The organism is Pseudoalteromonas sp. B131b, from assembly GCF_037162545.1.
GTDB classification, from domain to species: domain Bacteria; phylum Pseudomonadota; class Gammaproteobacteria; order Enterobacterales; family Alteromonadaceae; genus Pseudoalteromonas; species Pseudoalteromonas fuliginea.
This window is the reverse complement of the sequence record NZ_JARLUZ010000001.1, coordinates 3,747,209-3,804,879: the sequence shown is the minus strand read 5'-3', so window position 1 is coordinate 3,804,879 and position 57,671 is coordinate 3,747,209. Positions and strand designations below refer to the sequence as shown.

Annotated in this window: 50 protein-coding genes and 6 pseudogenes (1 of these 56 cut by a window edge); 34 read left to right on the top strand and 22 right to left on the bottom strand. The window is 39.0% G+C overall.

Going from position 1 to position 57,671, the window contains the following annotated elements:
- Both P4S65_RS17440 and erpA read left to right on the top strand, forming a co-directional pair.
- Positions 1-1,339, top strand: the end of a protein-coding gene (locus tag P4S65_RS17440) for a M4 family metallopeptidase (protein WP_337120674.1). Its footprint begins 4,940 nt before the window's first position; the window shows 1,339 of its 6,279 coding nt (coding positions 4,941-6,279); the start codon falls outside the window, past its left edge; the stop codon is at positions 1,337-1,339.
- 447 nt (positions 1,340-1,786) lie between these two features.
- Positions 1,787-2,125: an iron-sulfur cluster insertion protein ErpA gene (erpA, locus tag P4S65_RS17435; protein WP_007376119.1), complete on the top strand. Its 339-nt coding sequence runs from the start codon at positions 1,787-1,789 to the stop codon at positions 2,123-2,125.
- Positions 2,126-2,174: 49 nt separating this feature from the next.
- Here erpA and P4S65_RS17430 read toward each other — a convergent pair whose 3' ends face one another.
- Entirely contained in the window at positions 2,175-2,363 is a 189-nt protein-coding gene (locus tag P4S65_RS17430; RefSeq protein ID WP_096793563.1) for a hypothetical protein, read from the bottom strand.
- A 412-nt stretch (positions 2,364-2,775) separates the two neighbouring features.
- Between P4S65_RS17430 and P4S65_RS17425 the strand changes: the two genes are divergently transcribed.
- A complete protein-coding gene (locus P4S65_RS17425; RefSeq protein ID WP_007376121.1) occupies positions 2,776-3,015 on the top strand; it encodes a helix-turn-helix domain-containing protein in 240 nt (79 codons plus the stop codon).
- A 78-nt stretch (positions 3,016-3,093) separates the two neighbouring features.
- On the opposite strand, the gene P4S65_RS17420 is transcribed toward P4S65_RS17425, so the two are convergent.
- From P4S65_RS17420 to P4S65_RS17405, 4 genes and pseudogenes are all read right to left on the bottom strand, one after another.
- The gene (locus P4S65_RS17420; protein WP_096793562.1) at positions 3,094-4,473 is read right to left on the bottom strand and encodes an AmpG family muropeptide MFS transporter; all 1,380 of its coding nucleotides are present in this window, start codon (positions 4,471-4,473) and stop codon (positions 3,094-3,096) included.
- A 46-nt stretch (positions 4,474-4,519) separates the two neighbouring features.
- On the bottom strand, positions 4,520-5,140 hold the full coding sequence (locus tag P4S65_RS17415) for a peptidylprolyl isomerase (RefSeq protein ID WP_096793561.1): 621 nt from the start codon (positions 5,138-5,140) through the stop codon (positions 4,520-4,522).
- Positions 5,141-5,142: 2 nt separating this feature from the next.
- On the bottom strand, positions 5,143-5,697 hold the full coding sequence (locus tag P4S65_RS17410; protein WP_337120673.1) for a YajG family lipoprotein: 555 nt from the start codon (positions 5,695-5,697) through the stop codon (positions 5,143-5,145).
- A gap of 7 nt (positions 5,698-5,704) precedes the next feature.
- Positions 5,705-6,837, bottom strand: a pseudogene (locus tag P4S65_RS17405) (methyltransferase).
- 41 nt (positions 6,838-6,878) lie between these two features.
- Here P4S65_RS17405 and P4S65_RS17400 point away from each other — a divergent pair.
- The 19 genes and pseudogenes from P4S65_RS17400 to P4S65_RS17310 all read left to right on the top strand — a co-directional run bounded on the left by P4S65_RS17400 (position 6,879) and on the right by P4S65_RS17310 (position 25,797).
- A complete protein-coding gene (locus P4S65_RS17400) occupies positions 6,879-7,487 on the top strand; it encodes an alpha-ketoglutarate-dependent dioxygenase AlkB family protein (protein WP_096793558.1) in 609 nt (202 codons plus the stop codon).
- Positions 7,488-7,550: 63 nt separating this feature from the next.
- A complete protein-coding gene (locus P4S65_RS17395) occupies positions 7,551-7,862 on the top strand; it encodes a BolA family protein (protein ID WP_096794132.1) in 312 nt (103 codons plus the stop codon).
- A gap of 106 nt (positions 7,863-7,968) precedes the next feature.
- A complete protein-coding gene (fabV, locus tag P4S65_RS17390; RefSeq protein ID WP_007376129.1) occupies positions 7,969-9,162 on the top strand; it encodes an enoyl-ACP reductase FabV in 1,194 nt (397 codons plus the stop codon).
- Between the two features lie 374 nt (positions 9,163-9,536).
- Complete coding sequence (locus P4S65_RS17385; RefSeq protein ID WP_337120672.1) at positions 9,537-10,880, top strand: Na(+)-translocating NADH-quinone reductase subunit A; 1,344 nt, start codon at positions 9,537-9,539, stop codon at positions 10,878-10,880.
- 4 nt (positions 10,881-10,884) lie between these two features.
- Positions 10,885-12,087, top strand: coding sequence for an NADH:ubiquinone reductase (Na(+)-transporting) subunit B (locus tag P4S65_RS17380; protein WP_007376131.1), 1,203 nt, complete (start codon positions 10,885-10,887; stop codon positions 12,085-12,087).
- Positions 12,080-12,832, top strand: coding sequence for a Na(+)-translocating NADH-quinone reductase subunit C (locus P4S65_RS17375; protein ID WP_007376132.1), 753 nt, complete (start codon positions 12,080-12,082; stop codon positions 12,830-12,832). Before P4S65_RS17380 ends, P4S65_RS17375 begins: the two co-directional genes overlap by 8 nt.
- Positions 12,832-13,464, top strand: a complete 633-nt coding sequence (locus tag P4S65_RS17370) for an NADH:ubiquinone reductase (Na(+)-transporting) subunit D (RefSeq protein WP_007376133.1) — start codon at positions 12,832-12,834, stop codon at positions 13,462-13,464. The genes P4S65_RS17375 and P4S65_RS17370 overlap by 1 nt, the downstream gene beginning before the upstream one ends.
- A 10-nt stretch (positions 13,465-13,474) precedes the next feature.
- Positions 13,475-14,083: an NADH:ubiquinone reductase (Na(+)-transporting) subunit E gene (gene nqrE, locus P4S65_RS17365; RefSeq protein WP_007376134.1), complete on the top strand. Its 609-nt coding sequence runs from the start codon at positions 13,475-13,477 to the stop codon at positions 14,081-14,083.
- 18 nt (positions 14,084-14,101) lie between these two features.
- Positions 14,102-15,331, top strand: a complete 1,230-nt coding sequence (nqrF, locus tag P4S65_RS17360) for an NADH:ubiquinone reductase (Na(+)-transporting) subunit F (RefSeq protein ID WP_149606598.1) — start codon at positions 14,102-14,104, stop codon at positions 15,329-15,331.
- A 108-nt stretch (positions 15,332-15,439) separates the two neighbouring features.
- Positions 15,440-16,471 (top strand): FAD:protein FMN transferase, encoded by a 1,032-nt coding sequence (locus P4S65_RS17355; protein ID WP_149606599.1) that lies wholly within the window; start codon positions 15,440-15,442, stop codon positions 16,469-16,471.
- 102 nt (positions 16,472-16,573) lie between these two features.
- Positions 16,574-16,785, top strand: a pseudogene (gene nqrM / locus P4S65_RS17350) ((Na+)-NQR maturation NqrM).
- 1,402 nt (positions 16,786-18,187) lie between these two features.
- Complete coding sequence (locus tag P4S65_RS17345; RefSeq protein ID WP_337120780.1) at positions 18,188-18,607, top strand: hypothetical protein; 420 nt, start codon at positions 18,188-18,190, stop codon at positions 18,605-18,607.
- Between the two features lie 318 nt (positions 18,608-18,925).
- Positions 18,926-19,885 carry a ubiquinol oxidase subunit II gene (cyoA, locus tag P4S65_RS17340; RefSeq protein WP_337120671.1) on the top strand — a complete coding sequence of 320 codons (960 nt, stop codon included), beginning with the start codon at positions 18,926-18,928 and terminating at the stop codon, positions 19,883-19,885.
- 2 nt (positions 19,886-19,887) lie between these two features.
- On the top strand, positions 19,888-21,876 hold the full coding sequence (gene cyoB / locus P4S65_RS17335; protein WP_337120670.1) for a cytochrome o ubiquinol oxidase subunit I: 1,989 nt from the start codon (positions 19,888-19,890) through the stop codon (positions 21,874-21,876).
- Positions 21,873-22,498 (top strand): annotated as a pseudogene (gene cyoC / locus P4S65_RS17330) (cytochrome o ubiquinol oxidase subunit III). Before cyoB ends, cyoC begins: the two are co-directional and overlap by 4 nt.
- Positions 22,498-22,854, top strand: coding sequence for a cytochrome o ubiquinol oxidase subunit IV (gene cyoD / locus P4S65_RS17325; RefSeq protein WP_002958101.1), 357 nt, complete (start codon positions 22,498-22,500; stop codon positions 22,852-22,854). Before cyoC ends, cyoD begins: the two are co-directional and overlap by 1 nt.
- Before the next feature lie 9 nt (positions 22,855-22,863).
- Positions 22,864-23,748: a heme o synthase gene (cyoE, locus tag P4S65_RS17320; protein ID WP_008133965.1), complete on the top strand. Its 885-nt coding sequence runs from the start codon at positions 22,864-22,866 to the stop codon at positions 23,746-23,748.
- A gap of 466 nt (positions 23,749-24,214) precedes the next feature.
- Positions 24,215-25,264, top strand: coding sequence for an RICIN domain-containing protein (locus tag P4S65_RS17315; protein ID WP_337120669.1), 1,050 nt, complete (start codon positions 24,215-24,217; stop codon positions 25,262-25,264).
- Positions 25,261-25,797 (top strand): pectate lyase family protein, encoded by a 537-nt coding sequence (locus P4S65_RS17310; protein ID WP_337120668.1) that lies wholly within the window; start codon positions 25,261-25,263, stop codon positions 25,795-25,797. The genes P4S65_RS17315 and P4S65_RS17310 overlap by 4 nt, the downstream gene beginning before the upstream one ends.
- A gap of 206 nt (positions 25,798-26,003) precedes the next feature.
- Here the strand turns inward: P4S65_RS17310 and P4S65_RS17305 are convergent, their stop codons facing one another.
- Both P4S65_RS17305 and P4S65_RS17300 read right to left on the bottom strand, forming a co-directional pair.
- Entirely contained in the window at positions 26,004-26,594 is a 591-nt protein-coding gene (locus tag P4S65_RS17305) for an FMN-binding negative transcriptional regulator (RefSeq protein WP_337120667.1), read from the bottom strand.
- The gene (locus tag P4S65_RS17300) at positions 26,594-27,169 is read right to left on the bottom strand and encodes a GNAT family N-acetyltransferase (protein WP_337120666.1); all 576 of its coding nucleotides are present in this window, start codon (positions 27,167-27,169) and stop codon (positions 26,594-26,596) included. Before P4S65_RS17300 ends, P4S65_RS17305 begins: the two co-directional genes overlap by 1 nt.
- A gap of 106 nt (positions 27,170-27,275) precedes the next feature.
- On the opposite strand from P4S65_RS17300, the gene pdxR reads away from it, so the two are divergent.
- Positions 27,276-28,733, top strand: coding sequence for a MocR-like pyridoxine biosynthesis transcription factor PdxR (gene pdxR / locus P4S65_RS17295; RefSeq protein WP_337120665.1), 1,458 nt, complete (start codon positions 27,276-27,278; stop codon positions 28,731-28,733).
- Here the strand turns inward: pdxR and P4S65_RS17290 are convergent.
- Positions 28,734-29,401 (bottom strand): annotated as a pseudogene (locus tag P4S65_RS17290) (hypothetical protein). It lies immediately after the preceding gene.
- Positions 29,402-29,522: 121 nt separating this feature from the next.
- Positions 29,523-31,481: a phytase gene (locus tag P4S65_RS17285; protein WP_337120664.1), complete on the bottom strand. Its 1,959-nt coding sequence runs from the start codon at positions 31,479-31,481 to the stop codon at positions 29,523-29,525.
- Positions 31,482-32,060: 579 nt separating this feature from the next.
- Here P4S65_RS17285 and P4S65_RS17280 point away from each other — a divergent pair.
- Genes P4S65_RS17280 through P4S65_RS17270 form a run of 3 tightly spaced genes read left to right on the top strand, consistent with a single transcriptional unit; the run spans position 32,061 to position 33,964 of the window.
- Entirely contained in the window at positions 32,061-32,270 is a 210-nt protein-coding gene (locus tag P4S65_RS17280) for a hypothetical protein (protein WP_337120663.1), read from the top strand.
- Positions 32,228-32,956, top strand: a complete 729-nt coding sequence (locus tag P4S65_RS17275; RefSeq protein ID WP_337120662.1) for a GGDEF domain-containing protein — start codon at positions 32,228-32,230, stop codon at positions 32,954-32,956. Before P4S65_RS17280 ends, P4S65_RS17275 begins: the two co-directional genes overlap by 43 nt.
- 6 nt (positions 32,957-32,962) lie before the next feature.
- A complete protein-coding gene (locus tag P4S65_RS17270; RefSeq protein ID WP_337120661.1) occupies positions 32,963-33,964 on the top strand; it encodes a helix-turn-helix transcriptional regulator in 1,002 nt (333 codons plus the stop codon).
- A gap of 1 nt (position 33,965) precedes the next feature.
- Here the strand turns inward: P4S65_RS17270 and P4S65_RS17265 are convergent, their stop codons facing one another.
- The 4 genes and pseudogenes from P4S65_RS17265 to ettA all read right to left on the bottom strand — a co-directional run bounded on the left by P4S65_RS17265 (position 33,966) and on the right by ettA (position 37,690).
- Positions 33,966-34,469: a TlpA family protein disulfide reductase gene (locus tag P4S65_RS17265; protein ID WP_337120660.1), complete on the bottom strand. Its 504-nt coding sequence runs from the start codon at positions 34,467-34,469 to the stop codon at positions 33,966-33,968.
- Positions 34,470-34,531: 62 nt separating this feature from the next.
- A pseudogene (locus P4S65_RS17260) lies at positions 34,532-35,439 on the bottom strand (histone deacetylase family protein).
- Positions 35,440-35,495: 56 nt separating this feature from the next.
- Positions 35,496-35,861 (bottom strand): PilZ domain-containing protein, encoded by a 366-nt coding sequence (locus P4S65_RS17255; RefSeq protein ID WP_008133974.1) that lies wholly within the window; start codon positions 35,859-35,861, stop codon positions 35,496-35,498.
- Between the two features lie 155 nt (positions 35,862-36,016).
- The gene (gene ettA / locus P4S65_RS17250) at positions 36,017-37,690 is read right to left on the bottom strand and encodes an energy-dependent translational throttle protein EttA (protein ID WP_007376155.1); all 1,674 of its coding nucleotides are present in this window, start codon (positions 37,688-37,690) and stop codon (positions 36,017-36,019) included.
- 220 nt (positions 37,691-37,910) lie between these two features.
- Between ettA and P4S65_RS17245 the strand changes: the two are divergent.
- The 3 genes and pseudogenes from P4S65_RS17245 to metH all read left to right on the top strand — a co-directional run.
- Positions 37,911-38,746 (top strand): annotated as a pseudogene (locus tag P4S65_RS17245) (homoserine O-succinyltransferase); the annotation flags it as partial.
- A gap of 100 nt (positions 38,747-38,846) precedes the next feature.
- Positions 38,847-39,920, top strand: coding sequence for a homocysteine S-methyltransferase family protein (locus tag P4S65_RS17240; protein ID WP_008133982.1), 1,074 nt, complete (start codon positions 38,847-38,849; stop codon positions 39,918-39,920).
- A gap of 9 nt (positions 39,921-39,929) precedes the next feature.
- On the top strand, positions 39,930-42,560 hold the full coding sequence (gene metH, locus P4S65_RS17235; RefSeq protein ID WP_096793542.1) for a methionine synthase: 2,631 nt from the start codon (positions 39,930-39,932) through the stop codon (positions 42,558-42,560).
- A gap of 108 nt (positions 42,561-42,668) precedes the next feature.
- On the opposite strand, the gene P4S65_RS17230 is transcribed toward metH, so the two are convergent.
- The 5 genes from P4S65_RS17230 to P4S65_RS17210 form a co-directional block, all read right to left on the bottom strand.
- Positions 42,669-44,360 (bottom strand): COR domain-containing protein, encoded by a 1,692-nt coding sequence (locus P4S65_RS17230; protein WP_337120659.1) that lies wholly within the window; start codon positions 44,358-44,360, stop codon positions 42,669-42,671.
- Positions 44,306-44,800, bottom strand: a complete 495-nt coding sequence (locus P4S65_RS17225) for an ADP-ribosylation factor-like protein (RefSeq protein ID WP_337120658.1) — start codon at positions 44,798-44,800, stop codon at positions 44,306-44,308. Before P4S65_RS17225 ends, P4S65_RS17230 begins: the two co-directional genes overlap by 55 nt.
- Before the next feature lie 186 nt (positions 44,801-44,986).
- Positions 44,987-46,167 (bottom strand): IS3 family transposase gene (locus P4S65_RS17220; protein ID WP_337119367.1). Its coding sequence is split into 2 segments (ribosomal slippage): positions 44,987-45,909 and positions 45,909-46,167, totalling 1,182 coding nucleotides; the frame shifts between segments, so codons are not numbered across the junction.
- A gap of 44 nt (positions 46,168-46,211) precedes the next feature.
- A complete protein-coding gene (locus P4S65_RS17215; RefSeq protein ID WP_337120657.1) occupies positions 46,212-46,667 on the bottom strand; it encodes a hypothetical protein in 456 nt (151 codons plus the stop codon).
- A gap of 705 nt (positions 46,668-47,372) precedes the next feature.
- Complete coding sequence (locus P4S65_RS17210) at positions 47,373-47,831, bottom strand: hypothetical protein (protein ID WP_337120656.1); 459 nt, start codon at positions 47,829-47,831, stop codon at positions 47,373-47,375.
- Positions 47,832-48,384: 553 nt separating this feature from the next.
- Here P4S65_RS17210 and P4S65_RS17205 point away from each other — a divergent pair.
- Complete coding sequence (locus tag P4S65_RS17205; RefSeq protein ID WP_198403029.1) at positions 48,385-48,522, top strand: hypothetical protein; 138 nt, start codon at positions 48,385-48,387, stop codon at positions 48,520-48,522.
- 157 nt (positions 48,523-48,679) lie between these two features.
- On the opposite strand, the gene P4S65_RS17200 is transcribed toward P4S65_RS17205, so the two are convergent.
- The gene (locus tag P4S65_RS17200; RefSeq protein ID WP_007376162.1) at positions 48,680-49,312 is read right to left on the bottom strand and encodes an RpiB/LacA/LacB family sugar-phosphate isomerase; all 633 of its coding nucleotides are present in this window, start codon (positions 49,310-49,312) and stop codon (positions 48,680-48,682) included.
- Positions 49,313-49,726: 414 nt separating this feature from the next.
- Here P4S65_RS17200 and P4S65_RS17195 point away from each other — a divergent pair, with 414 nt between their 5' ends.
- Both P4S65_RS17195 and P4S65_RS17190 read left to right on the top strand, forming a co-directional pair.
- Complete coding sequence (locus tag P4S65_RS17195) at positions 49,727-50,224, top strand: (2Fe-2S)-binding protein (RefSeq protein ID WP_170072025.1); 498 nt, start codon at positions 49,727-49,729, stop codon at positions 50,222-50,224.
- A complete protein-coding gene (locus P4S65_RS17190) occupies positions 50,221-52,482 on the top strand; it encodes a xanthine dehydrogenase family protein molybdopterin-binding subunit (RefSeq protein ID WP_337120655.1) in 2,262 nt (753 codons plus the stop codon). The genes P4S65_RS17195 and P4S65_RS17190 overlap by 4 nt, the downstream gene beginning before the upstream one ends.
- 61 nt (positions 52,483-52,543) lie before the next feature.
- Here P4S65_RS17190 and P4S65_RS17185 read toward each other — a convergent pair whose 3' ends face one another.
- Positions 52,544-52,741 carry a CsbD family protein gene (locus P4S65_RS17185; protein ID WP_008132353.1) on the bottom strand — a complete coding sequence of 66 codons (198 nt, stop codon included), beginning with the start codon at positions 52,739-52,741 and terminating at the stop codon, positions 52,544-52,546.
- Between the two features lie 285 nt (positions 52,742-53,026).
- On the opposite strand from P4S65_RS17185, the gene hrpB reads away from it, so the two are divergent.
- Together hrpB and P4S65_RS17175 are read left to right on the top strand one after the other, a co-directional pair.
- Positions 53,027-55,453, top strand: coding sequence for an ATP-dependent helicase HrpB (gene hrpB / locus P4S65_RS17180; RefSeq protein ID WP_337120654.1), 2,427 nt, complete (start codon positions 53,027-53,029; stop codon positions 55,451-55,453).
- 91 nt (positions 55,454-55,544) lie between these two features.
- On the top strand, positions 55,545-56,009 hold the full coding sequence (locus tag P4S65_RS17175) for a nuclear transport factor 2 family protein (protein ID WP_337120653.1): 465 nt from the start codon (positions 55,545-55,547) through the stop codon (positions 56,007-56,009).
- A 155-nt stretch (positions 56,010-56,164) separates the two neighbouring features.
- On the opposite strand, the gene P4S65_RS17170 is transcribed toward P4S65_RS17175, so the two are convergent.
- Both P4S65_RS17170 and P4S65_RS17165 read right to left on the bottom strand, forming a co-directional pair.
- On the bottom strand, positions 56,165-56,485 hold the full coding sequence (locus P4S65_RS17170; protein WP_149615300.1) for an alpha/beta hydrolase-fold protein: 321 nt from the start codon (positions 56,483-56,485) through the stop codon (positions 56,165-56,167).
- 50 nt (positions 56,486-56,535) lie between these two features.
- Positions 56,536-57,666: an ISAs1-like element ISPsesp1 family transposase gene (locus tag P4S65_RS17165; protein WP_337120652.1), complete on the bottom strand. Its 1,131-nt coding sequence runs from the start codon at positions 57,664-57,666 to the stop codon at positions 56,536-56,538.
- Positions 57,667-57,671 lie beyond the last annotated feature (5 nt).

Below are 57,671 nucleotides of genomic sequence, written 5' to 3'. Positions count from 1 at the left end.
TGTATTTGAGTTGTCATTTTCAGCGACGATAAACGATGATGTTGTTGCGACAACTACACAAACAATCCCTGTTATTGATGAAGTAGTATTTAATGATCCACTAATAGATACTGATGGTGATGGTATTCCCGATATAGAAGAGGGTATGAGTGACGCTGACAGAGATGGGATCCCTGATTATTTAGATAATTCATCAATAATGAATATCGGTATTTTAGAATCGGGTAAAGTACTCCATAGCGTCAATGAGTTCAATTCAATTCGTGTTGGCACTATTGCTCGTTTGAGCAACAGTGATGTTATCCATAGTTTGACAATTGATGAGCAACAACTTGAAAATCACTTATCTGATTTAGATATTTTTGAGCCACATTTTCAAGCTAAAAGTGACTTAGTTAATCTAAACGTAAAATTAGCAAATGAAGCCGATTATGTTGAAATTGCTCTACCACAGTTAGATAACGCGTTATTGAGCTCGGATTTACAAGTTAGGTTACTTTCAATCTCTGGTTGGAAAACGGTGCCTAAGTTAACAGGGAATGTTTATCAAGAAATATGCTCGCAATGCACAGCTTTTGAAGTACTTGATGGTGGCGAATTTGATTTAGATGGTCAAAAGAATGGATTTGTGGAATTAGTTGCAAAACTTGCACAAGAAAGTTTGAATCAGGCACCTGTTTTAGCGCTTGAATTACCGGATCAAATGAATGAACTCGAAACGTTTAATTTAGATGCATCAAGCACAATTGACCCTGACGGAGATATACTTAGCTACAGTTGGTCTGTTGCAAACGAAGCCGTGACAATTAATACACCGGAACTCGATATAGCGACACTTACGGTAGGTGAATTAACGCAAAGTGTTGATAGTGTAATTACACTTATTATTGATGATGGCTATGAAGAGTTTACGTATACGCACAATGTTAAGTTTTTACATATCAACCAATTGCCAGAGATTACACTCGCGAGTACATATTCTGTAAATGAAGGTGATAACGTTGTTATTATCGCTGAAGCTACAGACAAAGAGTCTAGCGACTTAAGCTACTCATGGGTGCAAGTTCAGGGAGCCCTTACTCAACTAGACTCGGTAACTACAAATACGCTTAACTTTACAGCACCAGACGTAGCTCAAGATACTACTTTGGTGTTTAAACTTATTGTTTCTGATGGTGAAGATCAAGCTGAACAGCTGGTGGAAGTTAATGTAAAAGCTATCATCACTCCAACAAAAGCTAATTCAGATAGCGGTAGTGGTGGCGGTTCATTAGCGATGCTACTTATCTTGCTAGGTATGTTTATAGCTTATAAAAGATCATACTATTTCAATAAGTAGCACACAGGCATTAGCATTGAAAATACGGAGTCGATCATAGCAGCTGTTATGATCGACTTTTTAGCAGTATGTTTAATTTTTAGGCTGAGTAGAACATATGTAGTGTGGTTATTTCCATAAATAGGAGATCATGACGCATAAATATCAAATATGTGCAGCCCTTTCTAAGCTGTATTGATTAGCAGAAGTTTTAAGTTGTAATTAAATTGTTCGTAAATTGAACTAATTATAATTCGGAAAAGTCAAAATGCTCCTAAAATCCAAATCAATCAGTCTATTAGATCTTTTTAGAGCTCAGTTTTGTATCAATTTTTTTAACTTGGTTAAAGCTACGCCAAGTTCATAATACATGCGACATTAGATTAGGGTAAAGAGTTGTTTTACTATACTTGATTAAAACACTCGGGTATTAGATAATCACGCCATTACGATATTGAGGGTTTTAAAATGTCAGAAGAATTACCAATTAAGTTCAGCGATGCAGCAGCTGTTCGCGTTAAACAGTTAATCGACGAAGAAGAAAATCCAGAGCTAAAACTGCGTGTTTATGTCACAGGCGGTGGTTGTTCAGGTTTTCAATATGGTTTTACTTTTGATGAAAAAGCAAACCCCGGCGATTTAGAAATAGTAAAAAATGGTGTAACCCTAGTTGTTGATCCTATGAGTATTCAATATTTGGTTGATGGTGAGGTTGATTACACTGAAGGATTAGAAGGCGCACGCTTTTTTGTATCTAATCCAAATGCAACAACAACCTGTGGTTGTGGTGCAAGCTTTAGCGTTTAACAGCCAAACGCTAAATAGATTAAAGCCGCTTTTGCGGCTTTTTTAATGCCTATAAATCAGTTGGTGCGTATTCGGTTATTTGCATAATAAATATAAAAAAGCCGAGCACAAACACAGAAAAAGCTAAAATATACATAAAGCCTTTTTTACCTTGTTTAATTGGAACCCCGTTATTGCGCAAAAAAAGATACCAACCTAAGCACAGTAAAATTGGCAATAAAAATAGTATCCTGAACATGACTCAACCTTTTTAAAATTAATAAGACTCAATAATAAACATGTCGCATTAAAATGAAACAAAATCATAAAAAATTCAATTTTTGATGAAAATGGATGGATATTCAGTGTTTATAAACATTCGCTCAAGTTAATTTTGTACCGAACAACGCAATTAATCATTCAACCAAAGTATTAATAGTATATAATGTATCCAAGAATGAGACGGGCAAAATTTCATTCTCAATAAAAACAAACTTATACCACATTATTAGCGTAGCTTTTAGCTAAGTGGCTAGAAGTAAGTGGCAACAGTGCTTAATTGCAACACCTTGCTATTGAAGTGAAATTAAGTAGCGCTGCTTACTTACCTACAGCTATTGATAGGCTACTGCTTTAATGGGTATGTCAAATCATCGAGTAGGAGATGTAAAATGATGGGCAAAACCGTTTCTTCAGAAGAAAACGCAAAGCTAACAAAGTGGCTTAAGAGTAAGCGCCATGAAAAAGGGCATACAATGCGCAGCCTTGCACAAGTGCTAGGTACACCTCATTCGTTTATCGGTAAAATTGAAAATCAAGAGCGCCGTTTAGATGTTATTGAATTTGTTCGCTATTGTACTGCACTAGATGTTGATCCACATGAAGCATTAAATTTGCTGAAAGTAGATTAATTATGTGATTGTTTAGTTCATTTATGAGTTATATAAATGTTCTAGGCAGCAAATTAATGCAGGGATGCATTATATTTCTTAATTTTTTTGATGATAATTTCGCTCAAGTTCATACAGCTTGTGCCTAATTAAGTACAAAAATAGTAACGATGGTAAAACCATTAACGCTGTAAGAATAAAAAATAGCGACCAATTACCTGCCAACCAATCATCTATTACTACACCACTATAACTTGAAAGCAACGTTCTTCCTAAGTTCCCTAATGATGCTAGCAACGCATAGTGAGTTGCGCTAAATGCCCTATCACACAGCATTGATATAAACGCGACCATTGCCACTAACGACCACGCTTGTGTAAACCCATCAATAACAATAGCAAAGGCATACAGCCTTAAATCAGGCCCAACTAAAGCAATCCATGAAAATGCTAAGTTTGATGCTGCCATTGCAATACCACTTATAAATAAACCTTTAACAATGCCATATTTTTGATTAAATAAGCTGCCAACAAAGGTAAATATAATGGTAAGTACGGCAGTGCCTACTTTTGAAAATGTAGCAATATCGCTATTACTAAAACCAATTTCTTTATAAAACACAATAGACATGCGGCCCAAAAACGCTTCACCTATCTTAAATAAGAAAATAAATGCAAGTAACGCGAGTGCAGTTTTAACGCCGTTTTTAGTGAAAAAGGCTCTAAAGGGATCAATAACGGTTACCGCGAGCCACGCAACTGTTTTTGTAAGTGGGGTTTGTTTTGTTGATGAAAGTTTTTCAAGGTATACACGCTCAAGTTCAGCATGCACGGCTTCTCTGTTTGACTTAGGCTCTTTTGCGAACAAAGCTCCACCCATTAACAGCAAAATTATAGCGGCTAAAAAATAATATATTTGGGGCCAGTCAAGCGACGGGATATCAGCCATATAAAATGGAATAGCGCCTAAAAGGGCATAACCTGTCCACCAACCAGATGTTGCCATTGCGGCGGCTGCCGTAGCTTTATGAGATTCGTTTTCACTGAGAGTGTCAATTCTAAATGCGTCAATTGCAATATCTTGCGTAGCAGAAGCAATGGCGATTAATAAGCAAATTACGGCAACAAGCGCTAAGTTAGTTTTTAAATCAAGTCCAGCTAATAGTAACGTGCCAATTAAGATAAAGCTTTGGCACAATAGTATCCAGCTACGACGTTGGCCAAGCCATTTATATAAAATAGGGAGCTTGGTCCGGTCAATGAGTGGCGACCATAAAAAGTTTATACTGTAAGCCCCAAATACAATGCCAAATAGGCCAATCATACTGCGACTTAGGCCTTCATCCTTTAACCAAGCCGACAGCACTGAGCCAATTAAAACCCAAGGAAAACCACTGCTCATACCAAATATAAAAATGTGGATTAAGCGTTTGTCTTTAAAGTAAGAAAAATATTCGCTAATAGAGAGAGTTTTGCTCATAGGGCCTTCATTGGCGATTGGGTGTAGTTAAACTACAGCTCATTAATTATAATGGTACTTGCTCAAGGACTTTTATATTTAAGATAACAACAGGTACTTTTGGCACGAAATCGTAACCAATCTTTTCGTTAAAGCCTGTTTCGACAACCATTATTTTATCAAGTGTGTCGTAGCCATCCATTACATTACCAAATACGGCAAATCCCCAGTCTTTATCTGGATTTAAATGGTCGTTATTGTCCATATTAAAAAAGAATTGACGAGTACCAGAATGCGGCTCTCTGTCCTGATATGCCATGGCTATACTGTACATGTCATTTTTTAAGCCATTACCACTTTCGTTAAAAATAGGAGCGTTTTCATGTAAACCATCGTAGTCTTTGTCGTACCCGCCACCTTGAATAACAAAATCGCGATCATTTTCTACATCACGCTCAATACGGTGGAAAACACTCCCCTGGTAACTTTTATCTGACACGTACGTTAAAAAGTTATTGACTGTAATAGGGGCTCTTGAGCGATCAAGCTCGACTACGATACTGCCCATTGAGGTTACGATTTCGACGCGCGGAAAAATATTATCTTTTTGCACAAAGCGGCCTTCTTGGGCTGCTAAGCTACTTGCACTAAAAAATAGGCCGAAACAGATTAAAAAAAGTCGTTTCATGTTTAACCTTCTAAAAATTCTATTAATTCAGGATCTGATACAATGCGGGTAATAATTTGCTCAGTCAACTTATTGAGCTGGCCTTCTACTTTTGCTCGCTCGTGACTAAATGGGCCTTCTAAATTAGCACTACCTCGGTACACCTTACTAAAATTGCTTGAAGCGCGAATAACACGAACACCAAGCTCTATCTGAGCTTCACTGGTGTGGCTTACTAGTTTTTCGGTTACCACAGCTTGCAGTGCGTGAATATCTACTTCAAAACGCACAGTCGCTAGGTTTGAAATACCTGCTCCGTTTCGACTCAGCGCGCTATCTAAAACGCTTTTAACTGACTCTGTAATACCTTGACTTGCAAACGTTTTGGTTTTATCAGATTCAATCAGCTTAAGCGTTGCAGTGTCACCACGTAAATCAATCACGCTGGTACTTAAACTGCTGTTAATTGTACTAATTTGGCCATTTTTATAAACAGGGTTAAGGATCACTTGATTAGGCTGACTAGCACAGCCAGCTAGTACAAGTAACGCACATAGGCTAAAAGTAATTTTAATCATTAAATTCCTAATAATTTTTAGTGGCACTTAGTACTACAAATTTCTTGTTGGAGCCAAGTAGTTTACAGTTGCCAAACATACGGTTTAGTTTGTCGTGATAATCTAAATGACGGTTACCAATAATACGTAATTCGCCACCTTGTTTTAAGGTTTCTTTTGCTTGTTTAAACATTTGCCACGCTATGTGGTCTGTTACAGCTTGCGCTTGATGAAATGGTGGGTTACATAGCACCATATCCACACTGTCTTGATCAAAGTCGGTCAAGCAATCGTTTTCAATAAATTGGCAATTATCAAACTGCTCAGGCATGTTTTGTTCTACATTTAAACGTGCAGACTCAACCGCCATGTATGATTCATCAACAAATGTGACAGATGCTTTAGGGCAGCGAGCAAGCGCCATAACACCTACAACACCATTACCACAACCTAAATCGATTATGCTAGTTTCTTTCTTGGTTTCTGGTAAATAGTTGAAAAAGAATCGAGCACCTATATCTAACGAATCACGTGAAAACACATTTGCATGATTTGTTATATTAAATTCAGTGCCTTCAAGTGGCCAAGTAATAGGGAAATCTGCTGCTTTATACCCACCTTTTGCCGTGCTTAATATAAGACGTGATTTTTTAACCGCTAAACTTGTTTTTGTTTCACCAATAAATTGCTCAAACGATTTTATTGTTGAATTATGAATTTCTTTTGTTTTACCGGCTGCAATTACGGGGGTACCAGGTGCAAGTATTTCGCTTAATTCACTTAGTTGAAATTGCAAAAAACCTACGTTACGCGGTATTTTTATTAGCACTAAATCTATGTCTTCAGGCAATGCAGACAGGCTATCTATTTGGCTAAATTGCGCTGTGGATAGTTTGTTTATTTGTAAGTTATATGCCACTGCTTGATGGCTAATATAAGAATCATTAACTGAACAAACCGTTAATTGATTAAAACTACAAGCAAGTGCACCAAAGCTATCGTTTAAAATAAGCAGTGAGCGACAATCAGGGTAATGTTCGTTAACATAATTGATAAGGTACTCATCGGCTGAATCCCACGCTTGTAAACTGCGGTTTTTTGATCCAAAGGAAAGCGTTCAAGAGTAAAGGTTTTATCGCCTAGCTGGGCTTGCGTCGTCATAATGGTATTTGATCAGTAAACTAATGTAGGTAAATTCTAACATGCAACGGCAAAACGCCAACCCCCAACAGTTACCAAATGGCTTTTCTTATCAAAGTAGGGCACTTAGCGCGCAAAAAAGCCTCGATTTATTTTATTATTTACAAAAAAACCTAGTTTGGCAGCAACCCGACGTCACCGTTTATTCTAAAACAGGCCCAATTCCCCGACTTCAATGCTTTATTAGCGAGCATAATTTCGAATATGGTTATTCGCATAGTAAGTTAATAGTAGAGCCTTGGCCTGATATTTTATTAGCAATGCGTAAGCGCTTAGAAAAACATTTAAATCAGCCATTAAATTCTTTATTAGTTAATTATTACCGAGATGGTAACGATACTATGGGTTGGCACAGTGATGACGAAATAGAGCTGGGCCATCAACCTACTATTGTGTGTGTATCACTTGGAGCAGAGCGTGTTTTAAAGCTTAAACAAAAATCGACAAATAAAGTAACCGATTTAAAGCTGCAAAGTGGTAGCTGTTTAGTCATGAGTGGCGACAGTCAGCGTGATTATCAACATGCAATCCCAAAGCAAACTACATTGGCTCACCCACGAATTAGCTTAACGTTTAGATACATAAAGCAAATCAAGCAAGCTCAATTTTAGTTAGCCAATAGGCTTGGCTACTTGTTATGATAACAATATAACTTAACTACAAAAATGGTTTTTATGTCAATGCAGCAACAAATTCAAGAAAAAATCAGCAGCGCAATTGCCTGTAAGCATTTAAATGTAATTAACGAAAGTCACATGCACAGCAAAGGCACCGAGTCACATTTTAAAGTTATTGTGGTAAGCGAAGAATTTGCTGGCAAACGCCTATTACAACGCCATCGTCAAATTAATGAAATTTTAAAAGATGAGTTAGCAAATTATATTCATGCACTCGCTATCCATACTTATACACCGGATGAGTATACCGAGCAGGGCGGAGAAGCACCTGATTCGCCTAATTGTATGGGCGGCTCTAAAATTAGCTAAGTATTTTTTGAAGTATCTGATTAGTGATTAACTGATCAGATCAGTGTTTTTAGTATTAGCCTTTAAACTAGCGCTAATTTTTATTGTAAAAGATATAGGATCATCAATGGTCATTAAGCCTAAAATTCGTGGATTTATCTGTACCAACGCACACCCAACGGGATGTAGCGAGCATGTTCAAGAACAAATTAACTATGTAAAACAACAAGGCGTGTTAAAAAACGCACCAAAAAATGTATTAGTTATTGGCGCATCTACAGGCTACGGCTTGGCATCGCGTATTACAGCTGCATTTGGTGGCGGCGCTAAAACACTCGGTATTTTCTTTGAAAAAGAAGGCACTGAACGTAAAACAGGTTCTGCTGGTTGGTACAATACTGCAGCATTCCAAGAAGCAGCTGACGAAGCGGGTCTTTGGTCTAAAAATATTAATGGTGATGCGTTTTCTAACGAAATCAAACAAAAAGCAATCGACACTATTAAAGCAGATTTGGGTAAAGTAGATTGTATTATTTATAGCTTGGCGTCTCCTCGTCGTACTGATCCAAATACGGGTGAAGTGTTCTCCTCTACACTTAAGCCAATTGGTAACGCAGTTACAACTAAAAACCTTAATACGTCAAAGCGTGAAATTGATGAAATTACTGTTGAAGCGGCAAACCAGGACGATATCGACAACACCATTAAAGTAATGGGCGGTGAAGATTGGGAAATGTGGATTGACGCATTAAAAGAAGCCGACGTATTAGCTGATAACTTTAAAACTACGGCCTACACTTATATTGGTAAAGAGCTAACATGGCCAATATACGGACACGCTACTATTGGTAAGGCTAAAGAAGATTTAGACCGAGCAACTGCTGCAATTAAAGAATCTACAAAAGATTTAAATGGCGAAGCCTATGTATCGTCTCTTAATGCTGTGGTAACACAAGCAAGCTCGGCTATTCCTATTATGCCTTTATACATTTCAGCATTATTTAAAGTAATGAAAGCAGATGGTACTTATGAAGGTACAATTGAGCAAATTCAGGCTTTATTTAGTGAGAACTTATATGGTGATAACCCACGCTTTGATGAAGGTGGCCACTTATTTCAAAACTACAAAGAATTAGAAGACGATGTGCAAGCACGTGTTCAAGCTGTTTGGGATAGCGTAGATACAAGCTCAATTGATGAGTTAACCGATTATGTGGGTTACCATAACGAATTTTTACGTTTATTTGGCTTTGGTATTGACGGAGTTGATTACGATCAAGATGTGGATTCGGTCAAACCAATTGCAAATATGATTGATTAACCATATTTGCAAATATGTAATTAAAAAGTCGCTGAGTGCGACTTTTTTGTTTTGCGGGCTTTTTTGAACAATTGTGATTAAAAAATGTCATTCTTTGCTTAAGCTACCACTTTGGTCTAACTTAAATTTTATTAAATACACATAACAAAACTAAATAAGTGTTTCTGTCGTATAATTTTCACAATTAGACTCGCATAGTCGCCCACAATGATGTTAAAATTAAGGCAATATGTGAAGAGTTTTTACCGCGTTGCTTGTTTAGTATTCATAGCAAGTTGTTCTTTGTATACATAGATATAACTTGGGATAGCTCAAATGGCGACGTGGTTGGTACGATTTTTCAGTTTCTTTCCGTTAATGTAGTGCAAGTGCGTATGATCAACATAAAAAAAGGTCTGGATTTACCCATAGAGGGCGCACCTCAGCAAGTTATTCACGACGGTTCTCCCGTCAAACGTGTAGCTGTGCTAGGTGAAGAGTTTATTGGTATGCGTCCAACCATGCATATCCGTATGGATGACCAAGTTAAAAAAGGCCAGGTACTTTTTGAAGATAAAAAGAACCCCGGCGTCCTATTTACCGCACCAGCTTCTGGTGTTGTAAAAGAAATAAATCGTGGTGCTAAACGTGTGCTGCAATCTGTTGTTATTGAAGTAGACGGCAGTGAGCAAATCACCTTTGACTCTTTCTCTGACACTGAGCTTACGAGCTTAGATCGTGAAAAAGCTAAAGAAGTACTTATCCAGTCTGGTCAGTGGACGGCACTTCGTGCTCGCCCATTCAGCAAAGTTGCGGCTGTGGATGCAAATCCTAGCTCTATCTTTGTGACCGCTATCGACACTAATCCTCTTGCTGCAGATCCTGCGGTAGTTATTGCTGATAATGCGCAAGCATTCGAAGCGGGTTTAGCCGTTGTATCGCGTTTGACTGATGGAAAAGTATTTGTTTGTAAGCAAGTTGGCAGTCAAGTTCCTAGCTCATCTATAGCTCAAGTAGAAGTACATGAGTTTGGTGGTGTGCACCCTGCTGGCCTTGTAGGCACTCATATCCATAATCTTGACCCTGTATCTGCTAGTAAACAAGTTTGGCATATTGGTTACCAAGACGTTATTGCGTATGGTCACTTATTCCTTACGGGTGAAATTTACACAAACCGTGTTGTTTCGCTTGCAGGTCCTCGTGTTAAAAACCCACGTTTAGTGAAAACACAATTAGGTGCTTCATTGGATGATTTAGTTGCTGGAGAATTAGAAGACGGTGATAACCGTGTTATTTCTGGTTCTGTTTTATCTGGCGCTACTTCAAACGGTGTTAATGCGTTCTTAGGTCGTTACCACGTTCAAGTATCTGTATTACTTGAAGGTCGCGAAAAAGAACTATTTGGCTGGATTGCACCAGGTAGTGATAAATTCTCTGTAACGCGTACATTCCTTTCTCACCTTACACCAAGTCGTTTATTTAAAATGACAACGTCTACAGGTGGTTCAAAACGTGCCATGGTTCCAATTGGTAGCTACGAGCGCGTGATGCCGTTAGATATTTTGCCTACACTATTATTACGTGACTTAATTGCACGCGATTTAGATAGTGCAATTTCACTGGGCGCGCTTGAACTTGATGAAGAAGATTTAGCGTTATGTACCTTCGTTTGTCCTGGCAAATACGAGTATGGTTCTATCCTGCGCGATTGCTTATCAACGATCGAGAAGGAAGGCTAGAGAGATGGGTTTAAAAAAATATCTAGAAGATATCGAGCCGAATTTTGAAGCCGGTGGAAAATATGAAAAATTTTATGCACTGTATGAAGCAGCTGCAACTATTTTTTATACACCAGGCTATGTAAATAAAGGCAAGACACACGTACGCGATAATATCGACCTAAAACGTATGATGATTTTAGTGTGGATGGCGACGTTCCCAGCTATGTTTTTTGGTATGTTCAACATCGGTCACCAGGCCGCAGGTGCTTTAGCACAAGGTTTTGAACTAGCAAATTCGTGGCAGGTTGGTCTGTTTCAGTTCTTTGGTGGTGAATTAACCGCTAATGCAGGCTGGGGCGCTAAAATGTTCTACGGAGCATGTTTCTTCCTACCAATTTACGCAGTCACGTTTGCTGTAGGTGGTTTTTGGGAAGTGATTTTTGCTTCTGTGCGTAAGCATGAAATTAATGAAGGTTTCTTCGTTACTTCTGTATTATTTGCACTTATTTTACCTGCAACAATTCCTTTATGGCAAGTTGCACTGGGTATCACGTTCGGTGTAGTAATCGCTAAAGAAATTTTTGGTGGTACTGGTCGTAACTTCTTAAACCCTGCTTTGGCTGGCCGTGCGTTCTTATTCTTCGCATACCCGGCACAAATTTCGGGTGACACAGTATGGACTGCAGTAGATTCTTTCTCTGGTGCGACTATGCTAGGTCAAGCTTTTGTTGGCACACTTGATTTTTCAAACATGGAATTATGGTGGAATGCATTTTACGGTTTCATTCAAGGTTCTGTTGGTGAAACATCGACACTTGCATTACTTGTAGGTGGTTTATTCTTAATTTACGTTCGCATCGCTTCTTGGCGTATCGTACTAGGTGTATTCCTTGGTATGGTAGCAACGGCATTCTTATTAAATGCTGTTGGTTCAGAAACTAACCCTGTATTTGCAATGCCTTGGTATTGGCATTTAGTGCTTGGTGGTTTTGCGTTTGGTATGTTCTTTATGGCTACAGACCCTGTATCGGCTGCATTTACTAATAAAGGTAAATTTGCATACGGTTTACTAATTGGTCTTATGGTGGTTCTTATCCGTGTTGTGAATCCTGCTTTCCCAGAAGGCATGATGCTAGCAATTTTATTTGCTAACTTATTTGCTCCACTGTTCGATCACTTTGTAGTGCAAGCTAATATCAAGCGGAGGTTGGCACGTAATGTCTAGTAATAACGAATCAATCGGTAAAACGTTAGCAGTTGTTGTAGCACTATGTTTAGTGTGTGCAATCATTGTATCGTTTGCTTCTGTACAGCTTCGTCCTTTACAGCAAGCTAATAAAAATAAAGATATTCAAAGCAATATCTTAGCAGCGGCAGGCATCGATAAAGTTGAGAATGTATCTGATACATTTAATGCTAAAATTGAAGCGCGTGTTGTAAATATGACCACAGGTGAGTTTGTAGACACAGACCCAACAATCTTTGATTTTGAAAAAAGCAAATACGATGCAGCGCTAAGTGTTTCTCTTCAAGAGAAAGGCGTTAAAGACATTGCAGGTATTCAACGTGTGACTAAAGAGTCACCGGTGTATATCTCGAAAAAAGAAGATGGCTCTATTGATGCAATCATTCTTCCTATTCAGGGCTACGGCTTATGGGGATTAATGTACGGTTTTATCTCGCTTGAAAGCGATGGTGAAACAGTTAAAAACATTATTTTCTACAAGCATAATGAAACGCCTGGCTTAGGTGGTGAAATTCAAAATCCACAGTGGACTGCTACGTGGCAAGGTAAAGAGCTACCAATTCAAATTGTTAAAGGTACTGCGGGTGATAATGAGCATAAGATCGATGGTCTTTCAGGTGCTACATTAACGTCTAACGGTGTTGAACATGCAGTTGACTTTTGGACTGGCGAAAACGGCTTTGGCCCTTTCCTTGCGAAAGTACGTAAAGGAGCATTGAAATAATGGCTGATACTAAAGAAATGAAGGCGGTCCTATTTGGTCCGGTTTTAGCTAACAACCCAATCGCACTACAAGTACTGGGTATTTGTTCTGCGTTAGCGGTAACGTCTAGCTTAAAAAATGCGTTAATCATGTCAATAGCATTGACCTTGGTAACTGCGTTTTCGAGCTTCTTTATCTCGACTATTCGTAACCAGATCCCATCGTCAGTACGTATCATTGTACAAATGACGATTATTGCTTCATTAGTTATTGTTGTTGACCAAGTACTGCAAGCGTTTTCTTATGCTACGGCTAAAGAGCTTTCAGTCTTCGTTGGTCTAATTATTACTAACTGTATTGTAATGGGTCGTGCTGAAGCATATGCGATGAAGTCGCCACCACTAATGTCATTCCTTGACGGTATTGGTAATGGTTTAGGCTATTCTGTTGTTTTACTTACTGTTGGTTTCATTCGTGAGCTATTCGGTAAAGGAACACTATTCGGTGTTGATATTATCCCATTAGTACAAGATGGCGGTTGGTATCAACCTATGGGTCTATTGATATTACCACCGAGTGCATTCTTCATCATTGGTTTATTCATATGGGTACTTCGTACTTATAAGAAAGACCAAGTAGAAGCTAAAGCGTAAGGGGCACACAGTGGAACATTATATTAGTTTATTTGTAAAAGCCGTTTTTATTGAAAACTTAGCGTTATCATTTTTCTTAGGCATGTGTACTTTTTTAGCAGTATCAAAAAAAGTGACTACTTCAATTGGCCTAGGTGTAGCGGTTATCGTTGTTTTAGGTATTTCAGTACCTGTTAATAACTTAGTTTACCATGCTGTATTAGCACCAGGTTCACTTACGTGGCTTGGTTATCCTGATGCAGACCTTAGCTTTTTACGTTTCTTAACTTTCATTGGCGTTATAGCAGCGCTAGTGCAAATTCTTGAAATGGTATTAGATAAGTTCTTCCCAGTACTTTACAACGCATTAGGTATCTTTTTACCATTGATCACAGTTAACTGTGCAATCTTTGGTGCGGTATCTTTCATGGTTGAGCGTAACTATAACTTCGGTGAGTCTGTTGTTTATGGTATTGGCGCTGGTGTTGGTTGGGCACTTGCAATTACATTACTTGCAGGTATCCGTGAGAAAATGAAGTATTCAGACGTGCCAGACGGCTTACGTGGTTTAGGTATTACCTTCATCACTGTTGGTTTAATGGGACTTGGCTTTATGTCATTCTCTGGTATTTCACTGTAAAGGTAGCGAGGATAAATCATGGATTATCAGATTTTCTTAGGCGTTGGTGTTTTTATCGCTATCGTTGTACTACTGGTTTTAGTCATCATTGGTGCTAAATCTCAGTTAGTTGCAAGTGGTGATATTATCATTAGCATTAATGGCGACCCAGATAAAGCCATTAAAACATCAGCAGGTAGTAAGCTTTTAGGCGCGCTATCTGAGTCAGGTATATTTGTATCATCAGCATGTGGTGGCGGTGGTTCTTGTGGCCAGTGTCGTGTACACATTAAAGAAGGTGGTGGCGATATTCTGCCAACTGAGCTTGATCACATATCTAAAGGCGAAGCCCGTGAAGGCTGCCGTTTAGCGTGTCAGGTAAATGTTAAAAACGACATGGAAATTGAGCTTGAAGAGTCAATTTTCGGTGTTAAGAAGTGGGATTGTGAAGTTATCTCTAACGATAACAAAGCAACCTTCATTAAAGAACTTAAGCTGCAAATTCCAGATGGCGAGTCAGTGCCGTTCCGTGCGGGTGGTTACATCCAAATCGAAGCGCCACCTCACCATGTTAAATATGCAGATTTCGATGTTCCTGAAGAATATCGTGGCGACTGGAACCACTTTGGTTTCTTCGATCTGGAGTCAAAAGTAGACGAAGAAACTATTCGTGCTTACTCAATGGCTAACTACCCAGAAGAAGAAGGCATCATTATGCTTAACGTGCGTATTGCTGCTCCGCCGCCAAGAAACCTTAGCTTGCCATGTGGTAAAATGTCTTCGTACATTTGGTCACTTAAAGAAGGCGACAAGGTAACTATTTCAGGTCCATTTGGTGAGTTCTTTGCTAAAGACACCGATGCAGAGATGGTATTTGTTGGTGGTGGTGCTGGTATGGCGCCAATGCGTTCTCATATCTTTGACCAACTTAAACGTTTGAACTCTAAACGTAAGATGAGCTTTTGGTATGGTGCACGTTCTGAGCGTGAAATGTTCTACGTAGAAGATTTTGACGGCTTAGCCGCTGAAAACCCTAACTTCGTATGGCATACAGCACTTTCAGATCCACAACCTGAAGATAACTGGGAAGGCTACACTGGCTTTATCCATAACGTGTTATTTGAGAATTATCTTAAAGATCACGAAGCGCCTGAAGATTGTGAGTACTACATGTGTGGTCCTCCAATGATGAACGCGGCAGTTATTACTATGCTTAAAGATTTAGGTGTTGAAGACGAAAATATCTTACTAGATGACTTCGGTGGCTAACACTAATACCAAAACAGTTTAGTTTTGGTTAAAATACCAGCCTCGTAGCACTTGTGTTACGAGGCTTTTTTATTCTTTAATTTTATCAATCTATTAAGTAGAACAGTTATGAATCGAGTAAGTACTTCACAAGGCATAATGGCCTTTTTGCTAATTACACTGACTTTATTATTGTCTGGTTGTGGTGAAAAGCCAGAGTCAAAAGAGACCTTTTTAGAAGGTAAGACTATGGGTACCACTTATCATATTAAATATTATGATGAGCAAGCCCAGCTATCGGCTTCACAACTACAGCTGCAAATAGACGCTGTTTTAAAAGACGTGAACCAATCTATGTCTACTTACATAGAAGACTCTGAAATAAATACATTCAACAGATTACCAGCAAATCAGGTTATGCCAATTAGCGAAAATTTTAGGGCTGTTATAAGCGAGTCTATTCGCTTAGGTGAATCGACTAAAACACTCGATGTAACTATGGGACCTTTAATTGATTTATGGGGTTTTGGCCCAGATAAAAAACCAACTAAACGGCCAAGCGATGAAGAGCTTGTAAGTATGATTAAAAATATAGGCCTTGATAAACTTACGCTAACAGCTCAAGGTTTAGCTAAAACAGTGGATGGTTTAGAGTTATCGTTTTCGGCAACAGCTAAAGGCTATGGTATTGATAAGGTGGCGCAGTTATTAGAAAACCACAATATTACCAATTACATGGTTGAAATTGGTGGTGAGCTACGAATTGCAGGCGAAAAGCCAAATAATAAAGATTGGAAGATTGCAATAGAGCAACCAGATGCACAGCCCGGGGAGCGTAAGGTACACCGTGTTTTGTCGCCAGGTACAAATGGTATTGCTACATCGGGTGATTATCGTATTTTTTATGAAATGGATGGTGAAATTTATACTCACTTAATTGATCCCGTGACCGGCATGCCGATTAAGCACGACTTAGTGTCGGTAACCGTGCTTCATTCAAGTGCTATGACTGCCGATGGTCTTGCGACAGCATTAACTGTTATGGGCATGGATAAAGCGCAAGCTTATGCTGAGCAGCATGATTTACCCGTGTACTTAATAGGTAAATCGAAAGACGGTTTAATAACCTACTCAAGCCCTGCATTTAAACCTTATTTATAGTATGGTGCGGGTTTGTTTATTTCCACGTTATTTGAGTATATAATAGCAGTCGCTCAACAATGTTTTGAGCTTAATTTATTGCTGATCAATAGGGGCTAAGCAATGTCACTTTTTCTTCTTACTTTTGGCTTACTAATTTTGATAGTTTCGGCTATGGCCGTTGGTATGATCGTGCAAAAAAATCTATGGCAAGCAGCTGTGGTGGTTTAGGTTCGGTTGGTATTGATAAAGCCTGTGATTGCGATGATCCATGTGATAAACGCAAAAACCGTTTAGCAAAAGAGCAAGCCTGGAAAGAAAACCAAATTATTTAAGTCTGTCTTAAATATTAAAAAGCGCTTTATAGCGCTTTTTTTGTGTCTGTAAAACGCCTCAACATCATAGCTTCCAAAGCAATCCAATCTAAATGTATTAGACAAAGGTATATAGTTTAGTTTTTTTCACCTATTAGGTTTATTTTTCTCGTTTGTCAAATTGGAGCTAACACTCTAAAGTTTAATCATAGACACAGAGCAAGGCTCTAGTCATAAGCTTGAGGCAACTTAGCCTCGCTTAAAAGAATCTTTATATTGTGTGTGAAGATGTTGTCAGTGTGAAAGGCAACTCAAGTTCGGTGGTGACTTAGCTTGAGTTGTTTTTATTCCCTACAATTGCCACGTAATGTAAACCAAAAATCTTTATATTGTGTGTGAAGATGTTGTCAGTGTGAAAGGCAACTCAAGTTCGGTGGATTCACTTCCATAAAGAACGAGTTTGAGTTGTTTTTATTCCCTACAATTGCCACGTAGTGTAAACCAAGAATCTTTATATTGTGTGTGAAGATGTTGTCAGTGTGAAAGGCAACTCAAGTTTGGTGGTGACTGAATTTGAGTTGTTTTTATTCCCTACAATTGCCACGTAATGTAAACCAAAAATCTTTATATTGTGTGTGAAGATGTTGTCAGTGTGAAAGGCAACTCAAGTTTGGTGGTGACTGAATTTGAGTTGTTTTTATTCCCTACAATTGCCACGTAATGTAAACCAAAAATCTTTATATTGTGTGTGAAGATGTTGTCAGTGTGAAAGGCAACTCAAGTTCGGTGGTGACTGAATTTGGGTTGTTTTTATTCCCTACAATTGCCACGTAGTGTAAACCAAGAATCTTTATATTGTGTGTGAAGATGTTGTCAGTGTGAAAGGCAACTCAAGTTCGGTGGTGACTGAATTTGGGTTGTTTTTATTTCCTTTCAATTGCCACGTAATGTAAACCAAGAATCTTTATATTGTGTGTGAAGATGTTGTCAGTGTGAAAGGCAACTCAAGTTCGGTGGTGACTTAGCTTGAGTTGTTTTTATTTGTGCGACACAATTATTACTCCCTCCTAAAACCTATAATTCTATTAAATATTTCTCTTTAAATCGTTTTTCATTTAATCTAACTCAATGTTTTTTATATTGTTATTTTTTATTAACAAAATAGCTTCGAAAGCTTAACTCAAATTAATTGATTTTTAGTTGAACAGAAAATTCTCTTTGTTATACTCACGTTCGAACTTTCAGTAAGTTTTGAAAGTTCGGTTGATACGGATCAATTTTCGCTAGGTAAATATGTGCTAGCTGGATTTGATTGTATTTAGCACCTGGTTTTAGGGTTTACAACAGCAATGTTTTTTAAATTTCTCCATTGCAAACTGTATTACTCTAATTTTGTTATAGTCATTTTAGTAGGTTAATGTCTTTGAACACACTTTCGTTGCATCATACAAATACGGAACTTGCCTCTGGCGAGCCGCAGACGTGTGAACGCTTGAATAAAGCAGGCAAGGGCGTGTGTGTAGCTATAACTTTATTAGTGTTTAACACTGTAATGTTGCTAAGCGGTGCATTAGAGGATGTCTTCAAGCTTGAAGCGCTATTAAGTGATGGGTTTATTGTAGAGCCACTGTTACTTAATCTTGCGCAATTTTTAGCTCATCCGATCATATCAAGTCAGTTACTTATTGGCCTTTGTTGGTTATTGTTCCATATTTGTCCAGCACGTCGTGCTGGCATAATCCTCCGTAAAGCAGCCTTTGCTTTTATCGAGGCTAAAGTTCTTCAGCCTGTGATCTCTTCACATGGTTGTCGTGCTCCACCTAGCTTTACAGGTTGCCTGTAACGCTGCATCTTGTTGCTGGTTTTAATTATTTGTTCTTGCTGTAAATAATTAAGGTTAGCTAAAACAAAGTAGCTCCGTGTTTTTTAAACACATTTCAGCCAACCACCACTCACCCAAGTTAATTTTTATTACGTTATATAAATGCGTTTAGAAAGCTGGGTTTGTTGCTAGGTCATTAATGGCATGAGCTCTAGGTTTTGAATAGCCCCCTTATTTTTATAATTTAATTCTAGTTAACTTGGGTTTTTATTGAAAAATCGTTGCTTTGGTTTTTATTTTAAGCAGCAAATTGAAACTCTAGGTTTGTAGGATACTCCCTTGTTAATTCGTAACCTTTGTAATATTGCTTTAGCTAGTACAGTGCTGGCGTTGTCAGGCTGTAAAGGCGGGATACTCGATCCAAAAGGGCAGATAGGCATAGATGAGAAAAATTTAATCATCATTGCAACCGTGCTTATGTTGCTTGTAGTCGTTCCCGTTATTGTGATGACTTTGTATTTCGCATGGAAATATAGAGACACGCAAACTCATGAAATTTACGCTCCAAAATGGGCTCATTCAAATAAAATTGAAGCCGCAGTTTGGGCTGTTCCTATTGTTATTGTAATCATTTTAGGTGTTATTACCTGGCAGTCTACCCAAGAGCTAGACCCTTACAAACCAATTGAAGGTAAAGGTGAACATCTTACTGTTGAAGTGGTTTCATTAAATTGGAAATGGCTATTTATATATCCTGAGCAAGGTATTGCTACGGTTAATGAATTAGTGTTCCCAGCAAATGTACCTGTTGAATATAAAATCACCTCAGAGAGCACAATGAATTCATTTTTTATTCCGCAATTGGGTAGTCAAATATACTCAATGGCTGGGATGGAAACCAAGCTTCACTTAATTGCAAATGAGCCAGGTACGTTTAAAGGCTTTTCAGCAAATTACAGCGGCGCAGGTTTCACTGGCATGAAATTTAATGCCATTGCTACACCTACACAAGCAGACTTTGATAAGTGGGTGAGTGATGTGAAAGCGAATTCAAGCGCTAATAACCTGACTCATGCAAATTATGTTGAGCTTGCAAAAGCAAGCGAAAATAACCCAGTAGCATATTACGGAAAAGTTGATGACGGCTTATTTCATACCATCGTGATGAAATACATGCAGGCGCATGGCGATATGAACAAAAAACACCATGCAATGGGCGAACATGGGCAAATGAGTAAAAAGCATCATGAAATGAATGAGCACTCAATGCCTTCATCTCACAGCCAAGGCGAGGAATAATAATGTCGTTATTAGGTAATCTTTCACTCGACGCAATTCCGTTTCATGAGCCAATTCTTGTGTTCACGATGTCGGTTATTGCGATAGCTGGGCTTATTATTGCTGGGCTTATTACAAAGTATAAAAAATGGGGCGTGCTTTGGCGCGACTGGATCACGTCTGTTGATCACAAACGCTTAGGCGTAATGTATATTCTTTTAGCACTAATAATGCTGTTTCGTGGTTTTTCTGATGCAATAATGATGCGTGCGCAGTTGGCACTTGCTACCAGTGGTGCGCCAGGTTATTTACCACCTGAACACTACGACCAAATATTTACTGCCCACGGCGTAATTATGATCATATTTATGGCAATGCCATTTATGATTGGTTTAATGAACATTGTTCTACCACTGCAAATTGGTGCTCGTGATGTTGCTTTTCCATTTTTAAATAATTTAAGTTTTTGGTTTACAGCCAGTGGTGCAATTTTAATTAACTTATCACTTGTGTTTGGTGAGTTTGCAAAAACAGGTTGGGTGGCTTATCCGCCGCTTTCGGAGCTGACCTTTAGCCCTGGGGTGGGGGTCGACTATTATATTTGGGCCTTGCAAATATCCGGGCTCGGTACACTTTTAACAGCCGTAAACTTTTTAGCAACCGTGTTTAAAATGCGTGCACCAGGTATGACCCTAATGAAAATGCCAATTTTCACATGGACATGTACATGGGCAAACATCTTAATTGCAGCATCATTCCCAATTTTAACTGCTGTACTTGCAATGCTAACGCTTGACCGTTATCTCGACTTTCACTTCTTTACCAATGAATTGGGCGGTAACGCCATGATGTACATCAACCTGTTTTGGGCATGGGGTCATCCTGAGGTATACATATTAGTATTACCAGCGTTTGGTATTTTTTCTGAAATTATTTCGACCTTTGCAGGTAAGCGTCTATTTGGTTACAAGTCGATGGTTTACGCCAGCGGTGCAATCTCAATTTTAGGCTTTATTGTTTGGTTACATCACTTCTTTACCATGGGGTCGAGTGCTAACGTTAACGCGTTCTTTGGGGTAATGACCATGGTTATTGCCGTACCAACTGGGGTTAAGTTGTTTAACTGGTTATTTACTATTTACCGAGGTCGTTTACGTATTAGCGTACCGGTACTTTGGACACTTGGCTTTATGGTTACCTTTACCGTAGGCGGTATGACCGGTGTATTACTTGCCATTCCTGGTGCTGATTACGTACTGCATAACAGCTTATTCTTAATTGCACATTTTCATAACACCATTATTGGTGGTGCTGTATTTGGCTACCTTGCTGGTTTTGTATTTTGGTTCCCTAAAGCAATGGGTTTTAAACTTAACGAAAAATGGGGTAAAGCATCATTTTGGTGTTGGATTATCGGTTTCTTCGTTGCATTTATGCCGTTGTACGTACTTGGTTTCTTAGGTATGACACGTCGTTTAAACCACACTAACAACCCAGATTGGAACATGTGGTTATACATTGCCGCAGGCGGTGCTGTAATTATTATGTTTGGTATTATTAGCCAAGTTATTCAACTATATGTGAGCTTTAGAGACCGTGAAGCGCTTGACGATACAACAGGCGATCCGTGGAACGGCCACACACTTGAGTGGGCTACAAGTTCACCTCCGCAAATTTATAACTTTGCAACAATTCCACATATTGATGATATTGATGCATGGACCGACATGAAAGAAAAAGGCCAAGCATATCAAGATAAAGCAAACTACAGCCCTATTCATATGCCTAAAAACACATCAGCTGGCGTGTTCATGGCAGCAAGCTTAACAGTATTTTGTTTTGCAATGATTTGGCATATTTGGTGGTTAGCTGTTGTTGGTCTAGTGGGCGGGATTGCCATATTTATCAAACGTTGTTACACCAGCGATGTTGATTACTATATACAACCTGATGAAATTGCACGCATTGAAGCTGCATATAATTCAAGTGGCATTAAGGAGTTAAAAGCGTGAGTACACTTTCTGCAAATTTAGACTCTGTATCACACGATGATCATGCCCACGCGCATGATCATCACGACACATCTGGCGATACGATATTTGGCTTTTGGTTATACCTAATGACCGATTGCCTACTGTTTGCCTCATTTTTTGCCACTTACGCTGTGTTATTTATGAACACAGCCGGTGGTGTATCGGGTAAAGATATTTTTGAACTCGACTTTGTAGCAGTAGAAACTGCAGCACTACTGATTAGTAGTATTACCTTTGGTTTTGCCATGATTGCCGCTCAAGGGCAAAAAAGGCACTAACACTGACTTGGTTATTTGTTACGTTTTGTTTAGGTGCAGTGTTTATTGGTATGGAAGTATACGAATTTCATCACCTAATTGTGCATGGTAATGGCCCACAACAAAGTGCCTTTTTAACATCGTTTTTCTCATTGGTCGGCTTACATGGATTACATGTAACTGCTGGGCTGATTTGGATGACCATAATGATGATAGAAGTTGCTAAACGTGGTTTAGGTAAAGCAACCGTAACGCGTTTAAGCTGCTTAAGCCTATTTTGGCACTTCTTAGACATTGTTTGGATTTGTGTATTTACCGTTGTTTATTTGATGGGAGCAATGTAATGAGCCACAGCGAAACGCATGCGTTAAAGCAAACGCAAAGTGATCATCATGATGAATCTCATGGCAGTGTTAAAACTTACTTAATTGGCTTTGTACTATCGGTAATTTTAACTGCTATACCGTTTTATATGGTTATGGAAGGTGACTTCTCAAAAGCAACAACGCTTTGGAGCATTGTTACTTTAGCAATCGTACAAATTTGGGTGCATTTAAAATACTTTTTACACCTTAATTTTACCACCGAAGATGGCCGTGCAAGTACTTTCTCATTCCTATTCAGTGCTCTGATCATCGTAATGGTTGTTGGGTTATCTGTTTGGATCATTTATGAATCTAACGCAATGATGATGTACTAGGAGTTGAAGATGTTTCGTCGTTATTTATCAGTGACAAAGCCGGGTATTATTATGGGCAATTTGATCAGCGTAGCGGGTGGGTTTTTACTTGCCTCGCGCGGTGATATAGACCCATGCTTAATGATTGCCACATTAATTGGTTTGTCGCTAGTGGTTGCATCAGGTTGTGCTATCAACAATGTTATAGATAGAGACATAGATGTGGCCATGGCGCGTACTCGTACGCGAGTAACAGTAACAGGCGAAATGTCGGCCTTTGCTGCACTTAGTCACGGTATTTTATTGGGTGTTGTGGGCTTTGGTTTACTTATCGCCTACACCACTCAAGCCGCGGTATTTTTTGCAGCCTTTGGCTACGTAATTTATGTAGGGGTTTATAGCCTCTACATGAAACGCAACTCTGTTTATGGCACTTTTGTAGGTAGTCTTTCTGGCGCTGTACCGCCAGTAGTTGGTTACTGCGCCGTAACAGGGCAGTTCGATATGGGCGCATTAATACTGCTAGTCATGTTTAGCTTGTGGCAAATGCCGCACTCTTACGCCATCGCTATTTTTCGCTTTAAAGATTACCAAGCGGCAGGTATTCCTGTATTACCAGTAGCGCAAGGTATCGACAAAGCAAAACGCCACATTGTGCTTTATATTGCTGTATACGCCTTAGTGGTGATGTTACTGCCAATTACTGGCTACACAGGTGCTGCTTTTATGGCTGTTGCTTGTATTACCAGCTTTTGGTGGTTGCTAATGGCACTACGTGGTTATCGTCGTAATATTGATATGAGCAGTTGGGCACGTAAAGTGTTCGCATTTTCAATTATTAATATTACAGCGTTAAGTATTGCTATGGCTGTTGACTATCATAGCGTTGCTCCACAGCTATTAACGCTTACCTAATTTAAAAATTTTTAACTATTCCAAAGTTAATCCAAAGGCTCGAAAGGGCCTTTTTTTATATTTATAGCATGTTTTTATAGGCGTAATTAGTAATAAACTTGCTAGAACTTTATTTCAATCATTTCAATCATTTCAATCATTTCAATCATTTCAATCATTTCAATCATTTCAATTTAAGAGCAAGTATCACCTTAAGTCGATTTCAAGACCATTTTAAATAATACGACCCTCGTAGTTTGAATAAATAAAACACACGCTCGGAAGAACTCGCATTTAAGAAGAGCGTTTAAAATAGTTGGGTACAGATTGACTATTTAAACCTAACTTTAAAAAGATATAATGACAGTGAATGTTAATAAAATGTTGACGTTTGGTTTTGTTGTGCAATCATGCTACCGGTGGCATTGTTTTTTATTTTCTTGCTTTGCCTAAGTTTTCGTTTATATCAAAAAGTATGAGGAAAATTATGAAATTCTTGAATATAAAAAATGTAAGTAAAATTGCACTTTCGATGATGTTGTTAAATTTAATATCAACACAGGTAAAAGCAGAAAACTGTAAAGCTCTACCAAAAAATAATCAACGGTATCAAATTGTTAACTTTAGTTCAGATAAAGCGATTGATGTTGATAAAAAATCAAGAGAGTCTGGTGCTAATATCATCTCTTATGCAAAAAATAGCGGAACAAATCAGCAATTTATCTTTAATGATTTAGGGAATGGTTTTTGGACAATTAAAGCTTCACATAGTGATTTGTTTTTGGATGTATCAGAGCGATCTCAAGCTAATGGTGGCAATATTATTCAGTGGGCAGCGTCTGGGCAATCAAATCAACAATGGCGATTGTTACAAGATTCTTCGGGGGCATTTAGTATTCGTTCCGCTTTTAGTGATAAGGCAGTTACGGTTGCGGGGAGTGATAATGGGGCAAATATTTATCAAAATGATGATTTAAATGTTAGTTCACAACGTTGGTACTTAAACCCAGTCAACGGAAGCTGCGATAGCGCGAACGATTCAAATATTGATGTAACGGGCTTTGCATCACTTCCAGGCAGTGATGGTTTAGCAACAACGACAGGAGGCGCAGGAGGGTCTTCAATAACGGTAACAAGCTGTAGTGCATTAAAATCAGCATTGGTATCGTCAAACACAACGATCATCCAAATTCCAAATAATACACACATTGATTGTCGTACCGGCGGTTCAACCGTAGCAGCATGCGCTATTGAGTGTCCTGAGTATCAGGATCCAGGAGAAATATTTTATCGTATACCTAATTCGGGGCAAAGTTGTACATCATTAGGTGGTACAACAAATACGACCGTAAACAAGGTACGTAATGATATTTCCATTAGTGTTAAATCAAATAAAACCCTAATCGGTTTAGGTGACAATGCTAAAATTATTGGCGCGACATTAGATCTAAGCAATAGCAAAAACATTATTGTTAAAAACCTCAATATTGACAATATCAATCCTCATTTGGTTGAGGGGGAGACGGCATCAGTTTGAATAGTTCAAGCCATATAGTTATTGACCATGTTAATTTTTCTAATATTTCTGATGGTTATGTCGATATCAAAAACAGTAAAAATATTACGCTAAGTCACAATGAATTTGACGGCTATAACCCATTCGTATGTGGTAACCAGCATTGGTATACTAATGCGGTCACTGATTCAGAAGTTACATTTCATCATAACTTTTGGAATTACACTGCAGGGCGAAATCCTAAATTAGATGGCAGTAAAACACGTGCCCATTTATATAATAATTATTGGCTCGAAATTACTTATTTCGCGATTAATACGACAAATGAGGCGCAAGCACTTATTGAATCTAATTATTTTGATGATAGCAGAAGACCACATTGGAATGTGTCAGGCTATATGAAAGCGAGCAACAATGTTTACGCTGCACAGTCTGCAACTGATCCTCAAAGAGATACTGGAAATAGTGTGTTTACTGATGTGAGTATGTATATTTATCAATTGGATGATGCTTATCAAATGCCACTATTGAATGGAGAGTCTGGCCCTGAGTAATAAATGCTATTGCTAATAATTGGGTTATTTAACTATTCATTGTTTAGATTAAGTTCGGGTTTAAAGGTTAATTGATATGTAAATTATAATTTTAAGTTAACCTTATTTCAGCTGAGATTACTTGAATTTTCTGAGTTTGATTTTTAATTAAGGGGCTCTTTAATGGCCCCTAACAAGAATTATTAGAATGCGAGCAAGGTTTTTTGCTAGTTAAATAACGCTGCAATACTACCTTTATTTTCACGTGCTAAGCTGTTTTTTATAGCTGCTCTTACATCGACTGGTTTGTTTTGATTTAATTTAAAGTTTCCTTGCCAGTGAATAGGAGTAAACGTTATAAAACTAAGTTGTTGATACATAGCTTCACGGTGATTTTTTGGCACCTCATCAATACTCCACATTGGCGTAAAGCCTTGCTCAAAATAGCTCGTTAATTGCCGCATTATTTTTTCTTTCTCAATGTCGCTTTTAATAATATCTACTTTTGCGGTTACTTGTACTGATGAGTAAAGCCAGCTCGGCAGTGTTTTATTATTACTATACGAGGGAGATAGATAACAGTTATCGCCACTAAAGAGTAATTTTACTGACTGTTTATCACATTGCGTTAGCGGGTTATGTTTTGCTACGTGAGCAATAAATACATTACGTGAGGGCTCATATAATACAGGTACTTGGCATATATTATTTAAGTCACTTTGCGAGCAGGGCATTAAAATAGTTGCAAGTGGAAATTGCTTTACTAAAGCCTGCAAACGTTCAATATTATGTTCTTGAAAATGTATTGGTGGGTACATTAAAGCTTCTCCTCTAACTGTAATTTAATACTCTGCCAATGCTCGTCAATAATGCTAAATTTTGCAGTGCTTCTGTAACTCCCATCACTAAGGAGTCTGTCTTTATAAGCTACGCCCTCAAATCGGGCGCCTAGTCTAGTAATTGCATTTCGAGATTTTTGATTTTGTTCGTGAGTATTAAATGTTATTCGCACTAAATTCAACGCGTCAAAAGCATAGCTAAGCAGTAAATATTTCGTGTGAGTATTAATATAAGTTTGCTGCCAGTGATGGCTTATAAATGTATGACCAATTTCAGCACTTAAGTTATGTGTATCTAATCTAAATAGTCGTGTAGTGCCTACAACCTCTTTGCTGGCTATGTCTATTATGGCTAATACAATTTGTTCTTTTTTATTAAATTGTGCACTAGTAGTAAACCATTCCTTTAACAGTTCAGGTGTTTTTGTATAGTTGCTTAATACCCATTCCCATATTTTTGGATGTTGCCCAGCTTTATATAAGCCTTTTAAATGCTCATAATTTAATGGCTCTAGTATGACCTTATTTGTTTTATGCATCTGTTGAGTAAACATATTGCCTCTAAGCTTTGCTATTTGCGAGCAATAAATGTACGCTAATTTGGTTTGGTAAAAACAACCAGAATTGGCTTTTTAGCTATACCAGTTATAAAGGGGTAACATGCAACCGCTTAATATTGAATTTAATAACTCAAACAAAGCTAAGTACTTACAAGTTGCAGATGCTCTGCGCGGTTCTATCGTAAAGGGAGATATTGCACCTGGTGCAAAACTTAGTTCTGCTCGAGTTATGGCGCAAACGTATCAGTTAAATCGCCATACAATAATGAACGCATTGCAGTTACTAGTAGCCGAAGGATGGCTAGAGTCCCATGAACGATCTGGGTATAGCGTCACTCAAACACTGCCAATTCAAAGCAGTGCTAACTGTGAGCACACGCCAGTTTTAACACCAAAACCTTATAAATTTGCTACAGAGTTAGCCGTGCCTATTCCGGCAATGAATTTAAAAGACTACGTATATAATTTCGCAGGTGGACTTCCTGATTTAAATAGCTTTCCCTATAAAGAATTTAAACGCTCTATGAGCCATGTATTTAATCATTTAGACACCAGTAAACTTCATTATGGCGATATAAGTGGAGTGAGTGAGCTAAAAACTCAGATAAGCAATTATCTACATAAAACTAGAAGTTTAAAAGTATCAGACTTACTTGTATGTAATGGCTCACAAGAAGCTTTATTTTTAATTTCAAAGGCGTTTATAAATAAAAGCGATTTTGTCGCTGCCGAAACCTTAGGTTATCCGCCAGCACGTAAAGCGTTTGCAGCTTGTGGTGCGCAATTAATAGATATAAAACAAGACGAATATGGGTTGTGTGTAGATGATTTAAAAGCGCAACTTAAACGATATCCAATAAAAATGTTGTACTTAACGCCGCTGCATCAATATCCAACCACCGTTACGCTTTCGCCCACACGGCGCATGCAAATTTATCAATTATGTTATGAGTATGGCGTAATGATTATAGAGGATGATTACGATCACGAATTTCACTATCGCTGTCAGCCATTACAACCTATGGCTGGGAACGATCCCGCTGGGATTATTATTTACTTATCTACATTTTCTAAAATTATGTTCTCAGGCGCTAGAATTGGCTACATTTGCGCAGCCCCTGAAGTATTAACACAGTTAATCGCATGGAAGCAGTTAGTAAATCATAAAAATGATGTTGTTATGCAGTTAGCTGTAGCGCATTTTATGCAAGAGGGCGGGTTTGAACGCCACTTAAAACGCATGACTAAGCACTATAAACAACGTTATGAAGCAATGGGCAATACGTTAACGTTACTGCAATCACAGGGTTTACCAATAGAGTATAAAAAGCCTGATGGCGGCATGGCAATGTGGGTTAACTTAAATAAAAATACGAGTAATATAAAACAAGCAATGCAAAGTAAAGGCGTGTATTTACAAGCAGAATTTGAATTTTATTTTGCTAATTCAGTAAGAAGTTTAATGCCCGAACAACCTAGCCATGTTCGTTTAGGTTTTGCAGGGCAATCAATCGATGCTATGCAGCAGGGGCTTAAGCTTATAACTGATTATAAGTAACTATTTTTTAAAATCATTTGCATTGTAGTAAAGTGGTTTGAGTGTCCCGCAATTAACAAATTTATAGGTAAGCTCATTTACAGGTGGAACTCGTTTTGAGGTGCGGAATTTTTGCATACACGCATTAACTAAATCGACAAAAATAAGATGGTTATAGCTCGGCGCTTGTTGAATTTTATGAATATAAATACGCTCAGTGCCGCCTAGGTTAATGATGTCGTAGTCTTGCCATTGTGATGATTCACTTAACCCCTTTAGTTCTCTGGCATACAACTGTTTACTTAGTACAAGTTCTTTTTGTGAGTAAATTAAACTACCACCTTGTTGGTAATCGCCTTCAAAAATATCGGCAATAATCGTAATTTCTTCACCACGCATTAAATGTTGAATATTAAATGCTTGTGGTTTTACGGTGATTAATTCAGCATTTCTGACAAAGCCTAAAAACGCCACATCGGGGTTACCTATTTTATAAACAACTTGTACATCATGAGGTGAATTATAGGTAGGCAAATTCATCGCGATGATAGACGAGCCTTTATTAACTAACACCATTGGATGTTTAGCTTTATAAGCAAGATCGACAGGGGGAGTTCTACTTTTTTCTCTTCTTCCGCTGTTACAAAGCCACTTATAGTAATTAGTAATAAAGTAAGTAGTAGGCGCATAATAATCTCAATTAATTTATGAGTTTAAATTGTAGTATAAAAATGTATGTAATATTTATCTAATTACAAGATCAATTTAAAGGCTCAAGTGAGCCTTTATAAAATGATTAGGTAGCGCGTATTATCTGATGGCTTTTTTAACTTCTCGCCAATCAATTATTTTAAAGTTTTGTGGTTGCTGCGGCATTCGATTATAACCATCTTGTACTATTAAAATACCCTCAGGGTAACCTGGTAAAGGTTTTGCTGTAACAGTTAGTCCATCGGTTTCTGATGTGCCATCAATACCTGAGTTTAAATCAGCAATAACGCTAAATTTACCACTAAATTTGAGTGATGGCACTTCAGTGTTTTGAGTTATATTACCTATTTCGTATAACACATAGCTATTATCGCCTTGACTTGAAACAACTAAATAACGTGCGTTATCTGCATGATAAATTTCCATCCCTTCTACATCATCAACTAATTGCTTATTAATGTGTTGTAGCATGATAGGTGTTGTTCCGGTGCTTGGCTCAGCACCTATATACCAAATACCCGCATCTTCTTCGCCAGCATATAGCTGTGCTGCTTCATCATCGGTGCTACAGCCTTCAGGTTGGCTTGGCAGATTAAACTCGCGTACTAGTTCACCCGTTATTTTATTGGCTTGGTTGTGTAATTTATATTGTTGGAAAAGCCCTGATTTATCGTTTACAAATACATAATCACCAGTGGGTGATGAGTACATACACATACCATAAATTTCATCTAGGTTTGTAGCAATATCAGTCAGGTATTTTACCGTTTTTTTATTCTCAATAGTAAAGACACTAATGCTGTTGTGCGTCCGGTTGCTAGCAGTTATCCATGTCTTATTATTAATTATTTTACTTTGACGTACGTCAACATTATTTAAGCGGCCGATGTTAAGCGACTGTATTAATGCGCCTTGTAAGTTATAAACCATCAAACCACGACGTTTATCAGTGCCTAAAATAAGGCTGTTTTCAGCATCACTAGGGTTTACCCAAATAGCAGGATCGTCGGCGGCATCACCAAATGCGTTTACAGGTGTAGTTTGTGCATTTGCATGTATTTGCGTTATGTTTTGCCTATTTTTTTGAACCGCTATTTTTTTCACGGATAGTTGGCTTTGCATATAAGCCCCAGTCGTATCATTATAAATAACCGCAGTCGCTGTATTATTACTGGTGTACTTGATAGCGGCTGATTCAGGGTTTAAATTAGTATTTAACCTCCAGTGTTTTAATTTATTACTAATTGGGTTATAAGCATATAAAAGGCTATTTTCAGTGCTTGTAAACCATATCATGCCATCACTTGAGGCAAAGAGAGCGCCAAGTTCATTTTTTAGTTCGCCAAAGGGTGCAACAAGCGCAATTGGTTTTTTATCAGCTTGCGATTCAGCATTTGCATTTATAGCCCAAATCCCCACGTTGGATTCGCTAATAAACAACGTGCTTGTAATATCACTTACAGCACAACCCGCAGCTTCACTTACGCCAGGGAATTCTCGTATACTGACATTGACGGGCTGATTTTTAGCTGTATCAAAAATAGCCGTTTCGGTAATTAAGCCGCGAACATCGGCTATAAATGCAGTAACTGTCTGCGTGATATTATTGGCAAATAAACAAACTGTGTCGGGCTGAGCCTGTGGTGATATGATTCGGGTTAGCTCAGATAACTGCCATGTTTTATTTACATGTTTAAGTTTAAAAATAGCTACATTGTCTTGGTTGTTATCAATACTCGCCACTAAAAAAGCGTTGCTTGATAAAGCCCTAACTGAAAGAGATTCAAAATTTCCGGGCGCAATTATTTGGTTTGTATCTGTTTGGCTATTTACAAGTACTAGCCCTTTGCTTTCACTTGCTAATAACCAATTATTATTGCTTAGCCACGCGCCTTGTGAGCCTTGCATATTTTGATTTGGACCAAGCTCTACAGTGCTAACTATTTGCTTCTCAATGCTTACATTCTGACTTACAGCACCGTTACTACAGGCGGTTATGGCGCTAATCATTAAACAGCTAGCAAGTAAGCTAAGTGTTTTATTTAATCTAAAATTCATAATGGTTCCTTTACTGAACACAGCGTTATATTTTCTCAGTCTCTTCTAAAAAATCATGAAGCGAGTGTTGTAATAAATAGCTTTTCTTTATTAAAAATCATGCTTTATAGACCTTGGGCCTGCTGACCTTTTTGATTAAAATCCATTCTATCTATGGTCAATTTAATCGCGGTGCGAGGCTTGAAACCTAGAAGGTTTAGTAAAAGCCGAGCAAAGCTGCTTCGCCTCTAGTCTAAATCCGTCTTTCAAGTTGCTTCTGATTCTAATATAGAAATATCTAATTTATTGTTAACGTTAAAATCTGCATTGATTTTTGGCATGACGAGCAAACTAAAGTTATTTTATGACGTAAATGTGACAGGGGTTACTTTAAACATATACAGTGAGCAGTGCTTTACTGTTATGAAAGGCTTTATGAGCTACTAGCACTCCTTATAAAGTGAGGTTTTTTATGTGGTGTAAGATGGTTTTGAAAATGGTGATCATCTTGCTGTCATATAGTTGAGCTAATATGACCCTGCTGGCAAATATAGATATGAGTTAGCATAAAAATAGACTCTACAAAGAGAAGATTAATTAATGCGATTTAACCCATTTACCAGCCACCGATTATTAGTTAATTGTATTATTGCGATGTTTTTCAGTGCCTGCTTTTTAAGCGCTTACTTAGGTGTACTTAAAACATATGCTGATATTCAATGGCTAGATATTATGGGCGAGGGCGGTATTGTACTCATGGCTCTGGTATGGATCACGGTGTTATTAATTTCAAGGCCCCCAGTAAAGTAACAACTTATTTAGTGATTGGCGTAGGGTTGTTTATGTTCTCAGCTACTTTAGATTTACTCGATGAGTGGTTAATGCACCCAGCACACAAATGGCTAAGTTGGATTGAGTCTTTACCAGCCCCTGTAGGCATGCTACTAACTAGCTTGGGGTTATATTATTGGCATCAAGAGCAATATGTATTAAATCGCCAATTACGCCGCCGTGAAGCTAACTTGCGTGAACACAGTAAAGTTTGTTCTGTAACAGGGCTTTATAAAGCGCAGTACTTAGATTTAGCCATAAAAAACCAGCTTTTAAGCACACAGCCTTTGTGGCTCGGTGCTATTGATATACGCGACTTCTCGCATTTTAATAGCGAATTTGGTTTTAAAGAAGGCGATAGGTTACTGCGTGAGGTGAGCGAGTTATTGCTAATGAACTGCCGGCTAAGTGATGTTGTGTGCAGGTATGCAGGAGACTGCTTTATGGTGTTAATGCCAGAAACCACAGAACAACAAGCAAAAGAGCTTATGATGCAAATTAAAGGGGCATTGAGGTATTGCGCATTTAAAGTGGAAGGCTCAAAAAAAGCAAAGTTTCAGCATGTAACAACGGCTCTAATTCAAGGTAATGAACGTAATTATACAGGTACATTAACAAGCCAATTGCATAGCCAGTTACAACAAAAAAGCACCAACAAAAAGTAGCGCAACGTGCACACCTTTGTTAATCAAGATGATAAGTTTGTAAGTGCACAAGGACTTATAATTGCGATTGTTGAATTAACACAAAGTCGAGGTATTGAACTTCATAAACTACTGCGTGGTACGGGAATATTTGAGCAAGATTTATTTAACTTTCAACATGCGTTTAGTTTATCTCAGCAGGTGCGTTTACTAGCACAATTTAAACTGTTAATGAAAAGTACCGACAGTGGTTTTTTACTTGGTAGCCAGCTAATAAATGATACGCGAGTTGAAGTACAAACGCTTATGTACAGTGCTGATTTAGGGCAAGTACTAAAGCAATTAGCGCATTTAAGAATGCAGTTAGCGCCTTTATTATTTAGCCAAACATACATTAAAAGCGAGCAGTATTATATTTATTTACAACCTGCTCATGGACTCAATGAAGAGCTGCACCACTACGTATTAGAAATATACAGCACCGCTTTTTATAGTTTACTCAAACGAGTAAGCGAAAGTTACCCGCATTGTCAGTTTGACTTTGCTTTTAAGCGCCCTCGGCATATTCAAGAGTACGAACAAAATTTAGGGCTAAAGATAAGTTTTGATAGGCCATGTACTCGCTGGGTATTAAATAAAGCCATGTTAAGGGCTAAGAACCCGTGCGCTAGTCAATTACGATTTATGCAAGCGGAGTCTCAATTACATAATAAAAATTTAGTTAGCATGACTTTTATTGAAGCTGTTTGTAGGTATTTATACTCTCACCCAAGTGCTAATTTAGAGTGTACCGCAAAGCACTTTGCTATGAGTTCAGCTACATTTAAACGAAAACTGAAAATTAACGGAGTAGGCTTTTCAGCGCTAATTGACGAGCAAAACAAACACAAAGCAATTTACCTACTTACCTTACGTGCTAAATGTAATGAACAAGTTGCTGAGCGTCTAGCATTTTATGACATCCCAAATTTTCGGCGTGCTTTTAAGCGTTGGACAGGTTTAACGCCAAGTCAGCTAAAAACGCAGTAAATTACTCTGTTTTTAGTTCTATAGAGTGAAGTAACGTACGTACATTTAAATGCAAGTTTGAATCTTCTGGATTTGAGGTGTTAGTGAGCCAAATCACATCGCCCTGTTTATTAATAAATAACGTAGTAGGCGTACCTCTGATCCCTAATTGTTTAGCTATCGCATCAGCCTTTATTGCTGTTTTAAAAGTATAACCTCTGTCGCTAAGAGCTTTGGCGGGAGCAGCACCTTCATCTTCTTTAAAACTAACTGCAATGACCTTTAAGCCCATATCATCAATTTTTTGAAGTGCCGGTTGCAGCTTTTTACAGTATGGGCACCAAGTGGCCCAAAAATGTAAAATATAAGGCTGGCCTAGTAAATCGTGGGTATTAATTATAGAACCGTCGGCCATTTGTAAATTTAATGTAGGTAATTTAGGGTGGATGGTATTTGTTATTTCCTGTTGCGCATGCGCTGTAAAGCTTAACAAAATGAGTGTGATGGCGATAAATAACTGTTTCATAGTATTTTCATTTTTATTATATGTATTAAATAAGAACGAGAATTTAACATTTTTATTTCACACTAAAAGCGAGCCGCTTGTTCAACAACAATAGCGTGGCGTTTAGCAAGACGAAGATGGTCTTTATCATAACCTCCACCTATTACTGTCGCCACTGGAGTGTTGTGCTCAAGACAACGTTTTAACACTAAATGGTCGCGTTTAATTATACCATCCCAGCTAATGTCTAATTTACCCAAACCATCGCCTTGCCAAATATCAACGCCAGCATCATAAAGTACTAAGCTCGGATTTAACTCTTTGAGTAAGTAACTTAAGGTCTCATCAACTATAGCGAGGTATTCGTCGTCTTTCATATTGTCGGTTAAGCCAATGTCTAAATCGCTAGCAGATTTTCTAAACGGAAAGTTTTTTTCACAATGTATAGAGCAGGTATAAGCGTATGCCTGATGCTGTAACATGGCCGCAGTGCCATCACCTTGGTGCACGTCTAAATCAAAAATAAGTACGTTAGTTACTTCACCCGATTCAATTAAAGTTTGCGTGGTAAAGGCAAGGTCGTTAACCATGCAGTAGCCTGAGCCAAAATCGGTATGTGCGTGGTGTGTCCCACCAGCAAGATGACATGCTATGCCATGTTTTAGCGCTAAACGAGCCGTTTGTAATGTGCCTTGAGGGGCTGTAAACGTGCGCGCCATGAGCTTTTTGACCAAGGTAGGCCAATGCGGCGCATGGCTTTTTCATCTAAGCGGTTGTTCCACAAATCGTGTATGTAATTTTCGCAGTGTATTAGCTCAAGTGGCGCTGGCGTGCCTAATATTGGCTCAACTAGGTTATCGCCAATCAAACCAAGCTCTTCAACATGCTGATATAAATGTGCAAACTTACTCATTGCAAAACGATGCTTTGGATCAAAGCTAAACGAATAGTTAGGATGATACACCAAAGGTAAATGTGGATTTAAAGTCATGTATTCACACGTTGAAAAATTTGCCCTATGGTAATCAACTAATCTAAATGAGTCTATTATTGTGCGTCGTGAATCAGCATAGTGAGTTCGCGATGCAGCAGCTCGTCATCGGCTAAATTTAATTCAATTAATCGCTTTAGATAAGTGATGCTATCTATATCAATATGACGGCACTTTAAACCGATGTGATCTGCTTCTATATGACACACAACTACTTCCATTTTTATTTCTATGTCGCTTTGAGGGAGTGTAAAACGCAGTATTGCATCGTTATTGGTGCAGCCTGTCAAAGCATCGCATTTGTTAATCAATGCGCCATGTAGAGATATATCAAGCAATTTACATGGGTATTGATGATCATTAAAAATTACCTGTGCATCGGTTGAAAATAATACACGAGAAAACTGACGACGATTTTGCATATCCTAATTTAGCCTTATTGTTTTTATAATAAATTAATCATAGCGGGTAATTCTCTACATGCTAGAAAATAAGTGCGTAGAATACTGGTGGCATAAAAAAGCCCCGCATAAATGCAGGGCTTAGTGTTACTGTAATAAGTCAGCTACAGTGAAGATTAGCCAATTTTTTTGTACTTAATACGTTTAGGTTGAGCTGCTGCTGCACCGAGTGTCTTTTTAAGCCACTCTTCGTATTCAGTGTAGTTACCATCAAAGAAGTTAATTACACCTTCGTCGCGGTAATCTAAAATGTGCGTTGCAATACGGTCAAGGAACCAACGGTCATGCGAGATACACATTACACAACCAGGGAACTCTAAAATAGCATTCTCAAGTGCACGTAGGGTTTCAACGTCCAAGTCATTGGTTGGCTCATCCAGAAGTAACACATTGCCGCCCGCTTTTAATAACTTAGCAAGGTGCAAGCGGTTACGCTCACCACCAGATAGGTCTTTAACAAACTTTTGCTGATCGTTACCTTTAAAGTTAAAGCGACTTACATACGCTCGGCTTGGAAACTCAAAGTTACCAATTTTTAATACGTCTTGACCGTCTGATATTTCTTGGAAAACAGTTTTGCTTTCATCCATACCGTCACGGAACTGATCAACAGTAGCTAGGTGTACTGTTTCACCAACGCTGATACTACCGCTGTCTTGTTCTTGCTCACCGCTTATCATTTTAAACAGTGTTGATTTACCCGCGCCATTCGCACCAATAATGCCCACAATGGCACCTTTTGGCATGCTAAAGCTTAAATCGTCAATTAAAACGCGATCGCCAAAACTCTTACGAAGATTAGTTACTTCAAGCACTTGGTCGCCTAAACGCGGACCAGGTGGAATAAACATCTCGTTAGTTTCGTTACGCTTTTGGTAATCAGACTGCTGCATTTCAGTAAACTGAGCCATACGTGCTTTTGACTTAGCTTGACGACCTTTAGGGTTTGAACGAACCCATTCAAGTTCTTGCGCAATTGATTTTTGACGTGCTTTTTCAGATTTTTGTTCTTGCTGTAAGCGCGCATCTTTTTGTTCAAGCCAAGAAGAGTAGTTACCTTCCCACGGAATACCTTCACCACGGTCAAGCTCTAATATCCAGCCAGCTACATTATCAAGGAAGTAACGGTCATGCGTTACTGCCACAACAGTGCCTTCGTAATCGTGTAAGAAGCGCTCTAACCATGCAACCGACTCAGCATCCAAGTGGTTAGTTGGCTCATCGAGAATAAGCATGTCTGGTTTTTCAAGTAATAATCGACATATAGCAACACGACGACGCTCACCACCTGAAAGGTGCTCAATTTTAGCATCCCATTCTGGTAGGCGAAGTGCATCAGCAGCCCGTTCTAAAACGTTATCGATGTTATGACCATCGTGTGCCTGAATAACCGCTTCAAGCTCGCCTTGCTCTTTTGCAAGTGCGTCAAAGTCAGCACCTTCCATTGCGTACTCGTTATATACTTCGTCAAGACGGCTAAGTGCATGTTTAACTTCGCCAACGGCTTCTTCGACAATTTCGCGCACTGTTTTGCTTTCGTCCAGTACTGGCTCTTGCGGCAAGTAACCAATTTTTGTACCAGGCTGAGGATGTGCTTCACCTTCAAAGTCTTGGTCAACACCGGCCATAATACGTAGTAACGTAGATTTACCAGAACCGTTTAAACCAAGCACACCAATTTTAGCGCCAGGGAAAAAGTGCAACGAAATATCTTTTAAGATAGTGCGCTTAGGTGGCACAACCTTAGATACTCGACTCATCGAGAATATAAATTTATCAGGTAAAACCATGAAAGGAGCCTTCAAATAATAATAAAATTTTCAATGTTGTATTGTAGTGGCTCTCAGGTGAAACAGTCAACGAATGGCGGGTTTAAAGCACTAAAGCATGCTTGTAAGTAAAGTATAAAATCATGAATAAATTTCATTTGGACATCTATACATCTAGAGGTTGATATTTTTTACTTTCAGTTCATAATTAAGCTTCGGTTTTTATGAGCAGGAGTAAAGTATGCCAATTACAGTAAAAGACGAGTTGCCGGCAATTGCACGTTTACGTCAAGAAAACGTATTTGTAATGCCAAAAAGTCGTGCAAAAACGCAAGAAATACGCCCAATGCGTTTGGCTATTTTAAACTTAATGCCTAATAAAGTAGAAACCGAAGTTCAGTTTATTCGCTTACTTGCCAATTCGCCTTTGCAAGTAAACGTAGAACTACTGCGCCTCGACACTCACCGCAGTAGCAGCAATTCAGAAGAGCACCTTGATACCTTTTACCGTTATTTTTCTGAGGTTAAAGACAACAATTACGATGCATTAATAGTAACCGGTGCGCCACTTGCGCATTTAGAATACGACGATGTAGCGTATTGGGATGAGCTAAAAGTCATTATTGATTGGGCTGAGCAACACGTTACCTCTACGTTGTTTTCGTGTTGGGCAGCGCATGCAGCGTTATATCACCGTTACAATTTAAAACGCGATTTAAAAGACGATAAACTGTGTGGCGTATTTACTCACCAGTGTTATTTTGATCACGGTGCACTGACTCGCGGATTCGACGATACCTTTTTGGTACCGCACTCACGCTACGGCCATATTGATATAAATAAGATAAACGCCTGTGAAGAACTCGTTGTACTGGCAGGTTCTGAGCGAGTAGGGGCTTACTTACTTAAAAATAAATCAGGTAGCCAAGTGTTTATAACCGGCCACCCAGAGTACGACGCCGACTCGCTAAAAGCAGAATACGAGCGCGATTGTAAAAAAGCCCTAATGCACCAAAGCCCGAAAATTACTTTCCGGATGACGATGCAACCAAACAACCTTCAAAAACGTGGCAAAGCCATGCTTTTTTACTTTTTTCGAACTGGTTAAATTACTACGTGTACCAAACCACACCGTATGATATTAATTTAGTTAGCCAAGACGTGAGGACTAACAACTATGCCGAATAACGCGCCTACAAATAATAAGCAAGCCGAAATAAGTGCTGCATTAAAAGAACGCATCTTAATTTTAGATGGCGCTATGGGCACCATGATCCAAGATCATAAGCTAGAAGAAGAAGACTATCGCGCAGAGCGTTTTAAAGACTGGCATGTATTAATTAAAGGCAATAACGATTTATTAAGCCTAACTAAGCCCGACTTAATCACTGATATTCATCGTGGTTTTTTATCAGCGGGCGCCGATATTATTGAAACCAACACGTTTAACTCGACCACTATTTCGATGGAAGATTACGACATGGCAAACCTAAGCCGTGAAATAAACCTAGAGTCGGCTAAATTAGCACGCGCCATTTGTGATGAATTTACGGCTAAAACGCCAGAAAAACCACGCTATGTAGCGGGTGTTTTAGGGCCGACATCTAAAACCTGTTCAATTTCGCCAGACGTAAACGATCCGGGTTACCGAAATGTCACCTTTGATAAGCTGGTTACTGCGTATATTGAATCAACCCTTGCATTAATGGAAGGCGGCGCCGATTTAATACTAATCGAAACTATATTCGACACGCTTAATGCAAAAGCCGCCTCGTTTGGCGTAGAAGAAGCCTTTGAGCAGGCAGGGCGTAAATTACCAGTTATGATTTCGGGGACTATTACCGACGCCTCTGGCCGTACGCTTTCGGGGCAAACAACCGAAGCATTTTATAACTCTATTCGCCATATTAAGCCTATTTCGATAGGTCTAAACTGTGCGCTTGGCCCTGATTTACTGCGCCAATACGTAGAAGAGTTGTCGCGCGTGTGCGAAACCTTTACATCGGTGCACCCTAATGCGGGCTTGCCTAATGAGTTCGGTGAATACGACTTAGAAGCGCCTGAAATGGCAACCGAAATTATCGATTGGGGTAAATCGGGCTTTATTAATATTGTAGGTGGATGTTGTGGCACCACGCCTGCGCATATTCGTGCTTTTGCAAAAGGTCTAGCGGGCGTTAAACCACGCCAACTGCCAGAGCTTGAAGTACGCATGCGTTTATCAGGCCTTGAAGCCTGTAACTTAAATTAAGGAGCCAACATGACCCAACAAATAGCAGTATTTACTAATGTCGGCGAACGTACCAATGTAACCGGTTCTGCCATGTTTAAACGTTTAATCATGGAAGAAGACTTTGAAGCCGCGCTAACAGTGGCCCGCGAACAAGTAGAAAATGGCGCACAGGTTATTGATATAAACATGGACGAAGCCATGTTGGACTCAAAAGCCGCCATGGTTAAGTTTTTAAACTTAATAGCCTCAGAGCCTGATATTTCTCGCGTACCAATTATGGTCGACTCCTCAAAATGGGAAGTAATAGAAGCAGGCTTAAAGTGTATTCAAGGCAAGGCAATTGTTAATTCTATATCGCTAAAAGAGGGCGAAGAGCCATTTATTCGCCAAGCTAAAATAATAAAGCGCTTTGGTGCAGCCGCTGTTGTAATGGCGTTTGATACCGACGGGCAAGCCGACACGGCAGACCGTAAGTTCGCAATATGTGCGCGCAGTTATAAAATATTGGTAGAAGACATTGGCTTTGCGCCAGAAGATATTATATTCGACCCTAATATATTTGCCGTAGCCACCGGTATTGAAGAGCACGACAACTATGCCGTAGAATTTATTGAAGGCACACGCCGCATTAAGCAAAATTTGCCGCACTGTAAAGTGTCGGGCGGTGTATCAAATGTATCGTTTTCGTTTAGGGGTAATAACCCCGTACGTGAAGCCATTCACTCGGTATTTTTATATCATGCTATTCAAGCCGGTATGGACATGGGTATTGTAAATGCGGGGCAACTCGCCGTTTACGATGATATACCAGAAGAACTACGCAAAGCCGTTACCGACGTAATACTTAACACAGACCCATGTGCAGGCGAGCGCTTAGTTGAGCTTGCACCAAAATACTCGGGTATGGCGCAAGCCGAGCGAGTAGAAGATTTAGAGTGGCGCACATGGCCTGTTGCAAAACGCCTTGAGCACGCGCTTGTTAAAGGTATTACTACCTTTATAGATGAAGATACCGAAGAATGCCGCGCCGCAGCAGCTAAACCTATTCACGTAATTGAAGGGCCGTTAATGGACGGCATGAACGTAGTAGGAGATTTATTTGGCGCAGGTAAGATGTTTTTACCACAAGTGGTTAAATCGGCGCGCGTAATGAAGCGAGCTGTAGCCTACCTAGACCCATACATTGAGCTTGAAAAAGAAGAAGGCTCAACTAACGGTAAAATAGTGATGGCGACCGTAAAAGGTGACGTACACGACATAGGTAAAAATATTGTAGGCGTGGTACTACAATGTAATAACTACGAAGTTATTGATTTAGGCGTAATGGTACCTGCCGATAAAATACTGCAAACCGCCATCGACGAAAAAGCCGATATTATTGGTTTATCGGGCTTAATTACCCCATCGCTTGACGAAATGGTACACGTAGCAAAAGAAATGAAACGCCGTGGTTTTGAACTGCCGCTACTCATTGGTGGTGCAACTACCTCTAAAGCGCATACAGCAGTAAAAATTGAGCCGCAATATGACAAAGGCGTTGTGTATGTAAATAACGCCAGCCGTGCGGTGGGTGTGGTTTCGAACTTATTATCGAAAGAGTTTAAACCTGACTTTTTAGCTAAAACACAAGCGGAATATGTAAAAGTACGCGAGCAACAAGCGCGTAAAAAACCACGCTCTAAGCCTGTTACAATCCAGCGCGCACGCGATAACGCAGCAAAGCTTGATTGGGATAACTACACACCCCCAGTGCCTAAAAAGCTGGGCGTGACCGAGTTTAAAAATATATCAATCGCGACTTTACGTAAATACATAGATTGGACGCCATACTTTATGACGTGGTCAATCGCCGGTAAATACCCGCGCATAATGGACGATGAAGTAGTAGGCGAGCAAGCGCAAAGCTTATTTAAAGACGCTAACGATATGTTAGACGACCTTGAAAAAGCAGGCAGTTTGCAACCACTTGGCGTAATAGGTTTATTCCCTGCTAACCGCGTTGGTGATGACATAGAAATATACACCGACGAAACACGCAAAGAAGTATTAACTACTTCGTGCCATTTACGTCAGCAAACCGAAAAAACCGACTTTGCTAATTATTGCCTAGCCGACTACATAGCACCCAAAGGCACGCCTGATTACTTTGGCGCGTTTGCAGTAACGGGCGGCCTAGAAGAAGACGACTTAGCAAATGCGTTTGACGCACAGCAAGACGACTACAATAAAATAATGGTAAAAGCGGTTGCCGATAGGCTCGCTGAAGCGTTTGCAGAATACTTACACGAAAAAGTACGTAAAGAGTATTGGGGTTTTGCACCAGACGAAAACCTAGCAAACGATGAGCTAATACGCGAAAACTACCAAGGTATTCGCCCAGCGCCAGGTTACCCTGCGTGCCCAGAGCACACCGAGAAAAAGAAAATTTGGCAGTTGCTCGATACCGAAAAGCGCATTGGTATACAGCTAACTAGTTCGTACGCCATGTGGCCAGGTGCTGCTGTTTCGGGTTGGTACTTCTCACACCCTGAGGCTAAATACTACGCAGTAGCCGCAGTACAACGCGATCAAGTTGAAGATTATGCTAAACGAACCAATATGACGCTTGAAGAAGCTGAAAGATGGCTATCGCCTAATTTGGGTTATGAGCCGGAATAGAGCTAAGTGGTTAATTAGCTAAGCGGTCAGCTGTTAGTAAAACAGAAACGAGCCCAAAGTGGCTCGTTTTTTGTAGCTTTAAATTATAGGTATTTATGATAGAAATAATTATTTACCCAGTAAAAAACTGGGTACTGTAGGCATCGCACATAGCTCTGCAACTTTATTGTATTTGCTTGCTAAAGATTGCAGTTTCTTTATACCTTCCCCCGTCTTATCTAATAGCTCACCAGTTTTATTTGTTTTATTTAATGCATCTTCAAGGAAGTTTTTAACCCTAGAAAAATTATCAGACTTATTTGATGCTTCCTCTTTATTTTCAATATCCTCAATTTCATCTAGAGGTGCAGAAAGTCTTTCCATTTCTTTTTGAGAGCGTTTTAAGAGTTTAGCTGTGTCATTATTTGAAATTACATCCTCATCTTCTACTAAATCTTCGAATAGGTCTTGGCTCCAGCTTTTCATATCACTACTAAAATCCTTTAGCTGGATGTTTATACTAATATTTGATGTCAAGGTAGAACTTTGTTCATTATGTTGAGATGCGGTATTTGTTATTACAGGGTTTGCAGTCTGATTTTGTGTAATATTCACGGTAAGCCTCTCTTCTAAATCTTTATAACTTTGATGTCTACTTTCAGGCTTCTCAATGCCATCCAATATTTTTGCAACTGAATAATCAATATTTAATATATGGTCATACTGAATATCACTTCCAATACCTGTAAGTAAACGCTGCTCAATTTTTATTAATCGTTCGTAAGGAAGGTAACTTTCTTTATTGGTTTCAGTACATCTAAGCGGTAAAAGCTCTTCTAGACCAATGTTTTCAGTTTTATAACTTGAATGTATTTCAGAAAAATAGCTACGTAATACAGCTAAAAAGCTACGTCTCTCGGCTCCATCTACTTTGATTTTTATTATTCGGTCTTCTTTATCTTGAGTAATTAGCGCGGAAGATTTAAATGCTTTGTGTTTCAAAAGAACGCCGTATCTCCAGCACTTTTTAGGTATTTGATAGATGTGACTTTTAACTATAAAGCGCGCCATTAATTCTGGAGGCATATAGTCATTGTATTTATAAATAAATTCAATACCATCATCTACAGTCGGGTTTCTAGTCAGTTCTGTAGGTAATAAATCTGGAACCAAGAATTTTTTGTCATTTCGTTTAGTGTCTATACTGTAGCAAAGTTCGAACTGTTCCATCACTTGCATTAGATAAACAGACTTTCCTCTATATCTGGAAAAGTCTAGCTTTTCCTCAAGTATTTTTTCAGCTTCAGCGATAGTTATAACACCGTCATTTTTAGCTAGCTCATCTGAATTTAAAAGAGTGTAAATCCCTTCCGTGATCCAAGTCGGATTCAGGACTTGAGTTTGTAACTCTTGCAACTCTTTAAAATGAATTATGTGGCCTAAATCGTTTAAAAGTGTTAGAAGAATATTTTGTACTTGATGATCTTCAATCGAATGTTTTGTACATATTTTGGTAAAATCTTGGTGAGATATATGGTCAGACTCTTTTTTTAATTCTCCCAAATCGTCTTTTATTGCAAGCCAGTTTTTAGCTAATACAAAATTTCTCATTTCAAGCTTAGCGACTTCTTCTTTTATAGTATTTTTGAGCTTGGCTATACCAGTGCCTGATTTACATGACGCTTTATAAAAACCAAGAATATTAGGGTACTTTTCTTTTAAATGCTGTCTTCGAATGTTGTCATCATAATGGTCGTCAATTTTATTCAAAACAATGAGAATGGGGAGTTTTTGCTTACAGCTAAGACTTGTTTCAGCCAATGCTCAGGGTTCTCATCTTTTCTTCCATCTAATACTATGACGTAAATACTTCTCTCAGAAAGGAATAACTGATGAGTCGCTCTCATTATTTCTTGCCCACCAAAATCCCAGCAGTGAAGAGTTATTTCTTCTTTATCTACATTTATTTTCCATGGAGTAATTGAAATACCATCCGTTTTGTCCTCTCTAGGGTTAAATTCATTTTTGGTAAAGCGATTTATGAGTGATGTTTTACCGGCTGCACCTTCACCGACTAGAACCAACTTAGCTTCGTTTAATTTTGATGTTTCCCCTTGTAATGACTGATAATACTTTTTCATTACTAGGTTTCCTTGCTTCACTATTTCTATTGGTGGAATAGTCAGGTTATTTCCGTAAAAGTTAGCTAATTTATCTTCATTGGTGAAGTCTAGGAAGTGAAAATCTATGCGTTGGTCCAAATGAACTTCGTAATTTAGAATCTATAAAGCTTTCTGGAATTCTTTTTATATTACAATCCGCCAAATTTAACTTAGCTAAATTTGGAAAACCATTACTAAACAACTCTAGATTATTTATCTTGCTGCCAGATAAGTTTAGCTCTTTTAGATTTTTCAGCTCTTTGATGGGAAACAAAACTGTAGTGGTCAACTAATTTTGGCCACAGTTTTAGAATCTTGATATCTAACCTCAGATTCATTTGGTGCTAAACCGGCATTATAATGATGCGGCCTAACATTGTTGTAATATCCATTTATGTAATCACTCACGCTATATTTAGCGTCTATAAAGTTTCCATATCCAATCTTTGGCATCCATTCCGTCTTAAAGCTTCTAAAAAATCGCTCCATTGGCGCATTATCCCAACAATTTCCACGTCTACTCATACTTTGTGTGATTTTATAGCGCCATAAACGTTGACGATATTTTAAACTTGTATAATGGCTACCTTGGTCTGAATGGAACATGAGTCCTGTCGGTTTCCCTCTGCTTTCATATGCGAGTTCAAGCGCTTTTAGCGTTAAATTAGTATCTGGTGACAACGACATTGCCCAGCCAACCACTTTGCGTGCAAATAAATCAATAACCACGGCTAAATAAGCCCAGCGATTGCCTGTCCAAATATACGTCACATCACCGCACCACACGGTATCCGGCTCAACAACATCAAACTGTCTATCAAGCAGGTTTGGGATTTCAAGGTGTTCATTACCACCACGTTTATATGAATGTTGAGGTACTTGGCAGCTTTCGAGCTTTAATTTAACCATTAGCTTAGCTGCACGATAACGGCTCAATTCAAAATCATTGTTCGTTGCTATCGCTGCGATTGTCCGTGCCCCTGCTGAACCACCACTCATCGCATGTATTGCTTTTACTTCAGCCTCTAATCTTGCTTGCTCAGGTGTCGGCGCTGTATCCCGTATGGCCCAGTACTTATAGCTGCTGCGATGCACATTGAATACGCTACACAGCAGACTAACTGGATAACGCTCTCGTTGATTTAACTTCTCGATTAACGAGAATTGTTCAGGGAGTCGGACATCAAGAGAGCGGTAGCCTTTTTTAATATATCCTTTTCTAATTCAATGCGTTGGATTTGCTTTTTAAGTTCGCGGATTTCAATTTGTTCGGGCGTCATTGGTGAAGCTGTGGGTGTCTGACCATTGCGTTCTAGCTTTAATTGAGTAACCCATTTACTTACGGTTGATTTACCCACCCCCATAGCTTTTGCTGCGTCTTCTTGCGTATAACCTTGGTCTACTACAAGCTGAGCCGTTTCTAATTTAATTGCCGCTGAATATGTTGCGCGTTTTAATTTCGTCATTTTTTCACCCAAATTTGTATGCTTATTAGCATAACATTTCTTTCTTAATGGGTGGCCAAAATCACTGTACCACTACAAACGGATTCATCTTCGACGGTAACACTCATTTTCTCTAGGTTAGTTAGATCTTTTAAGGGGACTAAGTTTGATTGAAAGGAAGAGTTTAATTCTAATGTGTTTAAGAGTTTTAGCTTTCCTAGATCATTTAAGTGAACTTCATTGTTTGTAATAATAAAAATTTCTTCTAAGGATGTGAGATGAGATAAATATTCTACAGTAGCTAATTTATCTACTATAAGAACAAATCTTTTTATGTGGTTCAGCTTAATAGTTTTAAGAAAATCAAAATTAAAATCATCCTCACCTTCATGGACATAAGAAAATATACATATGTATATAATTTCTCCATCCTTATCTACATAATAATTAGTACCCTGTTGAAAGGAACCATTTTTTTGATTGTTTTGCTTCAGTTCTCCCTTGACTTGTGAGAGCTTCATTTATTTTATCAATTACTTTAGCATTGTACTCGTTAAGGGTGTACAACTCCTGAGTAGAGTCAATATTGTTGGAGTGATTATTCATTTTAGTCCCTTAAATTCATGATATTGATTTTCTATAGGTATCGTTTTCAAGTAGATATAGGTTAACTGATTTAAGAAATTAATTAAATTTTATTAGTAGGATAAAAATCAGTTTTACGCTTTCTGTAAAAAGTGAACTTTAATAAAGGTTATAAATGAAGTTTATAGACTACATTTGAGCGGAAAAGCCAAAAGGGTCACCCATTAGAAAGTTCCGGTCAAGCAGGCAGCTGTGTTTCCTTGATCTTTTTATTCAAAAACCAAGTGTTCTTATTATTTAAACTCAATTTAAATATGACTACGCACCTAGTAATGACGTCGATTGGTGTGAATATGCACCAGTCACCCATATGAATTTAGGCAGTTTAATTAAGCATTATTGATGATTAATTAAGGCCATTGGCTTTCGCCTCAGTCATCGTTTAGTACCAATGTCAGTCCAGTTTATGGCTGTGTTTACACACTGCGCTGTAACAAGTCTGTGGTTTATGCTTACACATAACCAACCCTTTGTGGCTCAAACATTGGGCATATCCAGTATTTAAAATATGAGCGGTTAACGTGCAGGCTCAATCAAATCTAATGGTTTTACCAACCCCATTACTAGCTCAACACGTTAACCTAATTTGTATCAAATTGTGTATCGGCCAATTTATTCAGGTTTATCATATTCTCTTTTTGATGCTCAAGTTGCAGTTGTTTTAATGCGACCTTCGCGCTATTTTTGACCTGTTTCGCTTGTAATACTGCCTGATCTATCTCCGGGTTAGACATGCGTAAAATAACACTATCCGGTTTTACCGTCGCGCCAGGCTTCAACAGGACTTCTTCCACTACAGCTGAAAAGGGTACCGTGATTAGGCGTTTTCTTTCAGATTCCAGCACGCCAAATCCTTTGACTTCTAAAGGTAAATTGCCTCTCTTTACCTCAGCAATAGAAAGCGATGACGAATCTACTTTGTGATTTTGGCTCGATTGAAATTTGAATACTATCCAGATTACTAAGAAAATTAAAACGGCTACTAACAGGTAACGGCGATTTACCGTCTTCTTGCTTGATGTGTCACGCTTTATGTCCATGTGAACTCTCTTTTTATAAAAATACTTAGCATGGATTAGCAATAAATCTGCCAACATTTAAGTTGTTGATTTTGCAATTTAAAACTGTTTTTAGATTGTTGTTCTATATTTAATTCTCGAAATCGTAAATTTTTTATTTGTGATTTCGAGAAAAACATATATGTAGCGGGCAAGATACCGTATTTTTTCGGATTGCATAATTTTTTGCATGAATACGCTTTACGTTGATACCAATCTGCTTAATTAAGTGAGCTATTTTGAGGTAAGAAAATCGTGTCGATAACACGGCAAAAATTTCGTTATTTAGTTGTTATCACTAATTGCTCCTGCATTGCTCTACTTCTTGCATCCGTGCAGTCGTATATCAGAAATTTTTGACACAGTTAGCGTCAGGTTTAAGCCCTCAAATTGAATCGAGTATTACTGCGGATTAGTATTAGTCATATTTCACTTGTGTGAGTTTAGTTTACTTTACTTACAGAGGTGTCCAAAATTATTGGATCAGAGCAATACGGTGTGGGGTATTAATAAAAGAGCAAAGGATAAGCCTGATATGGTTTTATTTAACGGCGATGTAACGGTTAGTGGCGCTGGCGGTAATCACCATTATACGTTTAAAAATGGGCGTTATAGTTACATACTACATGTAACCATTATTGGCTGCTATTACCTCACTGCAGGTTGGCTTTAGGTCTTAAAGACGTGAGTAGTTGTTATCCCAAGATGATGCAGAAGCTGCTATTAGAGGTATGTAACCTGAACTCTGGATAATAAATCTAAATATCATTATGGTTCAATATATTAGTAAATCTCTTAACCAGAACTCAGGCTATGTGACAATTTTATTATTAAGCTCTAGCTTTAACAAATGCTGCTATTGCTTCGTCTTTACAATGCTTAAAGAAACAATCTTGAAACCGTGAGCCGCCAATAGCTTGTTTAATAAGGTCGGGGTCTATCGATTCAAGTGCCTTGAGATAATCTTTAGCTATATCTACTTTTAATTGACTTAAAATACCAGCGTTAGTCACTTGAGATTCTTTACGATCAGCTGGATAACCTTGACCTTTTTCACCTGTAAATGCTTTTTCGAAAATGTATTTTATATTTAGCTCAGCACCCCACCCAAAACCTTTTGCATACGGTAAAGCCAGTGCATTACCATTGTTTATTTGTGCAAATAGATATGCATCAGAAGGGTCAATACAATAACCACATGCAACACCCGGAAAAGCATTGCTAGCCATAAGTGCACCTTGGCCTGTGCCACAACCTGTTACAACAAAGTCCACAGCTTTAGAGTTAAGCAATAGGCTGGCGATAATTCCTAGGTGGATATATGTTAATCTATGGTCGTTGTCACCATCCATGCCAACATTAAATACCTGATGATCTTGGGCTTTGGCCACAGTATTAAGTTGCTCAAGTACAATAGGGTTTTTTGCTGCTTGACTAAATTCATTCATTAATGCGATTTTCATAGATTTTACCAAATTAATTAATATTAAATTTATTCTACATTCAATTGCCACCGGTGGCAATTGTGGGTTGTCAGAACAGTAATTTATCCATTATAAAGTTTTGGATAGCTACAGTGATGCACTACTTTAGTTAAAATGCTTATAAATTAATAACCTTTCTCAACTCATTTACTTTTCTTGGTTTAGCGTATTGTTGCTCAATTTTACCAACAAGCTGTTTACGGCTACCTAAATTTTATCTAAATTGTGGTTAGTTGGTTGTCCTATTTTTACTAACGTTCTAATAATTAGTATTTTTATAAAACAGATCTAAGTGGTAGGCTAAAAGTAGTAAGTATAAAATAGTAAGTAATTAAAAATAGTTCTCGCGCGACAAGGAACCCTCCTGTAAAGCGCTTTGCCAAGGAGTTTAGTATGATCACGCTTACCATTAATGGTAATAAACATGAGTTTTCTGGCGATCCGTCAACGCCAGTATTATGGTATCTCCGAGACGAATTGAATTTAACCGGCCCTAAATTTGGCTGTGGTATGGCTCAGTGCGGTGCGTGTACTGTGCATATTGATGGGGTAGCTCAGCGCTCGTGTGTATTACCTGTAGCGGCAGTAGCGGGTCTTTCAATTACTACAATTGAAGGGCTAAGTGAAGATGGCGACCATCCAGTGCAACAAGCATGGGTTGAGCATAAAGTACCGCAATGTGGCTTTTGTCAGTGCGGCCAAATGATGCAAGCGGCGAGTTTATTAGCTGCTAATCCAAACCCAACCGATGATGAAATAGTAAGTAACATGTCGGGAAACATTTGCCGTTGTGGTACATATCCGCGCATTCATAAAGCAATTAAATCAGCCGCTAAAACTATTGCGGGCGTGCAGTATTTTGACCCAAATGAGCAAGGGGAAGAAGTATGAGCCAAGATAATAAATACTTTGATTTAAACCGCCGTCAATTTTTAAAAACCAGTGCAATAGGTGCGTTAGTACTCGGTACTTATTTTGTAGGCCGTGCGCCAAGAGCATTTGCGGGTGTGTTAGAACAGCCATCTGAGCTTGCAAAACGCGCAAACTTATTTATTGCACTGCGCCCTGACGGCATGGTTGAAATAACGTGTCATCGCTCTGAAATGGGTCAACAAATTCGCACCGCGATTGCACAAATAGTTGCCGATGAAATGGAAGCCGCGTGGGATAAGGTTATTGTTATTCAGGGGAAGGGCGACCCTAAATACGGCGATCAAAATACCGATGGCTCGCGCAGTATCCGCTACAACATGCAGCGCCTGCGTGAAATGGGCGCAAGTGTGCGTTACATGATGCAGCATGCTGCTGCTAAGTATTGGAAAGTTGAGCCACAAACCTGTACTGCTAATCAACACGTTGTTACACACAGCTCAGGTAAATCGCTTACTTATAAAGATTTAATCGACCTAGCGCTTACAATAACGCCACCAGAAGCTGACAAACTAACACTTAAAACACGCAAAGAATGGCGCTATATTAATACCGGCATGGCGCACATAGATTTAGCCGACTTAGTAACAGGCAAAGCTATATTTGCAGCCGATGTACGCGAACCACAAGCGCTGGTGGCTATAATTGAACGCCCGCCGGTAGTGGGCGGTGTTGTTAAGTCATTTGATGCCAGTGCTACAAAAGCGATAAACGGCGTTATAGATGTTATTGAAATACCTGCACCAAAAGGCGCACCGCAGTTTCAGCCAAAAGGTGGCATTGCGATTATAGCTAAAAACACATGGGCTGCATGGCAAGGGCGTAAAGCATTAAAAGTCGTGTGGGATGATGGCAAAAATGGGGATTACAATTCAAAAGAATTTAAAAAGTCATTATTAAAAACAGTACAAACTCCACAGGCAAACATACGTGATAAAGGCGATGCTATGGGCGTGTTGGCTAAATCGAGCAATAAATTGGTAGCTGATTATTACGCGCCGCACCTTGCTCAAGCCCCAATGGAGCCGCCTTGTGCAACGGCTATGTACAACAAAGACAGTATTGATATATGGGCTGCTACGCAAAATCCACAAGCCGATATGAAAACAGTGGCTGCAATGCTTGGCATGGATGAGAGCAAAATTAATGTTCACGTTACTATGCTCGGCGGCGGTTTTGGGCGTAAGTCAAAACCTGACTTTTCAGCAGAAGCAGCTTATCTTTCAATGAAAGTAGGCAAACCCATTCGTGTGCAGTGGACGCGTGAAGACGACATACAACATGGCTTTTACCATGCAGTTTCAGCTCAGCACATTGAAGCATCGCTAGATAAAAATGGCGCTATAGAATCGTATTTGCACCGCACCGCATTTTCACCAATTACCTCTACCTTTTCAGAAGGGGCGACTACGCCAGGGAGCTTTGAACTGCGCTTAGGGTTTACCGATAACCCAATTAACACACCTAACATGAAGTTAGAAAACGGTGATGCGCAAGCCAAAGCACGAATTGGTTGGATGCGTTCTGTATCAAATATTTTTCATGCCTTTGCTATTCAGTCATTTATTGGCGAAGCGGCGCACAAAGCTGGCCGTGACCAAAAAGACTATTTACTAGACACTATAGGTCCGAGTCGTATTGTTGATGTAACAGAGCAAAATGCTACATACGATAATTACGGTGGCGATAAAGCGGTTTATCCGTTAGATATTGGCAGGCTGCGCCATGTTATTGAAAAAGTAGCTGACATAAGTAAATGGGGTCGCGAGCTTCCTAAAGGGCGAGGTTTAGGTATAGCAGCTCATAGAAGCTTTTTAACTTACGTAGCGACGGTAGTTGAAGTAGAAGTATCGGATGCTGGTGATTTAAAAGTAATTAAATCGTGGGTGGCTATTGATGCGGGTACGGTTGTAAACACCGACACCGTTAAAAATCAAACCCAAGGTGGTTCTATTTACGGGATTACAACTGCAATCAGCGATGGTATTACCTTTGATAAAGGCCGTGTACAGCAAAGTAACTTTCATGATTATCGCGTACCGCGTATGAGCGACTCACCTCTTGAGATTGAAGTTGAAATTATACAAAGTGATGCACCACCAGCAGGGGTAGGCGAGCCATCTACACCGGTTTATGCGCCAGCATTATGTAATGCTATTTTTGCGGCGTGCGGAAAGCGTATTAGGCAGTTACCAATAGGTGACCAGTTAAAAGCGTAGCTAAATAACTACAGCTTAAACAAAAAAACCGCCATTCGGCGGTTTTTTTAGAAGTTAGCGATTAGTGAGTTTTTTCAAACTCATCAACTTCACGCTCTGCTTCTTCTTTAGATTTACCGTATTGCTGTTGAATTTTACCCACTAGCTCTGTACGGCTACCTTCAATTTTGTCTAAATCGTCGTTGGTAAGATCGCCCCATTTTTGTTGAGCCTTACCTTTAAGTTCGTTCCAATTACCTTTCATACGATCGCTGTTCATAAGTTTCTCCTTACTTAGATTTAATTAACGTTCAGTATAGAAGGAGCAAGGCGTGTACCAATAAGTTAAATTTTTATTTTGCATTTATAATCATGGTGTTATGCTTTTATTGAGGCAGTAATGATTAATGTTGTGAAAACATCCTTAAAAAATGTACAGAGCGGTCTGTAATTATTTCTGATTATGTAACCCTTTATTAAATCCCTTATAACCACATAGCTTTAGCGGCGCGTTTATTTTTGGTTTTTGTTACAATGCACGCAAAGCAATTTTGGGTAAATAGCAGTGCTGCCGGTTCAAGACATATATCAACAACTCGTTACTACATTACAAAGTAATCCTATTACGTTATTACAAGCGCCGCCTGGTGCGGGTAAATCTACGTGGTTGCCGCTGCAGCTTATGCGCGATGGGCATTTTAAACGTATTGTAATGCTAGAGCCTCGCCGAATAGCTGCACGTAATATTGCCAGCTACCTAGCAAAGTGCCAAAACGAGAGTGTTGGGCAAAGTGTGGGCTTGCGGATTAGAGGCGAGAGTAAAGTAAGCGCTAATACGCGCCTCGAAATAGTCACCGAAGGCATGCTAACGCGCATACTGCAAAACGACCCCGAATTAAGCGATGTTGATTTACTGATATTTGATGAATTTCATGAACGTTCAATTGCAGCAGATACCTCACTTGCCTTTGCGCTTGAAACCCAAAGTGCGCTACGTGAAGATTTAACCATTATGCTTATGTCGGCAACGCTTGATACAGAGCGTTACACTGCGTTTTTTGACTGCCCTGTAATTCAATCAAGCGGTCGCAGCTATCCAATAGACGAAGTATACATACCCATAAAAGATGAAAGTCGCTGGCTTGATGCAATTCCTAACATAATAAAACAAGCACTTAATGAGCAAACAGGCAGCGCATTGGTATTTTTACCTGGGCAGTTTGAGATACTACGCGTGCAACAAGCACTGAGCGATTTACCCAGTAACTGCCAAGTTACAACGCTATTTGGCGAGCAAGATAAGGCCAATCAGCAAGCTGCTATTGCTCCTGCACCAAACGGCATGCGCAAAGTAGTGCTTACCACTAATGTAGCCGAAACCAGTTTAACTATTGAAGGCATACGCATTGTAATTGACAGCGGCAAGCGCCGTGCAGCCTCTTTTAATTTAAAAACAGGGGTTACAGAGCTCACAACACAAAGTATATCACGCTCCTCTGCTGTGCAGCGTGCAGGACGTGCAGGGCGAATAGAGCCTGGTATTGTTTATCGAATTGGCTCAAAGCAAACCTTTGAGCGACGTAATAGCCACGACAATCCCGAAATACTCACATCAGACATAAGCCAGCTTATGCTTGAGGCAAAGCAGTGGGGAGCCAGTACTGATGATCTAACCTTGCTCGATAAGCCCACTGAGCAACAATGCGAGCAAGCAAGTAACCTGCTCAACATGCTAGAAGCTATTGATAGCAAGGGTAAGCTCACACCGCTTGGCAGTAAAATGTTAGGTTTTGGTGCTGATATTCGTTTGGCGCATATGCTACTAAAAGCACAAATACTTGATGACCAACTCCCTGGTATTTTTAGGCTCGCTATTTATTTAGTGGCATTACTTGAGAGCCGAGTAAACAGTGCAAACGAGTTGAGTTTAGCGTTGCATAGCCAACAGCAACGTCCGCATCCGGTATTTAAACAGCAGTTAAAATATTGGCAAAGCCGCTTAAAAGTAAAAGACGAAAACAGCGAATTAAATACGCATTATATTAGTTTGCTAGTGGCATTGGCATACCCCGATCGTATTGCTAAAAAACGCGGTAATGGTTACCTACTTGCCAATGGTGCAGGTGCTGAGTTAAATGCCGATTACTGGCACAACGACGATTACTTAGCTATAGCAACCATGGGCGGGCACAAAGGAGGGCGTATATTTGCAGCCACCGCGCTTAACCCATTTGAGTTACAAGAATTTTTACCGCATTTATTTAGTGACCTTACTCGTTGTGAGTTTGATGAAAAATCAGCACGTTTTATTCATCAAGATGAAGTAAAGCTCGGGGCTATAACGCTCAGCAGCCAGCCTAGTAAACAAAAACTAGATAAGAGCGAGCGTGCTAAAGCGTGGCTCAGCTTATTTGCTAAACACGGTTTTGCATTATTTAACGAGCAACCTGATGCGCAACAATTGCTGATACGTATGAGCTTAGCAAGTAATTTAATGCCCGATAAATTCCCGCAAATAAACGAGCAACAACTTATTCAAAATGCAGCGCAGTGGCTAGGCGTGTTTTTAGAAGATATTAAAACGCTCACGCAGCTTAAAAAGTTTAACTACTTTGAAGCATTACAAAACTGTTTTGATTGGCAACAACAAACCGCGTTAAAAGCATTGTTACCACTGCGCTTAACGGTACCAAGTGGCTCAAATATAAAAATAGAATACCAGCTTGATGGCCCCGCAAAGCTAAGCGTGCGTATGCAAGAGGTTTACGGCTTGACCAGTACGCCTATGCTTGCCAACGGTAAGCTGTCACTGCTTATGGAGTTGCTATCGCCAGGTAAACGCTCATTGCAACTTACTCAAGATTTAGCCCACTTTTGGGCTAGCAGTTACCGCGATGTGCAAAAGGAAATGAAAGGCCGCTACCCTAAGCACTTTTGGCCAGATGACCCCGCTAATAGCGTTGCAACCAACAGAGTGAAAAGTAAAATGTAGGTGTTAATTCACTTAAAACTGATTTTGTTTGATTATTGAACTTACTAAGGTAATGTACCTATAAAATATTTTTAGCTACAGGGAATAGTCAATGAGGTTACTTTTAGCATTAGGTTTGGCTTTAGTAACTGCTTTTTCGGCGAATGCTGAAAAGCCACTCGACTTAAATGCGTTTGCGCAGCAGTACTATAAAACAATGACCGCCACACAAGCACCTAACGCAGGTGCTAAAGAGCTTGAGGCTTACCTTGCATTGTTAACCGATGATATTGGCAATCTGCATATTCCGTATCAACCGGATGACTCACGTACTCCAGATGGTAAAAAGCAGATGCGCAAAGGTATGAGTTTTTACTTAGGTGCACACACGTTGTTTGAAAGCACACTGCTTAATACATTTGTGTTTAACGATACAGGCTTTGCTATTCGTTATAAGAATTTTGCAAAAGGTATTCACCCACAAAGTAAGCAGCCAATAGAATACACCTCCACAATGATGGAAGTAATCGAAATTGAAAACGGCAAAGTGGCGATGATCCGCAAATACCATGAATAATACTTAAAGTCTTATAAGCATTTTTATTAATTACTTTTTTGGATGGTAGTTAATCTATGTAAAAGCGTCGTATACAGCTAAATGCAGAGTATCGGCGTGATCTAGGTTTTTAAAATAGCCTAATTTCACTTGGCTTTTATTACCAAAAATAGGCACTATTTTCTTATGCAATCGCCTTCCATTAATTCACCTTCTTTACCAACGTCAATATAAACCGATTGAGGGAACGATTGTGGCTCAAAAGGGCTATTTAGTAATTCATTATTGGCCCACCATAAGCTTGAGCTAATTATTACGTAATAATTAAAAGTTGCAGAGTGATTAAATAAAATATCGCTTGAAAGCAGACCAGCTAATGATTGACCAATTAAAGTATTTGTTGAGTTGGAACGGTATGTTTTATTAATCAGTGGGCGAAGCTTGTCGTTTATAAAACTAATAAAAAAGGTGCTATTAAAAATATCTTTTTCATTCAATCTATTTAACCTGCTGGTTTAACATTAATTGTGCAGTAATTAAGTATATCCTATCCAGGGCGCGAGCATACTTTGTTAAAATTGTTAACCAAAAGAAGTTCTTCTCTAAAAGCATCATCATAACAAGCTCTTACACACTTACTTCTTATTGACCCCTTGCTTTTCGTATGCTGCTTTATCATGTTCCTAACGACGCGTCTAAATAGTGCCATATGTTGCGCACTTAATGGCTCATGTATTTGACAGGCATCTTCTTTAAATACGACATCTAGTATCCAGTGTTGCTGATTTTCTATCAGCCAATGTTGTCTTATTGCTTTATTTATCAATATATTGTCTGTCAACGATGTTAGGTAGTAATGTGTGTCAATACTCGTTCTATTACCCTTCGTTCGCTCTCGTTGCACCGCAACGATTGTCCTAACTGATGGCCAGCTCTCTTTAATTTCACTCGGTAATAAACGCGCATCAAGACAATCTATCGTGTGTACTTCTTTTCGCCCATGCCCTTCATCTTGTGTTACATGACTAAGTATCTCTGAGTTTTCAGATTCATACTGGTGTGTAAATGCATCTTGAATCGCGCTATAAAGTTTCTTTTGATTACCCTTTGCTTGCACTAGATAATCTGCATGTCTGCTAATTAGCTGTTTTAGCGTTTCTTTTTGGCAGTGCAAAGCATCAAGTGTAATGACGGTGTTATTGATATCGAGTATTTTCAATAAATCCCGAACTGCCGGTATTTCATTCGTCTTACTGCCAACTGTTTGGTGGAATAATGTGAGACCTGCTTCACAATCAAATGCTGAGACGAGATGTAATTTATCAGCAATGTGTTTACTTGCTCCGCGAATAGTTTTGCCATCGAAGGCAATGACAGGATGCGCTGACTTAACGCGGTTTTGATTGACCCAGCTATACATCGCGAGTAGTAATGAGTCAGTATCAACGGTTCTAAAAATCCGAGCAATACTATGTCGAGTGGGTATGCCATTTTTGAAAGAACGAAATCCTCTTAACCAATTAAGCTTACTTTCGCCATATATTTCAATATCTTGCCAGTTTTCACACCCTGATGTAACGGCAGTAATAATAAGAAAAAGCACATCAACTAAGTTATGGTGCTGATTTATATGTGAACGATTATCTTTGACGAGTTCTAAATGTGAGAAGAGTGACATAATAA

Bases quoted from the DNA above. Each gene is read 5' to 3' on its own strand.
- erpA (WP_007376119.1), top strand. From the start codon at position 1,787: ATGTCAGAAGAATTACCAATTAAGTTCAGCGATGCAGCAGCTGTTCGC.
- P4S65_RS17430 (WP_096793563.1), bottom strand. From the start codon at position 2,363: ATGTTCAGGATACTATTTTTATTGCCAATTTTACTGTGCTTAGGTTGG.
- P4S65_RS17425 (WP_007376121.1), top strand. From the start codon at position 2,776: ATGATGGGCAAAACCGTTTCTTCAGAAGAAAACGCAAAGCTAACAAAG.
- P4S65_RS17420 (WP_096793562.1), bottom strand. From the start codon at position 4,473: ATGAGCAAAACTCTCTCTATTAGCGAATATTTTTCTTACTTTAAAGAC.
- P4S65_RS17415 (WP_096793561.1), bottom strand. From the start codon at position 5,140: ATGAAACGACTTTTTTTAATCTGTTTCGGCCTATTTTTTAGTGCAAGT.
- P4S65_RS17410 (WP_337120673.1), bottom strand. From the start codon at position 5,697: ATGATTAAAATTACTTTTAGCCTATGTGCGTTACTTGTACTAGCTGGC.
- P4S65_RS17400 (WP_096793558.1), top strand. From the start codon at position 6,879: ATGCAACGGCAAAACGCCAACCCCCAACAGTTACCAAATGGCTTTTCT.
- P4S65_RS17395 (WP_096794132.1), top strand. From the start codon at position 7,551: ATGTCAATGCAGCAACAAATTCAAGAAAAAATCAGCAGCGCAATTGCC.
- fabV (WP_007376129.1), top strand. From the start codon at position 7,969: ATGGTCATTAAGCCTAAAATTCGTGGATTTATCTGTACCAACGCACAC.
- P4S65_RS17385 (WP_337120672.1), top strand. From the start codon at position 9,537: ATGATCAACATAAAAAAAGGTCTGGATTTACCCATAGAGGGCGCACCT.
- P4S65_RS17380 (WP_007376131.1), top strand. From the start codon at position 10,885: ATGGGTTTAAAAAAATATCTAGAAGATATCGAGCCGAATTTTGAAGCC.
- P4S65_RS17375 (WP_007376132.1), top strand. From the start codon at position 12,080: ATGTCTAGTAATAACGAATCAATCGGTAAAACGTTAGCAGTTGTTGTA.
- P4S65_RS17370 (WP_007376133.1), top strand. From the start codon at position 12,832: ATGGCTGATACTAAAGAAATGAAGGCGGTCCTATTTGGTCCGGTTTTA.
- nqrF (WP_149606598.1), top strand. From the start codon at position 14,102: ATGGATTATCAGATTTTCTTAGGCGTTGGTGTTTTTATCGCTATCGTT.
- P4S65_RS17355 (WP_149606599.1), top strand. From the start codon at position 15,440: ATGAATCGAGTAAGTACTTCACAAGGCATAATGGCCTTTTTGCTAATT.
- cyoB (WP_337120670.1), top strand. From the start codon at position 19,888: ATGTCGTTATTAGGTAATCTTTCACTCGACGCAATTCCGTTTCATGAG.
- cyoD (WP_002958101.1), top strand. From the start codon at position 22,498: ATGAGCCACAGCGAAACGCATGCGTTAAAGCAAACGCAAAGTGATCAT.
- cyoE (WP_008133965.1), top strand. From the start codon at position 22,864: ATGTTTCGTCGTTATTTATCAGTGACAAAGCCGGGTATTATTATGGGC.
- P4S65_RS17315 (WP_337120669.1), top strand. From the start codon at position 24,215: ATGAAATTCTTGAATATAAAAAATGTAAGTAAAATTGCACTTTCGATG.
- P4S65_RS17305 (WP_337120667.1), bottom strand. From the start codon at position 26,594: ATGTACCCACCAATACATTTTCAAGAACATAATATTGAACGTTTGCAG.
- P4S65_RS17300 (WP_337120666.1), bottom strand. From the start codon at position 27,169: ATGTTTACTCAACAGATGCATAAAACAAATAAGGTCATACTAGAGCCA.
- pdxR (WP_337120665.1), top strand. From the start codon at position 27,276: ATGCAACCGCTTAATATTGAATTTAATAACTCAAACAAAGCTAAGTAC.
- P4S65_RS17285 (WP_337120664.1), bottom strand. From the start codon at position 31,481: ATGAATTTTAGATTAAATAAAACACTTAGCTTACTTGCTAGCTGTTTA.
- P4S65_RS17280 (WP_337120663.1), top strand. From the start codon at position 32,061: ATGCGATTTAACCCATTTACCAGCCACCGATTATTAGTTAATTGTATT.
- P4S65_RS17275 (WP_337120662.1), top strand. From the start codon at position 32,228: ATGGATCACGGTGTTATTAATTTCAAGGCCCCCAGTAAAGTAACAACT.
- P4S65_RS17265 (WP_337120660.1), bottom strand. From the start codon at position 34,469: ATGAAACAGTTATTTATCGCCATCACACTCATTTTGTTAAGCTTTACA.
- P4S65_RS17255 (WP_008133974.1), bottom strand. From the start codon at position 35,861: ATGCAAAATCGTCGTCAGTTTTCTCGTGTATTATTTTCAACCGATGCA.
- ettA (WP_007376155.1), bottom strand. From the start codon at position 37,690: ATGGTTTTACCTGATAAATTTATATTCTCGATGAGTCGAGTATCTAAG.
- P4S65_RS17240 (WP_008133982.1), top strand. From the start codon at position 38,847: ATGCCGAATAACGCGCCTACAAATAATAAGCAAGCCGAAATAAGTGCT.
- metH (WP_096793542.1), top strand. From the start codon at position 39,930: ATGACCCAACAAATAGCAGTATTTACTAATGTCGGCGAACGTACCAAT.
- P4S65_RS17215 (WP_337120657.1), bottom strand. From the start codon at position 46,667: ATGAAGCTCTCACAAGTCAAGGGAGAACTGAAGCAAAACAATCAAAAA.
- P4S65_RS17210 (WP_337120656.1), bottom strand. From the start codon at position 47,831: ATGGACATAAAGCGTGACACATCAAGCAAGAAGACGGTAAATCGCCGT.
- P4S65_RS17205 (WP_198403029.1), top strand. From the start codon at position 48,385: ATGGTTTTATTTAACGGCGATGTAACGGTTAGTGGCGCTGGCGGTAAT.
- P4S65_RS17200 (WP_007376162.1), bottom strand. From the start codon at position 49,312: ATGAAAATCGCATTAATGAATGAATTTAGTCAAGCAGCAAAAAACCCT.
- P4S65_RS17195 (WP_170072025.1), top strand. From the start codon at position 49,727: ATGATCACGCTTACCATTAATGGTAATAAACATGAGTTTTCTGGCGAT.
- P4S65_RS17190 (WP_337120655.1), top strand. From the start codon at position 50,221: ATGAGCCAAGATAATAAATACTTTGATTTAAACCGCCGTCAATTTTTA.
- P4S65_RS17185 (WP_008132353.1), bottom strand. From the start codon at position 52,741: ATGAACAGCGATCGTATGAAAGGTAATTGGAACGAACTTAAAGGTAAG.
- P4S65_RS17175 (WP_337120653.1), top strand. From the start codon at position 55,545: ATGAGGTTACTTTTAGCATTAGGTTTGGCTTTAGTAACTGCTTTTTCG.
- P4S65_RS17165 (WP_337120652.1), bottom strand. From the start codon at position 57,666: ATGTCACTCTTCTCACATTTAGAACTCGTCAAAGATAATCGTTCACAT.